The sequence below is a fragment of the Pseudarthrobacter sp. fls2-241-R2A-168 genome (assembly GCF_030209335.1).
Lineage (GTDB): Bacteria > Actinomycetota > Actinomycetes > Actinomycetales > Micrococcaceae > Arthrobacter.
On sequence record NZ_JARVSG010000005.1, the window covers coordinates 56037 to 112233 of the forward strand.

The following is a 56197-nucleotide window of genomic DNA, read 5'->3' on the forward strand; positions in this document are numbered from 1 at the left end:
GTTCCCGGACCCGGACCCGGACACCAGCACGGACGCGGGTGCGGATCCGGACACGCACGCGGACCCGGCTGTGAACGACAGGGACGAGCCGGACTGGCTCGACGAAGTGATCGACGGCGCGTACCTCCTGTGCGAGCAAAGTTCCTGGAGCTGGGCCGCGCACGATGACGTCTTTTCCCGCTCCGGGGAGGTGGTGCCGCGCAGATCCCGGCCATACCTGGACCTGGGTGCCGGGGAGGTTGCAGCCCAGCTTGCCTGGCTGGACCACGTCCTGGGCGACCGCCTGGACAGCAGGGCTGCCGGCCTGCGGCGCCGCATCCGGGAGGAGGCCGCGGAACGGGTGATCCGACCCTTCCTGGACCGCCTCGACTGGCACTGGCTGGGGCTGGACGGCAACGTCCACAACTGGAATCCCTGGATCCACTCCAACCTCCTGGCAGCTGCGATTTTCCTTCTCGACGATCCAAACGAACAGGCTCGAACAGTGGCGCGGTGTATCGAGGGTCTGGACCGCTTCCTCGCCTCCCTTCCCGAAGACGGCGCCATCGACGAGGGCTTCGCCTACTGGTGGAACGGGGCAGGGCGGATGCTCGAAGGGCTTGCCTTGCTGGAGGAAGCCACCGGCGGTGCGCTTGATGCCGACCTTCCGGTAATCCGGGAGCTCGTGGCCTTCCCGCACCGGATGCACATCGGAGCGGACTGGTTCCTGAACGTCGCTGACGGTCCCGCCCGCGCAGCTAAAGCGCTGCCGTGGGACATGCTGCTCCGCTGGGCAGTGCGCCTGCGTGACCAGGACGCAGCACAGCATGCCGCAGCCCGTGCGTCAGCCCGGCCGGACGCGGCGGCGGGCCTGGGCCGGGTCCTTCACTCCCTCCTGAACGCCGCCAATGACCCCACGCCCGCCCAGTCACCGCTCGTTCCCTTCACTTACCTGCCGTCGGTACAGATTATGGCGGCGCGCGAGCAAGGCGGCACCGAAAAGGGCCTGTTCCTTGCCGCCAAGGGCGGACACAACGACGAACACCACAACCACCGCGACGTGGGTTCAGTGGTGGTTGCGGTGGACGGAATTCCGCTGCTGGTTGACGCCGGCCAGCCGACGTATACGGCAAAGACTTTCGGCCCGGACCGCTACGACATCCGGGCCATGCAAAGTGCCTGGCACAGCGTTCCGGCACCGTTCGGACTGGAGCAGGGCACAGGCGCGGAGTTTGCTGCCGAGGTGCTGAAGGCTCCCGATCCCACGGACCCCACGCTCCAGCTGGCTCTCGGCGCGGCCTATGGGGTGCGGCCGGACCAGTGGATCCGCACCACATCACTGGACCGGAAAGCCCGGACAGCAATCGTCGAGGACCGCTGGGAGCTTGGTGTTCCGCCGGTAAACGGAACGTCCGACGTCGACATCACCTACCTTGCCGCCGGCACCGTCACCGTGGGGCATGGCGCAGCCACCGTCCTGCCCGCCGGCATTCCCGCCGCCGGGACCACCCGCGGAGCCGAACTGCGCTGGGAGCCGGCCGCCGCCGTCGTCCTCATTGACGAGTGGCCGCTGGACGATCCCCTCCTGGCGGACATCTGGGGTGCAAAGCTCACGCGCCTGCGCTTCCGCCAGCCCGCCGCTGTGCCCGCACATTCAACCGCCGAACATCCAAGCGCCGCCGGCGCATTCACCCTCACCGTAAAGGCCACGCCATGAGCCCTGAACTACCGCCCGAAGCAGCCGGAAAGGCGCTCTTTTCACTCCAGCGCAGGGAGCGGCTGATGGAGGAACTGCGGGCCCACGGTGCCATTACGGTCCGCGACATCGCCGCGAAACTGGGAGTCAGCGAGCTGACCATCCGGCGCGACGTCAACCTCCTCGCGGACGAAGGGCTGGTCTCCCGCGTCCATGGCGGGGCAACACTGCCCAGCCGGCTGGACCGCTCAGCGGCTGCGGGCCGGCCGCAGCCGCACAGCTATGCCATCGGCATGGTGGTGCCGTCGCTGGACTACTACTGGCCGCAGGTCATCAGCGGGGCGCGCGCCGAGGCAGAGGAGCAGAACCTCCGGATCATGGTGCGCGGTTCCGCCTACGACGCCGCGGACAACCGCCGGCAGGTGCAGGCGCTGCTGGACAACCAGAATGTGGACGGGCTGATCGTGGCGCCGGACATGACCGGTGACCAGGGCCAGGAATTGCTGCGCTGGCTCAACGCGCTGCCCATTCCCGTGGTGCTGGCGGAACGCCGGTCGCCGGCCGAAATCCCTGCCCACCGGCTGGAGTGGGTGGCCACGGACCATGCGTTCGGCGCGGGAATGGCGGTCCGGCACCTGTGGCAGGAGGGGCACCGGCGGATCGGCTGCCTCACCGACTCCTCCAGCCCCACCAGCCCGCATGTGGTGCGCGGCTGGCGGCAGGCGCTCGCTGCCCTGAAGATCCCGCTCGAGGGATCCATCCACGAGGACTCTGCCAAGCAGGAGAACGGGGAACGCGCCAAGCACTTTGACCACGTCCTGGAACTGTGCGAAAAAACCGGGACCACTGCCATGCTGGTCCATTCGGACACCCAGGCGGTGGCATTTGTGCAGCACTGCGTGGACCGGGGACACTCGGTGCCGGGGGACATGGCCATCGTGGGGTACGACGACGAGGTGGCCTACCTCGCCGAGCCCGCCATCTCCGCCGTGCGGCCGCCGAAGCAATACGTGGGGAAGGTGGCAGTGCAGCTGATGGCGGCGCGCCTGGCCGAGGGCAGGATGCGGCCGGTGCACCGGATCGAGCTGAATCCGGAGCTGATCCTGCGCGAATCCTCCATTGGTGCGCCGCGCGTGGCCAACGCCGACGTGCTGCAGGAATCCCTGTGACGGCCGGACAGGTGCCGGAATCCGCCTCGCCCGGCGCCTCCTCGCAGCCTGGAGCGCTGCTGCTCAGCGGCGTCGGACGCTACGCCGACCCCTGGCATCCGTTTGCTGAGACCTCCGCGGCTCTGGCCGGGCTGCTGCGGGAGGCGGATTACGACGTCGACATTCCCGCTGACGTGGACGCCGCCCTGGCAGGCCTCGCCGCCGCCGATGACACCGCCCTGCCCGACCTCCTGGTGGTCAATGTGGGTTTGCCCCGGGACGGGCAGCCGTCCCCCGGTACCCCTGACGCCGCGGCAGGGCTGACCCGCTGGCTCAGCTCAACCCGTCCTTTGCTGGCAAGCCATGTCAGCTCCACCAGTTTTGTGGACCTGCCCGAATGGGAAGCCGGGTTGGGCGGCCGGTGGGTGCGGGGCCAGTCCATGCATCCGGAGTATGGGCCGGCCGCCGTCCACATCCTGCCCGGTTCCGGACCGCTCGTTGCCGGGATTGGCGACTTCAAGCTCCCGGATGAGCGGTACAGCTGGCTGCGGACCGCTCCGGGCATTACGGTCCATGCCACCCACACCCATGACGGCGTGGAGCACCCGGTGATGTGGTCCTTCGAGCGGGGCAGTGATCCCGCTGTGCCGGACTCCGGAGCCGGCCGGACCTTCTACGACGCGCTGGGCCACGACGCCGCCTCCTACGAATCCACCGAACACCGCGAACTGCTCCGCCGCGCCCTTGCCTGGCTGACGGCCTGAACACCGAACCCCCTCTGCCCCTGATACCCGAGGAATCCATGCCAACCACAGCTCCTCCTGTTTCCCTTGCCCTGCCGCCCTTGGACCACAGGCTCTCGCCCCACACCGGCCTGACCCGGGAGCACTGGTGCGCCTACGCCGACTACCTGCTGCGCTCGGCCCACCGCTACGCCACGGAGGACCACGCCAATCTCCACCTGCCCGGAGCCAACAGCGCCTACGGCCCGGCCAGCGACTCACTGGAAGCCTTCGCCCGGACCTTCCTGCTGGCCTCCTTCCGCATCAAGGGGGATCCGGAAGGAACCGGGTGGCTGGCGGACTGGTACGCCCAGGGCCTGGACGCCGGAACCGACCCCGCCAACCCGGACCGCTGGCCCACACCGGGCGAGCTCGGCCAGGCCAAAGTGGAGGCAGCGTCCCTGGCCGTTGGCCTGGCGCTGACCCGGGAGGTCCTGTGGGACAAGCTCCCGCAACGGGTCCAGGAGCAGCTGGTCGCCTGGTTCGAGACCGTCATCGGCGAGGAGTACCCGCCCATTAACTGGGTCTGGTTCCAGATTGTGGTGGAAACCTTCCTGGCCTCGGTCGGCGGCAAGTACTCCGACGAGGACATCGACGCCGGCCTGGCCATCCACGACTCCCTCTACCGGAGCCACGGCTGGTTCGCCGACGGACCCGAACGCGCTTACGACCACTACGTGGGATGGGCTTTCCAGGTCTACCCTCAGCTTTTGCAGCTCATGGCGCCGGAGGATCCCCGGGTCAAAGCCCGGGCACAACTCGACGGCGGCCGGCTGGCCGATTTCCTGGATGACGCCGTGCACCTGGTGGGAGCCAACGGTGCCCCGCTGATCCAGGGCCGCAGTCTCATCTACCGCTTCGCCGCCGCCGCCCCCTTTTGGTCCGGCCAGTTGTTGGGCAACACCAGGCTGAGCGCGGGCCTCAGCAGGCGGGCCGCCTCCGGGATCCTGGACTACTTCCTTAAGCGCGCCTCCATCACAGACGACGGGCTGCTCTCCATCGGCTTCCACGGTGAGTTTCCGGGAATGAAGCAGTCCTATTCCGGCGCCGGCTCACCCTACTGGGCGGCCAAGGGCATGCTGGGCCTGGCCCTGCCCGCCAACCATGCCGCCTGGACAGCTGTGGAGGAGCCGCTGCCGGTGGAAGTCAGTGACACGCGCCGCTTGCTGGCGGCACCCGGCTGGCAGGTGAACGGAACGGTAGCCGACGGCGTGGTCCGGATCCGGAACCACGGTACGGACCACGCCAATGCGGGAGTGGCGGTGGCTGACTCGCCCCTCTACGCCCGGCTCGGCTACTCCACCTCCACTTTCCCGGACCTCGAGCCGGAATCCCTGGACAACTCCGTCGTCCTGATGGACGGCGACGGCAGGCTCACGCACCGGACTGGCTTTGAGTACCTGGGGCAGCAGGACCTGGATGGCGTGCTGGTGGGTGTTTCCCGCGGAACCGTGAACTGGATTGCGGTTGACCCCAATGCCGGACCGGACCACGGCAGCGGCGCCAAGGGAACCGCCACCGCGGGACCGGAGGTGACAGTGGTCTCGGCGACGCGCGGCTCCGTGGAGCTGCGGCTGGTCCGCGTGCGCGGCACGGCGTCGGCACCGGCAGCCACACTCCGCATGGGCGGCTGGCCGGTGGATGCGGGTTCCGGGATGGTCAGCGGCATCCACCCCGTGGCCGGTTTCGGCTCGTTGTTGGACAACGCCGGAACCTGGCGCCGGGACGAACCGCACCCCATGGGGGAGCAGCTGACCATTCCCTGGATTGGCACCTCGGGCACGGCGAACGACGGCGACTATGCCGCCGTCGTAGTCCTCACCGGCGAAGCGGGCGCCAGCGCTGCCTCGATCAGCTTCGTGCCGGACGGGCAGGACGGCGCCGGCGGCCGTTTCGAATTCCCCGATGGCACCACCCTCACCCTCGCCGCGGCCCTGGAGTTTTTGTCCAGCTAAGCCGACTTAAAGGCCTCGGAAGTCTGCATATGTGGACAAAAACTCCTAGGCTTCCGCGAACCAGTCCCGCGCCGGGTTGGTGACTTCCGGCGCCGCGCGGTGCAGGCCCGGCTGGGCGGCCCACTTCACGCCGTTGGCCAGGACCCGCTGGATCTGCGGGTGGTGGTACACCGGGTATTCCTGGTCGCCGGGGCTGAAGTAGAAGATGCGGCCCTTGCCCCGGATGAAGGTGACACCGGAGCGGAACACCTCGCCGCCCGCGAAGGAGCTGATGAAGATCAAGTCGTCGGGGTCCGGGATATCGAACAGCTCACCGTACATTTCCTGCTCGGGGATCACGATGGGACTGTCCACGCCTTGGGCGATGGGGTGCGAGGGCTTGACGGTCCATACCAGCTCCCGCTCGCCGTCGTTCCGCCATGCCAGCGAGCAGCTGGTACCCAGCAGCCTGGTGAAGACCTTGGCGAAGTGCCCCGAGTGGAGCACGATCAGGCCCATGCCGCCCAGCACGTGCCGGTGGACGCGTTCGACGACGGCGTCGCTTACCTCGTGATGGGCCATGTGTCCCCACCAGAGCAGGACGTCCGTTTCGGCGAGCACCTCCTCGTCAAGGCCGTGCTCATCGTCGGTGGCGAGGACCGCCGTCGTGATATCCGCCTCCGGGTAGTAGGAGCGAAGGCCCGCCGCGATGGCGCCGTGGATGCCGTCCGGGTAGATCTCACCGATGTGGGACGGTTCGTTGATGGCCTCGTGGACGCCCTCGTTCCACACCCGGATCCTCAGTTTGTCGTTCATTAGAGTCGAACCTCCTTCTGCTCCAGCGCGGACTGGTAGCACGCGTCGATGATCTGTGCCCGGTAAAGAGCCAGGGAGCCGTCGTGTTCGCCCCACACTGACTCCCCGCCGCGCACCGCCGTGACGAAGTCTTCCACCACTGCGTCGTGGGCGCGGCCCGGCAGAACCGGCGGCACGTAGTCGGCGGATTCGCCGTCCTTGTCCGTGAATACCCGGAGCTGGCCCACTGCGGGGAAAGGTGCGCCCTGGACCTTGAGTTCGGCGCCGCCGTCGGTTCCGTAAATCGTGAAGTCCAGGAGGTCGTCCGTCTCCCGGTACGTTGCCCAGCTTGCCTCGATCAGCAGGGTTCCGCCACCCTCAAGCCTCAGGAAGGCCGAAGCGAAGTCTTCCACCTCGAAGGCGTGGGCGGACGCGAGCGCCGAGTACTCTTTCCCGCCGCCGCGGCCCTGCGGGCCCAGCTCCGAGTGGGTGGCGGCAGAGACGGCCACCACTTTGGGCTCACCGAGCAGGTGCAGTGCGTAGTCCAGGGCGTGGACGCCGATGTCCGCCAGCGGGCCGCCGCCGGCGAGCTCCGGGTTGGTGAACCAGCTGCCCAGCGTGGGGATGCCGGAGCGGCGCAGCCAGGAGGCCTTGGCGTAGTACGGGCGGCCCAGGCCGCCGTCGTCAATGACGCCTTTGAGGGCCTGGATGTCGCCGCGGCGGCGGTGGTTGAAGGCGACATCCAAAACGCGCCCGGCCTTGCGGGCCGCGTCCACCATTGCCTGGCCTTCGGCAGCGTTGCGTGCGATGGGCTTCTCGCTCAGCACGTGGATGCCGCGTTCCAGGGCGGCGACGGCGATGGGGGCATGCAGGAAGGTAGGGACAGCAACGCTGATGGCGTCCAGGCCGCCGTGGTCCAGCATGTCTTTCCAGTCGGCGAAGGCGTTGGGGATGGAGTATTCGGCCTGCAGTGAGTCGCGGAGTTCCTGCTCCATCCCGGCCAGCGAAACGATGCTCACGCCGTCCAGGGCTTCATAGGCCTTCAGGTGCTGCTGGCCGGCCCAGCCGATGCCAACAACGCCCACCCGCAGCTCCTGCGCCGGGGTTGGTTCCTGGTGGACGACGGGCTGCGCTGAGGGCTGTTGCTCGTTAGTCAAAAGATGGTTCCTTAAGGGTTGGCTGGCGGGTGCGGCCGGTGATTTCGTTACGCGCAACAACCGGTGGTGGAATCGATTCCAAAAAGTCTGGCAGGCACCCTCGCGCGCTGTCAACCCCCTGCGCTAGCCCTTCGTCGAACCGCGGACCACGAGCTCATGCGGCAGGAAAGTCCGGCCGCGGCGGTGTTCACCCGGTTCCGTCATCCGCGCGAAGAGCGCCTCAAAGGCCACCCTGCCCATCTCATACGCAGGCTGCCGGATAGTGGTCAACTCCGGGACGCACATCTCCGCCTGGATGGAGTCGTCAAAACCTGCCACTGCAATGTCTTCGGGGACCCGCAACCCGGCGTCGGCAATCTCCCGGACGCAGCCGGCGGCCACCGTGTCGCTGCCGCAGAACACGGCATCGGGCAGCGGGTCCAGCTGCAGAAGCTCCTTGGCGAGGCGGCGCCCGGCATGGAAGTCGAACTCGCCTTCAGCAAACAACAGATGCCTTGGTGACACGCCTGCCTGGGCGGCCGCGGCACGGAAACCTTCCTCGCGCAGCCGGCCGGAACGGGCCAGCCTGTTGCCGATCATCGCCAGGCGCCGGCCGCCGGTTTCGATGAGGTGCCGCGTGATGTCGAAGGCTGCCTGCCGGTCGTCGATGGAAACACCAAAGGCCGCCTCGGAATCAACGATTTCGCAGACCTGCACCACGCTCAGCTGCTGCGCCAAGGCCTCCACCTCGGCATCGGCCATGGCGGGCGAAAACAGGATGGCGCCATCCACGGAGCCGTTGCGGAGCATGTCCACCAACTGCTGTTCCCGTTCAAGGTCCCCGGACGTCGGAGCAATAAGGCTGACATAGCCGGCTTGGGCCGCGGCGTCACCGAAGCCCCGGAAAGCCTCGCTGATCACGGGGGAGTTAAGGTTCCTGGCGAGGGCCAGAATGCGCATGGTCCGGTCGCGGCGCAGGTCGCGGGCGGAGGCGAGGGGGCGGTAGTTGAGCTCCCGGATGGCGCCGGTGACCTTTTCCTTGCTTGCTGCGCTGACGGCCGGGCTGCCGTTCAGGACGCGGGAAACCGTGCCCACAGACACGCCTGCCGTTCTGGCGACGTCCTGGACTGTCGCTCGCGCCATTCCCTCATCCTTCCGCGGCCAGTGACGTAGGTCCCCGCTGCCATTGCCCGTGCCGTCCGGTGCTGCGGCAGGTTTCCCCAGCATAGTCCGGCGGTACAACGAAAAACGGCCGCCGAAGTGCCAGTTGCCTGGCGGCTCCAGCGGCCGTTCCCGTGGTTAGAGGAAGGCTGCCATCCGGCTACTTCGAGGCGAAGAAGCTCACGCACTCCCCTTCATTGGTGAAGCCCGGCTCCACGTTGGTGGCCCAGCCTCCGCCGGCACAGGCTGCCTTGCCCGATACGAAAGCCACTGTGTACTCCCGGGTAGTGCCGTTCGGGGCCGTCACGGTGACTGTCGCCGTCGGCCGTTGAACCGTGGCCTGGGACACCACAACTTTGGTGTTAGTGTCCAGCGGGTAGGCAGCCACGGTGGGTAGCGCGGCCGACGTCGTGAGAACTGTGTAATTGCCCGTTCCGGACGAGAAGCCCACTACGGACTTCTGGTCCACCAGCAAGCGGCCGAGGTCAGCGAGGCCCGCTTCGCCCAGCCGTGTGCCGGCAATGGCCACCTCAGCCACCTTGGTGTAGGAACCGGGGGTCGCCAGCACAACCCTGATGCCGCGGGTGGTGACAGGGTTGAACGCCACCTTGGTCGGAGCGGTGGTGCTCAGCCCGGTGACGGTTCCTGCCGAGGTGTCCTGCCAGGCCCCTGCAGCATCCTGGTACTGGACTTTCAGGCTCTGGGCTGCCTTCTCCGCGGAGGTCACCGTCACTGAGGCCACCGTGTAGTCGCGGCTGAAGGCGTAGCTCAGGCTGTCGCCGCTACGGCCGCCGCTCACCCAGTTGGACCACCGGGTGGACGCGTTGCCGTCGCAGGTGTTCCTGGCGGTGTACGAGCCCTCGGTGTAGCTGGCGGTGACTGTGGTGGCGGGATCGTCCTTGCAGATGTTGCTGCTCGGGACGCGGTCCACCACCAGCACGGTCAGCAGGGCATCGAGGGGCTTGTCGCCGGCCACTCCGGTGCCGGCCTTGCCACGGACGGTGGCGGTACCCGGCGTTTGCAGCGCCGCCGGGTCAAGGGTGCTCCAGTCCCAGGTCACAGCGAGATCGTTCCGGGCCGCTGCCGCTCCCACCTGACCGGGAACAGTCGCGGGCGCGGCCGCCTTTACACCTTCCAGCGTGGCACCCGCTCCGACCGTCACCGAGACGGGGTCCGTGGCCGTGTACTTGCCGACGGTAACGGTTGCCTTGGCGTCGGTGAAGGCCTGGCCATAGATATCGGTGCCTGAGCCAGTGATGGTCACGGTGCCGCGCTTCTTCCAGACGGCAGGATCCACGGCCTCCCACTGCACCGCTACCGGACGGCCCTCACCCTTTGCGTACAACGGGGTGACGGTGGCTGGCAGGGATGGCGCTGTGCCGATGGGAGTGCTTAGTTCCACGGGCTTGGTGCCGAGCAGTTTAAGATCAGCGAGGTCTGTGAAACCCCAGGCCTGATGCGCGTTGCCTGTTGCCGTTGCCGTGGTTCCGGCGGACGAGCCGAGCGACACGGAGGCTCCCGCAGCGGTCTGGTTTCCGGAGACCTGCAGGGCAATGGCGGCTCCGGCGTTCACCAGTGACCACTGCTTGCCATTCTCGGTGGTGATGATCCATTGCGCCGCCGGATCAGCTTTGGCCTGTTCCAGGGACATAGTGGCCAGGGACGCGCTGCCGGTTTGGCTGGCATTGAGCACGCCACCGTTGCCGGTCAGCACGCGGCCGTCCTTGTTGGTGACCACCCAGCGGCGGTCGTTCGCGAACTCCTTGCCGCCCGCTGCGGTGAACGTCCACAGCTGCGGGGTGACCTCCGCCGTCGTGCTGCCCGGATCCTGGATGGCGGTGGACCCGTCGGCTTTGCCGGTGAGGTACTTTCCGCTGGCTTCGCCGGTCAGGTGGTAGCTGTGGCCGTCCTGCACCGGGGCGGCGCCGCCCGCCACTCCACTGACGCCGTCGACGACGAACGTCACCACGGACGCGGCAGGAACCTCCAGAGTGGCTGACTTTGCTGCGCTATCGACGGCGACCGGGGCACCTTTGACGAGGGCGTTCCGCTCGATATCGTCCAGCGGGGACTTCGTGGTGACCACCGGTGTGACGGTGGCGCCGGGAGCGATGCTGCCGAACCGGCTGAGGTCGATGGTGACCTTTTCCGCCGTCGGAGTGTCATTGAAGTGCACCAGGCTGGCTCCGTTGCCGTCCGCGTCCAGGGCGCTGGCGGTCTTGGCGTTGTCATTCTGGATGAGGAAGTCGCCGGGGCGGATGTAGTGCGTGAAGTTCCGGGTGGTGTTGTACTTCTGGTTGGTCAGGACCTTGCACTTGGCGGCGTCGGCACTGGCGCCATCGTTGAGCCGGCGGTTCGAGAAGCCCTCGCGGCCCGCGTAGTTGCAGTCGAAATCAACGTAGATGGAGCCCCAGCCCTTGTCCGCCTTTTCCTGCTTGTAGGTGTCCTCCACCGGCTGCCAGAACACCCAGGCGTCCGGTTCGAGTTCGCGCAGGTCGTTGACCATACGGCCGGCGATGCCCAGGCCGTTGGTGATGTTGGAGCGGTCCCAGCCGCTGGTGGAGTCGCCTAGCGCCGGGTTGCCGGTCCAGAAACCGCCCACTTCGCTCATCCACAGCGGCTTGTCCGTGGAGTTTGCCAAGTCGCGGACGCGGCGGCGGTCGTTGGTGCCGTAGGTGTGGACGTTCAACTGGGAGACGGCGTCCTTGGCCTGCTGGCTGTAGCCGTTCCAGTTGGTCATGAACTTGCTCGGATCGGTCTCGTCCATGGCAGAGATGACGGCGTCCGTGCTGGTGCCGTCCTTAGCCAGTTCGGCGGCGAGAAGTTTGGTGACGCGGTCCTGCGCCGCTGGGTAGATCAGCGCGCCTTCCTGCTTCTGCGTGTAGGTGGTGGGCGGCTTGCCGGTGGCGGCGTTGATGTCCGTGCCCCAGTAGCCGGAGTTGGGCTCGTTGAACGGATCGATGGTGTCCACTGTGATGCCGCTGCCGTCTTCGAGGAGTTCGACGGCGTGCTTCATGTAGGCGGCGAACTTGGCTTCGGCCTCGGGCAGTAGATTCTCGCCTTTGTTGGTGTTGACCTGGCCGGAGACGTAACCGCTTTTGGTCATGAACCATGGAGGGGAGTTGCTGAAGGCTTCCCAATGGGTGATCTGCTGGTCTGCGGCGAGGCGTTCCACCCACCAGCGCTGGTTACGGTCTGCGTCGGGGTTGTAGGAGGCAGGGTCATCCGGGTTCCACTGGTGGAGGAACGCGAGCTTGTTGGCCTGCGCGGGGTCCACCGACCCGTCCGGGTTGTACAGGTCCGATGGCGCTTCGCCGGCACCGGGTTCAGTGACCGGCTTCCACCAGCCCTCCACCGCGCTGCCGTCGTTCAGGTAGTTGGCGACGTCGGACGCGTTGCCGCCGCCCACGTTGTAGCGGGCAATGTTGAGATTAAGCCCGTCCTCGCCGAACACCTTCTGGTAAAGCTCTTCCCGCAGTTCCGGCGGGTAGCCCGCCGTCGCGTTCGCAAACCAGACCAGGCTGGTGCCCCAGCCTTCAAAGGCCTCGCCGCGGCTCGCCGGGTTGGGGGTGATGGTCACCGGGGTGGCATCGGCTGCAGCCACCGGCGCGGCCGGCAGCACCGCCAGGCCGGCTGCTGCCGTAACCGCGGCTGCCAGGGCGGCCACCGGCCTTCGCAGCCTTCGTGGTGGTCGGGCGGAGAACGTCATTGTTGTACCTCACTGTCTCAGGACGCGTTGCTGGTGCCGGCGCCCGCTACGGAGATCCAGGGGAGCGGGAAAGCTGCGGCACAGCGAGACTATGGGCGGGAGGCGGCCGCAACAAGGCAGTCGAACAGGCTCGGTCGCGTTCGAACAAAGCTGCTCGTGGATGATGGAGTTTGGAATTGGTTCGGGACGGTGGCCCCAACCGGCTGGCGGCTGACCGCGCCACCTATGATGGCTGCTATGACGGAACATGCCCGGGAAGAGGTTGCCGGAAAGCTCGAACAGGTGATCGCAGCCCAGCTGCGGCACTACCGCACCTCCCAGGGCCTGTCCTCCGCCGAGCTTGCTTCCCGCACCGGGATGTCCAAGGCGATGATCTCAAAGATCGAAACAGCCAGTACGTCCTGTTCCCTGACTACCCTGCAGCGCCTCGCTGACGGGTTAAGGATCCCAGTGACGGCGCTGTTCCGCGGCGCGGACACGGACCGGGACGCCACGTTCACCAAAAGCGGCGAGGGCAGCCTCACCGTGCGCAGCGGCACCCAGCACGGGCACGAATACCGTGTGCTGGGTACATTGAAGGGCCGCACGGATGCGCTGGAGCCCACCCTGGTGACGCTGACGGACGCCTCAGATGTTTTCCCGCTCTTCCAGCACCCGGGCACGGAGTTCATCTACATGCTTGCCGGCAGGATGGTGTACGGCCACGGCCAGTACGAATACACCATGGAGCCTGGTGACTCACTGCTTCTCGACGGTGAAGGCCCTCACGGCCCGCTCGAACTCCAGGAACTGCCCATCCGCTTCCTGGCCGTGGCCGCCAAGTAGGAACACTTGTGAAGCTCCGGACCGGCCGGGGACCGAACGGCGCACGTAAGCGGTAGAGCTTGGGTGGGTGGGATGCGCCCCTTTCTGCGGCCCTTGGCTGCCTGAAGACTCCTGCCTAAGGCGCGGATGTGTCCTTTCCAACTGACCCCGCGACATCCAAAGTTAACAATTCCTGCGCTCGCTTGAAACAGACCTTTGACTACTGTGGTTCAACAAGGTTTCATAAGAAGCAACAGCAAGCGAACAGGACAGTTCCGATGACTAGTCTCGCGACACCTGAAGTATCAACAGAAGCACCCGTGGCGGAGAGCGCCCGCCGGATTTCCCTTGCAGACATTGCGCGTGCCCACGACGTCCGCTTCCTGCTGGCCACCTTCGTGGACATGACGGGCAAGCCCTGCGCCAAGCTGGTCCCCGTGGAAGCCGCCGACGAACTGGAAAACGGTGCCATGGGCTTCGCCGGCTACGCTGCCGGGCTGATGGGCCAGAAGCCGCAGGACCCGGACCTGATCGCTGTCCCGGATCTCGCGTCCTTCACCCCGGTGCCCTTCATCAAGGAGGGCCTGGCGATCATCCACTGCGATCCGCACGTTGACGGCGAGCCTTGGCCTTACGCCCCGCGCGTGGTCCTGAAAAACACCTTGTCCCGCCTGGCGGAGAAGGGCATGCAGGCCAAGGTGGGCGCCGAGGTCGAGTACTTCCTGGTGACAAAGAACGACGACGGGACGCTTAGTACCGCGGACAGCAAGGACGACTCACCCCGCCCCTGCTACGACGCCCGCGGCGTCACCCGCATGTACGATCACCTCACCTCCATCTCCGATGCCATGAACAGCCTGGGCTGGGGCAACTACGCCAACGACCACGAGGACGCCGCCGGCCAGTTCGAGCAGAACTTCAACTACGCGGACGCCCTCACCACCGCTGACCGGGTGGTGTCCCTCCGCTACATCCTGAACATCCTGGCGGGGCAGCGCGGCATGACCGCCACGTTTATGCCCAAGCCCTTCACTGACCGCACCGGCACCGGCCTGCACTTCCACCTGTCACTGTGGTCCGGTGCCGAGGCGCTGTTCCCCGCCGGGGGAGCGGACGACGACGGCCGGGGCCTTGGGCTTTCCGGCCTCGCCTATTCGTTCATCGCAGGCATCCTGGACCACGCCCCCGCACTGCAGGCCTTCCTCGCGCCCACCGTGAACTCCTACAAAAGGACGGGTGCCACCACCAGCTCCTCCGGCGCCACCTGGTCGCCCCGGAAGGCATCCTTCGGCGGGAACGACCGCACCCACATGATCCGTGTGCCGGACAACAATCGGATCGAGCTGCGTTCCGGGGACGGTTCGGCCAACCCGTACCTCGCCATCGCCACCGCCATCGCTGCCGGGCTGGACGGTGTGGAGAAGTCCCTCGACCCGGGCCGGCCGTCCGGGCCGGGGGAGTCCAAACCCGACGCCCACCTTCTGCCGGCCACCCTGCTGCACGCCGTGGAAGCGCTGCGGAAGGATCCCGTGATCCTGGCCAGCCTCAGCGGCAATCAGGCCATCGGCAGCTACTACGCGGACGCCAAGGAAGAGGAGTTCCTGAGCTGGCACAACCAGGTCAGCGACTGGGAAATCCGCACCTATTTGACCTCTATCTGACCCACTACCCACGTAAAGGACCACCATGTGCGGAATCGCCGCGCTGCAGCTGCGCAACCCCTCGCTGCATCCCCAGATGGGCAGCCTGCTGTCCTCGATGCTCTGCCAGATCGTGGACCGCGGCCCGGACTCCGCCGGCCTCGCCGTCTACAACACACCCGGCCTGGTGTCCCCCGGGACGTCCACACTGAGCCTGCTCGGCAAGGACCAGGGAATGACGACGGCGGCCATCACCGCAGGCGTCGCAGCGCTCCTCGCTGGCGTGCTTCCAGCAGGTGCGGCAGCAGCCGTCAAAGTGGTGGGTGATACCACCCTGGTGAGTGCCGCCGTCGGGACTGACCTGCTGGTGAAAGCAGTCAGTGAAACCCTGCCCGGCGCGACCATCATCGGGCGCGGCGAGCACGTGGCCGTGATGAAGAGCGTGGGCCACCCCATGGAGATCGCCGCCGAGCATGGACTCGAAACCATGGCCGGAAGCCAGGGCCTGTCCCACACCCGGATGGCCACCGAGTCGGCCGTCACCGCGGGAGGCTCGCATCCCTTCTCCGTCGCCGACGACCTGTGCCTGGTCCACAACGGCTCCTTCTCCAACCACGCCACCGTCCGACGCGAACTCAAGCGCGAGGGCGTGGTGTTCGATTCCGAGAACGACACCGAAGTGGGCGCCCGCTACGTCGCCTCCCGGCTGAAGCAGGGCGACACTCTCGAGGAAGCACTGGTGAACCTGGGCAAGGTCCTGGACGGTTTCTACACCCTGGTGGTCACCACGGCGGACAGCATGGCCGTGGTCCGGGACCCCATTGCCTGCAAGCCGGCCATCATCGCCGAAACGGACGACTACGTGGCCATGGCCTCCGAATACCGCGCCCTGGCCGGCCTGCCCGGCATCAACAACGCCCGCATCTTTGAACCGGAACCCGGAAAGGTCTACACATGGTCACTCTGACAGCCCCCGAAGCCCCCACCGTTGACGCGCTGACGGAAACCACGGTTGACCTGGCCGCCAGCACCGTCCGCGAACTCAACCAGGCCATCCACAATGCCGTTGACGGGCAGTCGTGGACGGTCACCAACCCCGGCGGGAAGCACAGCCTGGCCGTCGGCATTGACGCGGACATCACGGTGACCATCGAAGGCCATGCCGGCTACTACGCAGCGGGGATGCACCAGAAAGGCGACGTAACCATCAGCGGCAATGCCGGCGTCGGACTGGCCGAGAACATCATGTCCGGCAGGGTCCACGTCACTGGTGACGCCTCGCAGTCCGCCGCGGCCACCGGCCACGGCGGCCTGGTGGTCATCGACGGTAACGCCGGCGCCCGGTGCGGAATCTCGATGAAGGGCGTGGACATTGTGGTGGGCGGCAACATCGGCCACATGTCCGCCTTTATGGCGCAGGCCGGCCGGCTGGTGGTCTGCGGCGACGCCGGTGACGCGCTGGGCGACTCCATTTACGAGGCCCGGATCTACGTCAAGGGCAAGGTGGCTTCCCTCGGAGCCGATTGCATCGAAAAGCCGCTGCGCGAGGAGCACCTAGCCGAGCTCGCGGAACTCCTGGCCGCCGCCGGCCGCACCGAGAATCCGGCCGACTTCAAGCGCTACGGCTCAGCCCGGAACCTTTACCACTTCCACGTCGACAACTCGACGCAGTACTAGGAGCTCCCATGACTATCACCTCCGTACCGCTTCCTGCCCAGGGCGTTGCACCCCAGAACCTCCCCGCGTCTGATATCGCCGGGCTCGGCCTGCGCGAGTCCGCCACGTTCGACCGTGCCACCATCGCCGACATCCAGCGCGCGGCCGCCACCGGCGTCTATGACATCCGCGGCTGGGGTGCCAAGCGCAAGGTCCCGCACTTCGACGACTTGCTCTTCCTCGGCGCCTCCATGTCCCGCTACCCGCTGGAGGGCTACCGCGAAAAGTGCGATACCGACGTCGTCCTCGGCGACCGGCACGCCACCCGCCCGCTGCACCTGCAGACCCCAGTGACCATCGCCGGAATGAGCTTCGGCGCCCTGTCCGCAAATGCCAAGGAAGCGCTGGGCCGCGGCGCGTCAGAGGTGGGCACCTCCACCACCACGGGCGACGGCGGCATGACGCCTGAGGAGCGCGGCCAGTCCAGGCACCTCGTGTACCAGTACCTGCCCTCCCGGTACGGCATGAACCCGGACGACCTGCGCAAGGCCGATGCGATTGAGATCGTGCTGGGCCAGGGCGCCAAGCCCGGCGGCGGCGGCATGCTCCTGGGCCAGAAAATCACCGAACGTGTGGCCGGAATGCGCACCCTGCCGGTGGGGATCGACCAGCGCTCTGCGAGCCGGCACCCGGACTGGACCGGCCCGGACGACCTGGAAATCAAGATCGGCGAGCTCCGCGAAATCACCGACTGGAAGACGCCCATCTACGTCAAGATCGGCGCCTCCCGGCCGTACTACGACACAGCGCTCGCCGTGAAGTCCGGCGCCGACGTTGTGGTGGTGGACGGCATGCAGGGCGGAACCGCCGCCACGCAGCAGGTGTTCATCGAGAACGTGGGCATTCCCACGCTCGCCGCCATCCCGCAGGCCGTCCAGGCCCTGCAGGAACTCGGGGTCCACCGCAAGGTTCAGCTCATCGTCTCCGGCGGCATCCGAACCGGGGCAGACGTGGCAAAGGCCATGGCCCTTGGCGCGGATGCAGTGGCCATCGGCACGGCGGCGCTGATCGCACTGGGTGACAACGACCCGCGGTACGCCGCCGAATACTCGGCACTCGGCTCCGCCGCCGGGTTCTACGACGACTTCCAGGACGGCCGCGACCCGGCGGGCATCACCACCCAGGACCCGGAACTGGCCTGCCGCGTGGACGCGGTAGCTGCCGGCAAACGCCTGGCCAACTACCTGCGCGTCCTCACCATGGAGGCCCAGACCATCGCCCGGGCCTGCGGCAAGTCGCACCTGCACAACCTCGAACCCGAGGACCTGGTGGCGCTAACAATCGAGGCCTCCGCCATGGCCCGCGTGCCGCTGGCGGGCACCTCGTGGATCCCCGGTCAGGGAAGCTTCTGATGCCGGAAGCCCCTTCTGACTCCTCCGACTATGTGGTGGTGGGCGCCGGCCTGGCCGGCGCCGCCACCGCCTGGCAGCTGGCAGCCCGCGGCCATCAGGTCACCCTCCTGGAGCGCAGCACCCCGGCAGCGCACGACGGCAGTTCGCACGGCTCCGCCCGGATCTTCCGCTATGCCTATCCGGACCCCTTTTATACCCGGGCCGTCCTGGAGTCCAAGGCGCTGTGGGACCGGCTGGCTGCGGCCTCCGGAACCACCCTGATCTCTCCGTTCGGCGCCGTGGACTACGGCACGGAACGTAATCCCCGGCTGCTGGCTTCGGTATTGGCAGCCGAAGGGATCGAGCATGAACTCCTGTCCGGCGCCGACGCCCGCAAGCGCTGGCCGCAGATCGCCTTCGATACCGAGGTCCTCTGGCATCCCTGGGCGGGGGTGATCGACGCGGAAACCGCGGTGAACGCGATGGTGAGGCTCGCCGTCGGGCACGGTGCCCGGCTGCTGACCGGCTGGGAGCTGCAAAGCATGGAACGGACGGGCGCGGGTTACCGGCTTCATTCCTCAACAGGGGAAACGGTGGACGCCGGCAACGTGGTGATCAGCGCCGGCGGCTGGCTGCCCGGGCTGCTGGGGCAGTTGTCACTTCCGCCGGGTTTCCTGGCGGCGCTGCCGGAGTTCACCGTGCGGCAGGAGCAGGCCTTCCACTTCAAATACCGGGATCACGACGGCGGCGCGGCTTCAGGCGGCACCGGCCGGGGTACCACGCACTGGCCCACGTTCATCCACAAGGCTGCCGACATCCAGGCCTATGGCCTACCCGGCGGACGCGACGCAGGCTTCGCGGGGCAGAAAGTGGCCGAGTACAACGGCGGGAAACTCATCCCGTCCGCCCGGGAGCAGACCGGTGAAGTGGATCCGGCAAACCGTCGCCGCGTAGTGGATTACGTCCGCCGCTACCTTCCCGGCCTGGACCCGGAACCGTACGCCGAAACCACCTGCCTGTTCACCAACACCCCCGGCGAAGACTTCGTCATCGACCGCGCGGAGAACCTCACGGTGCTCTCGCCGTGTTCGGGGCACGGCGCCAAGTTCGCCCCGCTGATAGGCCAGTGGGCCGCGGACCTGGCCACCGGTGCCGGGACAGTTCCCGGCCGGTTCCGGATGGCGTCGTCAACAGCAGTCACCACGTAGAACGGATACCAGTGAGCCTTCCACAGACCGTACCCATGGCGGAGGCCCTGCCTTCTGCCCGAACCAGCGCATCCACGGTGACCAGCCTGCTTCAGGATATCTCCGCCATCGGCAGGGATACCTCACGGGGCGGCTACTCGCGGCCGGTGTTCTCCACCGCCGAGACGGACCTGCGCGCCTGGTTCATCGAGCAGGCCGAACGGCGCGGACTGGACGTCTATACCGATCACAACGGCATCATCTGGGCCTGGTGGGACACTTCCGCCGGCACTCGGAGGGACGCCGTGGTGACAGGCAGCCACCTCGATTCCGTTCCGGGCGGAGGCGCGTACGACGGACCGTTGGGGGTCGCCTCGGCGCTGGTCGCCGTCGACATCCTGAAGGCCCGCGGGCTCCGTCCCCGCCGGCCGCTGGCCATCGCCGTTTTCCCGGAGGAGGAGGGCTCACGGTTCGGCGTGGCCTGCCTGGGTTCCCGGCTCCTCACCGGTGAACTGGACCCGGACAAGGCCCGCCGTCTGAAGGACCCGGACGGCAACACCTATGCGGACGTCGCGGCCGCGAACGGGCAGGATCCGCAGCTGATCGGCGCCGACTACAAAACCCTGCAGCAGCTTGGCCTGTTTGTGGAGCTGCATGTGGAGCAGGGCAGGGGGCTGGTCGACCTCAACCAGCCCGTGGCCATCGGTTCGTCAATCCTGGGCCACGGCCGCTGGAAGCTGAGCATCACCGGCCAGGGCAACCACGCAGGAACCACCCTGATGGCCGGCCGCAAGGATCCCATGATCGCCGCTGCCAAGATCATGGTCGGCATCCGCGATACTGCTCGGAAGTACCGGGATGCGCGGGCCACTGTAGGCAGGATCCAACCGGTACCTGGCGGGACGAACGTGATCGCGTCCCGCGTGGACCTGTGGATCGACGTCCGCCACCCGGACGACTCCGTCACCGCAGCCCTGGTGGAAGCCATCCGGCTCAACGCCGGGATCTTCGCCGCGGAGGAGGGCTGCACGGCAAGCCTGGCCACGGAATCGCTGAGCCCCACAGTGCATTTCGACGCTGGCCTGCGGGACCGGCTGCAAAAACTGCTTCCCGCCGCGCCGGTCCTGGACACCGGAGCAGGGCACGACGCCGGTGTGCTGGCTTCACACATCCCCACCGCCATGCTCTTCGTCCGGAACCCCACCGGCGTCTCGCATTCCCCGGACGAGCTGGTGGAGGACTGGGACGCCGAGGAAGGCGCCGTGGCGCTGGCTGACTCGCTGGCCGGGCTCCTGGGCGGGGCCCGCGCCACTGGCTAGGGCCGCCGTCGTGCACTCCGGTAGGGGTCCCGGCAGCCCTCCCGTGCGCTTGGAGGGACAGCTGAAACTCGCAGGCGGACGACTGAAACGATCATTTTACACATCGGAAACCCAGCCAAAAATGCCAGTCATACAGTTGGAACCAGACGGCAATGGCCGCCCCTCCGCTGAACGTGGAATTCATCCCGCGTCCTTCCTGACGGATCGGCTCTGACGGCAACTTACCGTTCTCTCTTCTTCGCATCACGAAAGGGGTTTCCCATGGATTCGGGAAATGTCGCTTGGATTTTGGCCAGCTCCGCGCTGGTCTGCATGATGATCCCCGCCCTGGCCCTGTTTTACGGGGGCATGGTGGGCTCACGCCGCATCCTCAACATGATGATGATGTGCTTTGGCGGCGCCAGCCTGGTGGCCGTCCTCTGGGCGCTGTTCGGCTACTCCATGGCTTTCGGAAACTCCGTGGGCGGCATGGGACTCATCGGGGACGTTACCGAGTTCCCCGGCATGGCGCAGCTGCTTCCCGCCGATGATGGGGCGTCCATCCCGGTGATCCTCTTCGCGGCCTTCCAGCTGTTCTTCGCGTGCGTCACCACGGCACTGGTTGCCGGAGCCGCGGCCGGCCGCATGAAGTTTGGCGCCTGGATGCTGTTCGCGGGCATCTGGGCCACGATCGTCTACTTCCCCATCGCGCACTGGGTATTCGCGTTCTCCTCGGCTGACGGCAGCACCGTTGGCGGCTGGATCGCCAGCGGCATCAAGGCCATCGACTTCGCCGGCGGCACTGCGGTGCACATGAACGCCGGCGCTGCGGCCCTGGCCCTGGCACTGGTCCTGGGCAAGAGCTCCGGCTGGCCCAAGGTGGAACACGCCAAACCGCACAGCCGCCCGCTGGTGCTGGTGGGCGCAGGCCTGCTGTGGGTGGGCTGGTTCGGCTTCAATGCCGGCTCCGCGCTTTCCGCCGGCCAGTCCGCATCGGTGGTCTTCCTGAACACCGCTGTTGCTGCTTCCGCCGGCCTCCTGGCCTGGGCACTGGTTGAGCGGATCCGCCACGGAGCCGCCACCAGCATGGGCGCCGCTTCCGGTCTGATCTCGGCGCTCGTTGCGATCACCCCCGCCTGTGGTGCCGTCAGCCCGCTTGGCGCTGTGGCCATCGGCGCGATCGCCGGGGCCGTGTGCTCGCTCGCCATTGAGCTGAAGTTCCGCCTCGGTTTCGACGATTCACTCGACGTGGTGGGTGTCCACCTCGTCGGCGGCATCCTCGGAACCCTGCTGATTGGCCTGTTTGCCACGGACGCTGCACCCAACGCCGTGAGCGGCCTGTTCTACGGCGGAGGCGTCGAACTGCTGGGAGTCCAGGCGCTGGCCACCGTCTCCGTCCTGGTCTACTCGTTTGGCATCACATGGATCCTGGCGAAGATCCTGGACAAGACCATTGGCCTGCGCATCAAGCCCGAAGACGAAATGCGCGGCATCGACCTCGCCGCCCACTCGGAGCTGGCCTACCTGACGGATGAAGATCCGGTGGAGCTCGGTTCGCCCCAGCGGGTCTAGCGGCCAGTAAAGAATTCCGGGTGGGGGCGCCTGGAATACGAGTCAGGCAAAGGGCCAGGCCTTGGACCGGTGCCAGCACCCGCTGGCTTATAGTTCCAAGGTTTGGCCCTTTTGCTTTGCCCGTTTGCTTACCCCTCGCTGCAGAGCAGGTTTCCCTCGCGGACTTCCAGTACCGCCGCCCGGACGTGGCTGAGGCGGGTTCGAGGGTCCGGCGCCATGGTATCGATGTCCTCGCCGTTCCAGTGCGGATGCGTGAAGTAGACCAGCACGGCGCGTTCCCTGCCGTCCGCCCCGGGCGGGAGCGGGACCACGTCCGCGTGGCGGCCGACGACGGGCCTTCCGTCCACCGATTCCGGCGCGGTGAGGATGAGCCCGCCCAGGTGGTCCTGCCGGACCCAGCCGCCCGCGCCGTCTTCCGAGCGGTAGATACCCTGGCCGCGCCACTCGTCCACGATCATCCAGAACGTTCCGCCGAGCTGGAAGACCTTGGGCCCTTCATGCGGGCGGCCCGGGATGGTGAGTCCTTCAAGGACCCACGACGACGGGTCCCCGGGTGTGTCACTCACCGCGCTGTACGTGTTTGATCCACGGGCTTCGTCCTTGTACCAAAGCCGGTACCGGCCGTCCCCGCAGAGGGCGACGGCGGCGTCGATAACGCGTGGCGAGTCCAGGTCGATGGCGCCCAGGTACTCCCACGTCGCCAGGTCCTGGCTGGCGAACTGGACGATGGATGCGGTCCCGGTCCAGTCGGTCCGCACTCCGCCGAGCACGGTCAGGTACATGATCCACTGGTCGCCGATGCGTACGACGTCGGGGGCCCAGAGGGTGGCGGGCAGTTCAGTGTCGGGCGGGACGAGTCCGTCCACGGTGCCCTGGTAGGTCCAGTTGAGTCCTTCGTCGGAGGACCGCGCAGCGCCGATGGCCGTGCCGTGCACCCATTCGACGCCGGTCAACCCTGGTGCGGTGGCCCGGCGCTGGGTGTAGAACAGCACCCACTCGCCGGTGCGGTGGTCCGGGATCAGGATGGGATCTGTGGGGCCGTCCCAGACGGGATCGCGGTAGGGGGTGCTGAACGCATCCGGGCGCAGGAGGGGAGGGGCCGGCGGTGCGGAGCGGCTCTGCTGGGCGGCCTGCTGCTGGGGCACAGTTTTCTCCAACGTTGTAGTTTTGGTGCGTCCAGCTTACGCGATAGCTGCAGCTGCGAAGGGTTCCCCGCCTATTCCTGGAACAGCCCTGCCAGGTCCTCGGCAGTGATGGCACCGCCGGCCAGGGCGTCGCCCTCCATTACGTCGGCGAACAGCTGCGACTTGCGGGCCTTCAGCGCCATCACCTTTTCCTCGATGGTGTCCTTGGCCACGAGCCGGTAGACCATCACGTTCCGTGCCTGCCCGATCCGGTGGGTACGGTCCACGGCCTGGGCCTCGGAGGCCGGGTTCCACCACGGGTCCAGCAGGAACACGTAGTCGGCTTCGGTGAGGTTGAGGCCGAAACCGCCGGCCTTCAGGGAGATCAGGAACACCGGTGCGCTGCCGTTCTTGAACTCGCTGACCACGTCGGCGCGGTTGCGGGTGCCGCCGTCGAGGTAGCAGTACTCGATCTTCTCCTCGTCCAGCCGCTCGCGGACCTTCCCCAGGAACCCGGTGAACTGGCTGAAGATCAGGGCGCGGTGGCCCTCCGCCACTAGGTCCTCCAGCTGCTCGAACAATACGTCCAGCTTGCTGGACCGGACGGATGCAAGTGCCGGATCAACGAGGGAGGCGTCCAGGCTGAGCTGCCGCAGCAGGGTCAGCGACTGGAAGATGGTGAACCGGTTTTTGTTGACGTCCTCGATCAGCCCCAGGATCTTCTGCCGTTCCCGCTGCAGGTGCGTCTGGTACACCTTCTGGTGGCGCGGGTTCAGCACCACTTCGAGAATCTGCTCCTGTTTCGGTGGCAGGTCCTTGATGACCTGGTCCTTGGTGCGCCGCATCATCAGTGGACGGACCCGACGGCGGAGCTTGTCCAGCTGCCCCTTGTCGCCGTTCTTCTCCACCGGCTTCTGGTAGTACTCGGCGAAGCGTTTGGGACTGGAAAACAGGCCGGGGGCCACGATCGAGGTGAGGGCCCAGAACTCCATCAGGTTGTTCTCCAGCGGGGTGCCCGTGATGGCCAGCTTGAAGGCCGCCGGCAGTTTCCGGGCACACTGGTAGGCCTTGGACTGGTGGTTCTTCACGAACTGGGCCTCGTCCAGCACCAGGCCCGCCCACTGTGTGGACGCGTAGGCTTCGTAATCAATCCGGAACAGCGCATAGGACGTGATCACAATGTCCGCGCCGGCGAGCGCCTCGGCCGGAACCTGGCTGCTCTTGGCGAAGGTCTCGCTGATGGCGTGGACCTTCAGGCCGGGCGCGAAGCGCGTCGCTTCCAGGGCCCAGTTGCCCACCACGCTGGTGGGCGCAACCACCAAAAAAGGAGCACCGGCGTCGGACGCTGAACCCTCCGCAACGGCCGGCAGGGCCAGTTCCTTCGCCGCGCACATCAGCGCGAGCGCCTGCACGGTCTTGCCCAGGCCCATATCGTCGGCGAGGATGCCGCCCAGGCTGTGCTTGTACAGGAAGGTGAGCCAGTTAAAGCCCTCCAGCTGGTAGGGACGCAGCTCCGCGTTGAGGGTGGCAGGCAGCGGCAGGCCGTCCACGCCGCCTTCCAGCAAACCGCCCACGGCCGATCGCCAGGCCGCCGCCTGCTCGTCCACGATCCCCAGCTGTGCCAGCTCATCCCACAGGCCGGCCTGGAATCGGCTGATCTGCAGCGGCGCATCCTTGTTGTCCTGCAGGGAGCGCGCCTCCTCGATCAGCGCGCGGAGCTGGTGGAGCTCGGGCAGGTCGAGGGAGAAATAGGCGCCGCTGGGCAGCAGCATTTTGGTCTGGCCCGCGGCGAGCGCCGAGAACACTGCGGCGAAGGAGACCGGCTGGCCCTCCAGGGAAATCTGGATGCCGAGGTCGAACCAGTCGCGCTGCTCGGTGGCTTTGGTGGAAATGGAAACCACGGGTGCTTCCTCGGCCTCGCGGTAGTCGGCGATCTCGCCCACGGTGTCCACGTCCACATCGGGAGCCTCGCGCAGCCGGGGGAGCACCTCCTCGGTGAAGGCCAGGGTGTCCAGGCCCTTCAGCTCCACGGACGCAGCGAGCCGGGGGGTTCCCCAGCCGCCGGTGGCGGATTCACCCAGGGCGGGAACCACTTCCCACGGCCTGCCCACGCCTTCCAGGATGCGGGCCTCGGCGGTGTCGTCGCGGTAGCCGTGGTCACCGGGGTGCCGCCACAGCGGCTGGGCGGTAACGAGCTTTCCGGTCTTGTAGTGCCACTCCCAGTGCAGCCGGAGCCTGTGGTCCGCACCGTAGTTGGCGAGCAGCGAGAGCGTGGGGACGGCCAGTGCGGGCAGTGACACGGACTCGTCGCGGGCCGTGACCCGGGCGGTTTGCTTGAGCTTGGGATAGAAACCGGTGAGGAAGCGTGTCTCGTCCTTGGCGGGGATGTGCAGGGTGCTTCCGGCCGTGACAAACGCCAGCAGTTCTTCGCTCAGGCCGCCCTCAAGCGGTGCCAGCGTGATAATGCCGTCGGGGTCGGGGACTCCCGGCAGGGAGGCTTCGCCGGAGGTGAAGAAGATGCCGTGCGCGGGCCGGCCGATGGTTCCCACGGCGGCCGGATCAACATCCTCCCCCTCCACGGTGATGGTGGGCGCAAGCTCCAGGCCGCCGTCGGACGCCTGCTCCTTAAGCGGGACACGCTGCCCCGCCGCGGGTTCAGCCCCGGGGTTTTCATCCAGCGGGCTTTCAACAGGAGCACCGTAACGGCCCAGGTTAAGGCCGACGGCGGCAGGGGACTCCGCGAGCCGCACCGGTTCGCTGCCCTTGGAGTGAACCAGTGCCAGGCCGATCTTCCCGGCGTCTGCCAGCAGGCTCCACAGGTTCTTGCCGGAATAGGTGTTCAGGCCCAGCCACAGGCCCGAGGAGTTCTGCATCCGGCTGGCCGAGGCGGAGTGGGCGGCCAGGAACTCCTGCATCCACTCCACATGCGAAACGTTGCATTCGCGGCGGAAGTTCAGGTAGCTCAGGGTGTTCCAGGAGACGTCACCGCGGATCCACTTGCCCTTGGCCCCCATGATGACCGGGCGGGCCTTGAGCTGGCGGACGCTGCGGAGGGGGTCCCGACGGCCTGTGTAGGAGAAGTGCGGTGCCGGCTCCTCAATCTCGAACTGGAGGGCCAGCGGGACACCGCCGGTGGAGGGTGCGGCGCCGGGCTGGGAGATCAGGGGGCTGAGGGCCTTTTCCCAATCGGACACGGCCGCGGAGGGCTCCCGCGAGAGTTGGGTGGCGGGTGCGCCGCCCGGGGACAGCAGCTGGACGCGGGTGGCCGGGTTGTCCTCCGCCGCGAAGAGCAGCGCCGCCACGTGCTTGCAGTCCTTCCGGACCGGGCAGCTGCACACGCCCACCGTGCAGCTCCAGCCGCCGCCCTTGCGGACCAGTTTGGCGGTAGTGGAATAGGGCAGGTCAGCGCCGCCCCGGACCTTGCCCAGCATGAGCCCGGTGGCGGGATCGAAAGAGATGCCCGAAACACGGCTGCCCATGGCGTAGGCCAGTCCGGCGGCCAGGGAACGGTCGTTGATGGCGGGGGTCTGTATTGCCAGTGCCGAGCTTTCGTCCGGGTGGGATGGAATGGCGCGCGCTACTTTCAACAGGCCGCGGCGGGGCCGGGCCGGTGGTTGGTTATCTGATCCATCTTAGTTCGCCGGCGGGATTCAAAAGCCCCGGAAACTTCGCCGGACGTTCATTTCCTCCTCAACCCTGCGGGTACCAGGCGCACGTAGCGTGAAAAGTGTTCAAGCAGCACCCGCAAAAGCAGTGAGGATTGCCATGACCACCAGCCAGCAGCCCGTCGTCCTGACCAGCAGCAGCATCGCATCAAACGACGAAGACGTCGTCGAAGCCAATGTCAGCATCGTCGACGCCATGCACACCGCCCTGCTTCGCACCGAGGAGATGTCGCCCGTTGCAGTCCGCAGCTACTACGTGGACTTCTACCTCACGCAGGCACTTGAGGGTGGCTTCGCGCAGTACGTGTTCACCGCCGTCGACCGCTCCGAAACGGACACGCTGATCCGCGAAGGCATGGCGGGAATGGGCGCCACCGCACACCTGGACCTCTTCAACCGCGCGGTGGAGGCGTTCGATGACCTGTCCGAGGAAGACGAGGAACTCTACCTCGACGGCGGCCTGGACGACACAGCGGAAACACCCGACGGTGTCCTCCGCATGGAGGAGCTCGACGGCGAGTTCGAGGAGCTGCTGGAGAGTGAAAACATCACGGCACTCAACGCGGCCTGGCTGCGCGGCCAGGCGGAACTGCTGGTGCTGGACGACGAGGAGATCGGCGCGTACATCGAACGCCTCGTCGCCCAGATCCCGGACCTGCCGGAACGCCAGGCGCAGGCCGAGGCTGAAGCGCTGGAGGATGCCCCGGACTTCGAGATCATCATCCGCGAACTCTGCAGCATCGCCGGGTATGAGCTGATCAAGATCACCATGGGCGATCCGAACTACGTTCACGACGGAGAGAAGACCCTCGCCTGGCACTTCTCCACCGACCATGGCGACTTCCTCATGGTGGAGGAGGACGACGAGGCCTTTATGGTCAACCCCGAAACGCAGGAGATCGTGGCGGCAGTGGAGTTCGAGGAAGCCGACGCGGAGATGGTCGAAGCCTAGGCGGGCACGCGGGGCGCCGGCAGGGCGCCCCGCCAGCTGTTTGCTGTTGGACCCGCGTCAGCTGTTCTGGGCCAGGGCAACCGCCAGGATTTCCAGCAGTTCGTCGTCCACCTGGTCCTCGGAGGTCAGGCGCACCCGGCGGGTGAACGGATCATCCGGCCTGGTCTTGACTGCCTCGATCCTGTGCGCCGCGGGGGCACCGGGCGTAGAAGCACCGGGCTCACCGGCCCCAAGCCGGAGTGTCACGTCCACTGCGTTGTTGGTGGTCCTGGTGACCTGGGCGAACTTCCGCCGCCGGCTGTGCAGGGACACGTAGCCCTTCCGCATCTGGATTCCCACGCCGTCCGTGGCGGCAGCCCACGCCAAGAGGGCATCAGCGATGGGCCTCAGATGCGGATGATTCACATACTGGCCGGCGATCAGTTCGTCGGCATCACGAAGCATAAAGTCCGGGTAACCGAACATTTCCCAGGACACCGCATATTGGGCGTACCCGCTCACCCCGAATTCGTCGCGCATCCAGCGGCGCAGCTCGCCGTCGTTTTGGACGCCGGCGGCCCGGGCTTTCTCCGCCCAATACGCGGTGTCCTGGCCGGTCTTCCGCATCAGGAGGGCCTTGTTGTTGTCCACCATCAGCTGCCAGGTGCCGGCTTTCTTCTGCGGTACGAGTGCCGGCTGGGGGTTTGTAGGCATGCCTCGATCGTAATGCCGGACGCGCCTCCCGACGGCGCCGCCGGCCCTGCCGCCGACCGCCTCGAAAAAAGATTCTTCGCGCCCGTAACCTTTCCGCCGCCCCCGGCGATGTAGGAGGTGATGGGCCCGCCCGCCGGGCCCGAACTGAACATGTTGCCTAGGTTTTGGAGAGTTTTATGTCGTTGTTCACCGTTCTCGCCACCAGCAAAGTCGCCGCCGGAGTACTGGCAGCCGGCACCATCGCCGTCGGCGGAACCGGGGCAGCTGCCGTTACCGGCGTCCTCCCCACCGAAGCTCAGCAGACCGCGCACGATGTCTTCGGCGCACCGGCCCCGAAGCTCGCAGCAGAAGCTGCCGGCGAAGGCCAGGGCACCGCAGATTCGGCCGCAAACGCAGCAGCCAACGCCGCCGCCGACGCAGACGCAGACGCCTCCGCAGACGCCACCGTTTCTGACGACAACGTCGCCGCACAGGCCTCCGTCTCCGCTGCGGCCAGCACTGCCGTTGACGCAGCCGGTGCCGCATCGCTCGCCCTGTGCACGGCCTTCACCAACGGCGGCCTGGACGCCTCCTCCGAGGGCTTCTCCTCACTCGCGGTTGCCGCGCACGGCGAAGCAAACATCGGCAGCTTCTGCTCCGACGTCGTGGCCCAGGCCGATGCCGCCGCTGAGGCCGGCGCTGAGGCAGCCGGCTCCGCCGCTGTAGACGTGGACCGTCCTGAGCTGCCTGCTGTTCCGGCAGTCCCGGCTGTGCCCGCCGTCCCGGCTGTCGACGGCGAGCGTGCAGTCCCCGCCGTACCGGCAGTTCCCGCCGTCCCCGCCGGCGCCCGCAACGTTGTGGACGCACCCTCCGTTTCGGTCCGCTAGGCACGCTTAGCTAGGGTGTACTGCGGGAAACGGCCCGGATTCCGTTTCCCGCAGTACGGCAGTGCCGATCTTTCCGATCACCGCCCGCACCACTGGAGTAGACCGGAATACCGTCCGTCAGAAGCGGCCAGGGGCCGTCGGGGCAGTGCGGGCGGGGCCCGCGAACCGCAGCGTAAACCGGGACGGGGATTGCCTGTCCCGGGATGGAGGAGCCGCTGGTGCTTGACACTTTGGCCCAAGAAGATATCGATATATTCGACGACGCCGCCGGCACCGATCCGGCAGCGCTCTTCGGCGTTGCCTACAGGTCCTTCGCCGGACCGGTACTGGGCTATCTCAAAGCACGTGGCGTGGACGATCCTGAAGCGGTCACCCAGGACGTATTCCTGGCTTTCTTCCCCAGGATCAACGGCCTCAGCGGGCGCCTTCAGGGCGCAAAGTCACTGATCTTCTCCATCGCCCATGCCCGGATGGTGGACCACTACCGCCGGCTCGAACGCAGGCCCCAGCTGACTCCCTACGACCCGCAGGAGGACAGCCGCAGCACACCCAGCGCGGAAGATCACGCTGTGGAACTGAACGGCGGGGCCGAAGCACTGCTGGCGGGGCTCAGTGACGAACACCAGGAAGTGCTGGCCCTGCGCGTGGTGGCCGACCTGTCCATCGAACAGGTGGCCGCAATCATGGGCAAAAGCGAGGGAGCCATCAAGCAGCTTCAACGCCGGGCCCTTTCCAATCTCAAGGCACAGACGCTCTCAAGAAACCAGGCAAACCATGAGTGACACCGCAGGATCCCGCGCCGCCGGGGCAGTGGACCAGCTGCTGCTGGAAGCAGACCTGGGCGGCGACAGCCAGCTCCGCCCCGTCCTCCTGGAGCTCCAGGCCCTGGGCGCGGCCGCGCCGGAACCCTCTGCCGAGCTGCTGGCACTGATGGCCGGAGCCCCTGTTGCGGAAACACCACCGGCCCCCGCCGTGGCGGCAGCACCGGGCGCCCCTGGTGACGAACTCGCAGCCCGCCGCAGGGCCAGGCGCCGCACAGTCCTCACCACCTTGTCCGTCGCGGTATCACTCGGTGCCGGCGGTGCGGTTGCCGCTGCATCACCCCAGGGCATCCGTGAGTCCTTCACCCAGCTCAACCACGCGGTCACGTCCTTCATCACCGGTTCAGTGGGAGTTCCTGCCGATGACCAGGCGGAGCAGCCCGCGGCACCTGTGCCCGCAGCCCCCGCAGTCACAGCCCCGGCCGCCACCCCGTCAGCGGACCCGGCGTCCATCCCTGCCGACCCAGCCGCAGCGCACCCTGCGGTTGAGCCGCCGTCGGACAGTCCTGCTGCGACCGCCCCCAGTGGCCAGCGAACTTCCCCGGGACAGCCCGGGGAAGTTCCCGCTTCAGAAACCCTGCCCGCGGCAGTCCCGGGTCAGATCGCCGATGGCCTGGGCAAGCAACCGGAGGTGCCGCTCCCCTCGCAGGTTCCCCTGCCGGGGACGCTGCCGGCCGTCCCGCTTCCCTGACGTCCGGGCGCCCACCGCGGGCCACAGGGCCAGGTGATCCGGTCAGTAGCCCGAGGCAGCCATCTTCTTGATCATTTCGCCGGACGGATCCGCAAGGTACCAGACATCGTTGACGCCTTGGCCCAGCACGTCGCCGGGTTTGGTGTCCTTCGCGAAGTAGTACAGCGGCAGGCCGTTCAGGGTTACCTGCTTCTTACCTTCCGGTGTGGGGATGGTGCCAACCGTCCCGGTGACCCCTTCGACCTTCGGCTTATCAGAGGTGGTGGTGAGCGGCGGCCACGCCGTCAGGCATCCGCCGGTGCAGGCGCTGGTGCCCGAATCCTTCACGTCCTTGGTGAAGAAATAGAGGCTCATGCCTTTGGAGTCCACCACGATAGTGCCCGCGCTGGAGGACGCCGTCTTGAGGTCAACGCCTGCACTCGCCGTTGATGTTGCGGACGGCGATACCGAGCCGGCGGGGGCGGTTGCCGAGGCGGCAGGTGCACCTCCCGTGACAGCCGGACTGCTGGCCGCAGGAGTGGTTCCGCCGCCGCCGCACCCGGTGAGGGCCGCCGACAGGGCGAGGATTGCAAGGCCTGCCCCCAACACACGCTGTTTCATGGTTGCTCCTTTGGTGGTGCCCGGCGCCGATCGCCGGACGCTAACCAGTACGACGCCGCAGGGTGAAGAATGGTTCAGTTGAACCAAATCCCGGCTGCCGGCGTCGTATCAGCCGGGAAGCGCGGAACAGCCGTGCCGGAGGCTGGGACAGGAGGTCCGCCGAATGCCGCTTGATGACGACGTGGTGGAGTCCATCTACCGCGAACACGGCCCGGCCCTCCGCCGCTTTGTGCTCAGCGCCTCCCGTGATCCACAGCTTGCCGAAGACGTGGTCCAGGAAACCGTGCTCCGGGTATGGCAACACGCACCCGAGGTGACCGGCAGCCTTCGCAGCTACCTGTTCCGTACCGCGAGGAATATCATGATCGACAATTACCGCCGTGCCCAACGCCGCCCCGCTGAGGCGCTGGACGACGGGCTCAGCGGTCACGCCGAAGCCGTGGAGCGAGTGGACGAACTGTTGAACCGGGTACTGATCGAGGAGGCGCTGCTCCGCCTCAGCACCGAGCACCGAGACGTCCTGGTGGCCTTGCACTACCGCCGCTTCACCGTGAACGAGGCGGCCCTGCAGCTGAACATCCCGAGCGGAACGGTGAAATCCCGCGCCTATTACGCTGTGCGGGCCCTGCGGACCATCCTCGATGAAATGGGGGTGGAGTGGTGAATGCTTCCGGGCTGCACCAACTGCTGGGCGCCTACCTGCTGGGCGGGTTGGATGCCGTTGACCTGAAGAGTTTCGAAGACCACCTTCACGAATGCCCGCAGTGCCGGGAGGAACTGGCCCGCCTGGAGACAGTGCCTATGCTGCTGGACGCCGTTCCGGTGCCGGACGCCGTGGCGCTCACCGCTGGTCCGTCAGCGGCGGTTGCCGCGCCCTCAACCGCGGCCCCGGTGGCCCTCCTCTCCGAACTGGCGCACCGCCGTCGTAAAGTACGACGGCGGTGGGCGGCGCTCGCGGGCGCTGTCGCCGCTGCCTGCCTCGCCGTGGGACTGGCCGTGGGTCCGCTCCTGGGCCGGGCACCGCAGCCGGACGCCAGCTACTCTGTCCAGTCGGGCGGCGGGCTGCAGTTCAGCATCGACCTTGCCCGCAAAACGTGGGGGACGGAGTTGGCCGTTAACGGCAGCAGCCTTCCCTCCGACGGCACATTGTCGCTCTGGGTCAGGGACCGGGCCGGCGGGGAGGACCGCGCGTGCGCCTGGACCGCCACCCCCAGCGGCCGGGTGAAGGTCACGGGGGCAACACCCATCCAGCTGGGCAGCATCTCCAGCGTGGAATTGCGGGACGGAACCCAGCAGACGGTTGCCGTGATCACCGTGCCCTGATTGCTGGTGTGATCGCTGCGGCCGATCCGTATGCGGCTATGCCTGCGCTGGGAACCAGCAATGCCGAGAAGCTACTCCTGCTTCCCGGCCGCATCGCCTGCTTCCAGCCTCCGGAACTCGGCCACCAGGGCCGGATTTTCGCAGGCGCGGGCGAATGCTTCAATCCGTTTCTCGATTTCCCGCCCCAGCAGCCAGGCGCCGATCCGTTCCATTCCGGGCCGCAGCAGTGCAGGGCGGCAGGAAAAGGTGTACTTCCAGACTGCCCGGGTGCCGCCGTCGTCCGCTGTGAACCTCCAGCCGCCGCCGAAGTTTTCAAAGAACCAAGGGCCGGACACCATGGTCATGCCCACGTTCCGGGGCGGCGCGTAGGAGACGTACTCGCTGACCATGGTGAGGCCAAGGCGCGAGCGGGTGCGGGTCCGCACGCCCTTGCCCGCAGTGGCGGCGCCGTCCAGGAAATGTTGTTCCGAAATGAAGGGATCCCAGCCCAGCCGGAAGCGGCCGGTGGTCTGGGAGAAGGCGAAAGCAACGTCCGGGTCGATGCGGATGAAGCGTTCGGCGCGTACCTGGGGCATGGTCCAACCCTATGCGTTCACGCTGGCAGCCCGTCCGTATTGGACACGCAGTCTGCAGGTGCCGCCGTTAGTGGACCATCTTTGCCAGACGCGCCCGGACAATGGAGTACACCCCGTAGCAGATCAGTCCCGCGCCCACGGCCGCCAGGACATACAGCCCGAAGGGCTGGTCGCGCAACGCCCTCAGGGCGCCATCCAATCCCGTGGACTCCTCGGGATGTGCCTCAATGGCGGCGATGGCAATAAGCAGCCCGGTCAGCAGCAGCACGGTGCCCTTGGCCACGTACCCGGTCACGCCCAGTCCGGTGACGGCCTTCCTGGCCGCAGGGGACGGCGGCATCACCAGTTGCTTCTCGAACGATTGTTTGACTCCGCGGATGCCGTAGGCCACCCCGGTCACGGCGATACCGGCGCCGAGCAGGACCAGCAGTGCCACCCCGCCCGGAGCCTTCATCAGTGAGGCGGTGAAGTCGACGGCTTTCTGCTGGTTGTCCCCACCTGAGCCCGTGCCGCGTGCGAAGGACATCAGCGTCAGGGCGAGACCCGCGTACACCAGGGCCTGCGCCGCCGCCTTGGCCTTCTTCCCCGCCTTTTCCTTGGTTGGCAGGTGGTTGTAGTCGAAAATGGCATCGCTGGCCTGCCACAGCGCCAAGGCGGCGCAGGCGGCAAAGCTGGCCCATAAGAGGAAGGGCCCGGCGGGCTGGGTGGCCAGTTCGGCCACGGCGCCGCTGAAATCGGCATTTCCCGTGCCGCCCATGGCCAGCCGGATGGCGATGGCCCCCACCAGCAGATGCAGGATGCCACTGGCCGCAAAGCCAGCCCTGGCCAGCAGCTCCAGCGTGCGGGAGTTGGTGACGTTCTCCGCCGCGTCCGCGGCCTGCTTCAGTTCTCTTTTGATGGCTGTTCCTTTGTACCGGCGCCAGGGCGCGATCGGTGCGTGCCCCGCACACCGCCATCGTGCCATGCGGAGGCGGTTGCGGCCCAGCAAGCGGAAAGAACTATGTGGAATAGCGTGTCAAAGCATGTGGTTTGGGGCGTTTGAAGGCGCGGCGCCGCGCTGCCCGGCAGGGGAACCGATGCCGGGTCCAATCCTGGTGGAGCGCGGCCTGGTGCACGCCGGGGCGGGGCTGGAGCCACCCCGCAAGGATTACGGTGTCGGGTGTTACCGTCGGCGGTAGCAGAGGTCGAAGATGAGCCGCCCGGCTTCATGGGCCTTGGCCTCGAAGCTGGTCCGGATCCGGCCCTCGAAACGCGGCGCCCAGCCGCCCGTCTCATCCACACCCTCGTTGGGCCCGGTGTGTTCGGTACTGACCGGTGCACGGCCTTCCCGGACCGGTGCTCCGCCCACCACTGATTCCACGCCCGACTGCCACACCTGGGTCAGCGGGCTTTCGGGTCCGCGCCGCTCGCCGGTGTGCAGGTTTTCGAAGTCCTTTGAGTCCGCCAGGACGTCGCGGACGTGGACGGCGTAGTTGGACCAGTCCGTGGCGATCCGCCAGAGTCCGCCTTTTTTGAGCGCCCGCGCGGCCAGGCCGGCGAACTCTGGCTGGATGAGGCGGCGTTTGTGGTGCCGCGACTTGTGCCAGGGGTCCGGGAAAAAGACCCAGAGTTCGCTGACTGAACCCTCCGGAAGCATGGTGGCCAGCACTTCCGGAGCATTGGCCTCGACAACCCGCACATTGCTCAAGCCCCGGCTGTTGATTTTGATCAGGGTGTTGGCGAGTCCCGGGGTGTAGACCTCCACTGCGAGGAAGTTGGTGTCAGGATTCTGCTCAGCGGCGTGGCAAATGGCATCGCCCAGGCCCGAACCGATCTCGACGATGAGGGGTGCCTTGCGGCCGAATTCCAGCTCGGCATCAAACGTGTAGTCCGGGTGGACCGAGGTGTTGGCTACATGGCGGGGGACGTTCACGGCCCACCGCTCGGCATGCAGTTCCCAGGCGGCCTGCCGGCGTCCCTGAAGGCGGGTTCCGCGGCGGACGAAACTGACGGGACGGCCACCGTACGTGCCATAGGACGCCTGCGTGCCGGGGGTCACCTGCCTCGGGACATGCTGCGGCTGGGGGGTTTCTGGGGATTCGCTCATCCCTTCCAGAATACCGGCGGCCGGCGCGCAGAATCATATGTTCCCCAGTAGGTCCAGTGCAGGCCCCAAAGCCAACGCAACGACCAGCCCCGAGATGCAAAGAGCAAATGCTGCCGACGACCGGGCGGGCGAAGCGTCCGGGGAATTCCTGATGACGGAAATTGCCAGCGCCAGGGACGGCAAAGCAAACAGGAGGGGCAAGCTGAAGAACACCAAAGGCGTCACCCAGGGCGTGGGTGAGGGGCCGCCATCGGACGGATAGGTCCCGAGCATGGCAAACGCCGCCAGTGGGGCAGTGACGAACATGCTGAGAATGGCAAGGCCTCCCAACACCACGCCCGCTGTTGCCTGACGCTCGTAATGGACACGCCGGGCATTCCAGGAGTCCACAGCGGCGGATGCTTCGGACTGTGCTGTGTCATCTTTAGGCTGGGTCTCTTCTGGTGGCGGAACACCCATGTCGCTCCTTGGTCGGCCGGATCGTGAGGGTTCCAACCTATGGAGGCGGTGAGCTTCGCAGCAGGTGCCAGCTGCCCTATGTGGATAACTTCGCCTCCCTGTGTCCTGCAAGAATGGGCGGGTGACGGAAGCGACGAATGCTGCGGCCAGGAAGCAGCGGCCCCGGGAGCGCGCGGTGAAGCCCCAGTTGGCAAAACAGCCGGACAACCTGGCCCGCAGGGACAATCTGGTGGACGCCGAGATCGATGAACTGCCGGCACCGGAACCAACCCGGGTGGGTGGCCGGCCTGCACTTGTTTACCTGGGCCTGTGCCTGGTCCTGATCGGGCTGAACCTGCGCACTGTCTTCTCCAGTTTCTCCGCGGTTCTGCCCGAAATCATGTCGCAAGCGGCCTTGCCCGGGTGGGCCGTTGTAGTCCTGACCACCGTCCCGGTGACACTGCTGGGCCTGTTTGCGCCGCTGGCCCCGGTCCTGGCACGACGCTTCGGTGCCGAGCGCGTCCTCCTCGGGGCCATGGCGATCCTGACCGCAGGGCTTCTGCTCCGCCCGGTGGGACCCTTGCACCTGCCCACCCTGCTGGCCGGAACCGCTGCCTGCGGCGCCGCCATCGCCCTGTGCAACGTGCTCCTGCCTGGACTCGTCAAACGCGACTTTCCCCATCGGCTTGGCCTGATGGGCGGGCTCTACACCACAGCCATCTGTGCCTCTGCCGCCCTCGGAGCCGGCTTCACCTACCCTGTCTACGCGGCGACGGGGGAGTGGACACAGGCGCTGTGGTTCTGGGCGCTGCCGGCCGCCGTCGTCCTTTTCCTGTTCCTTCCCATTGCTGCCAGGCAACGCGCCGTGCGGCACCAGCTGGTGAAGGACGGCGTCAACGTGTGGCGCTCGCCGGTGGCGTGGCAGGTCACCATCTTTATGGTGCTGCAGGCCATGATGTCCTTCAGCGTGTTCGCCTGGCTGGCGCCCATCCTGCGCGAGCGGGGCGTGGATGGGGCCACCGCTGGCCTGATCGTGTCGGTGAGCATCGTGCTGCAGATGCTCGGCTCGCTCTTTGCGCCGGCGCTTGCCGCGAGGTTCCGGGACCAGCGTGCCATCGCCACGGTGGTGGCGCTGATGACCGGCGGCGGCTTCGCGCTGAGCATCTTCGGTCCGCTTGACCTGGTCTGGATGTGGGCAGGGCTTTTGGGACTGGGCCAGGGCAGCCTCACTGCCGTGGCGCTGACCATGATCATGCTCCGCACCCGTGACGGCCACACTGCAGCGCACCTTTCGGGGATGATGCAGGGCGTGGGCTACGGCCTGGGGTCAACGGGAACCCTGATGGTGGGCCAGCTGCACCAGGCCACGGGATCGTTCACCCCCGCCGGCATCCTCTTCCTGGCGGTAGGGCTGCTCGCGGCCGTGTTCGGCTACCGGGCCGGACGGAACCGCTTCGTCGAAGATTGAAACCGGGTAGCAGTAAGTGTCGTTATGGGCGCCCATAACGACACTTGCTGCTACCTAGTTGGGAACTAGTGGGTGAGGTCCTTGCCCTTGGTCTCCGGAATGGTGAACACGAACGCTGCGCTGACCGCCAGCAGCAGCACGGCGTACACGTTGAACAGGTCCGGCATGTGCAAGGTGGTGCCCAGCCACTGCTGCAGGTACGGGGCGGTGCCGCCAAACAGTGCCACACAGATGGAGTAGGGGACACCCACCCCCACGGTGCGGATGCTGGTGGGGAAGAGTTCGGCATATACGGCCGGGACAATCGCGGCGCTTGCGGCGATGAAGATGAGCATCACCGACATGCTGACAGCCAGCTGCCAGGCGGAGTCCTTCAGCAGCCAGGTCATGGGGAAGTGCATCACAGCGGACCCGATGGCTCCGGACCACAGCACCTTCTTGCGGCCGATCCTGTCCGAGAGCTTGCCCCACACCGGCAGCGCTGCGATGAACACGATGTTCCCCACGACGCCGGCCCACAGGGCTTCGCCGCGGTCGATCTTCAGCGCGGTGGTGGCGTAGCTCGGGGCCACAACACCCCAGATGTAGTAGATCACCGTGAGCCCGACCGTCAGGCCGATGACCTGCAGGGCCTGCTTCCGGTGGCGGACAATCTGCGGCCAGATCGGGGCACGCTTTTCCCGGCCGGACTCGGACTCGAAAGCCTCGGTCTCATGCAGCCGGGACCGCATGATCAGGGCGTAGAGCCCCAGCGCCGCGCCGATCAGGAAAGGGATGCGCCAGCCCCAGGCGTTCATCGCCTCGGTGCTCAGCGCCATGTTCAGGACCGCGCCCAGCAGCGTGCCGAACAGGATCCCCACCGTCCCCGACGTGTAGATCAGGGTGGCCCAGAAGCCGCGCTTTTCCTTCGGCGCCATCTCGGACAGGTACGTCTGCGACGACGGCAGTTCGCCGCCGTGCGCCAGGCCCTGCACCAGCCGGGCCACCAGCAGCATCAGCGACGCCCAGGCGCCGATGCTGGCGAAGGTGGGCGCGATGCCGATCATCAGGCTGCCGAGCGATGCCAGCCCCACCGCGAGGGTCATGGACGTCTTGCGGCCTACACGGTCACCGATCCAGCCGAACAGGAAACCGCCGAAGGGCCGGGCCACGAAGCCGACGGCGAAAATCGCCAGGGTGGACAGGACGGCCGACGCCGGATCCGCTTTGCTGAACAACTGGCTGGCGATGAAGGGGGTGAAGGTTGCGTAAATCGCCCAGTCGTACCACTCCACGGCATTGCCGATACCGGTACCAACGATGGTTTTCCGCATAGCCGTACGCGCCGCGCGCTGCGGGTTGACGATAGTGGTCATTTCAGTTCTCTTCCTGGAAGGTGGATCAGGAGTTGGTGCGGGTGGACGAAAGGGCGGCCAGACGCTGCATGGCGAGTTCCGCATAGAGCGCAGCGCCGTCGGCCAGCACGCCGTCGTCGAACGTTGCGTACGGCGAGTGGTTGAAGGGGGAAGTGGCGTGGTCCGCGCCGCGGGGGACGGCACTGAGGCCGATGAAGGTGCCGGGTACTTCGGCCAGCACCCGGGAGAAGTCCTCCGAGCCGCTGAGGGGAGTGGCCCAGCGGGACAGCCGGGAATCGCCGAACATTTCGGTGATGACGTTCTCGGCAGTACGGGTCTCGTCCTCGTCGGTGATGGTGAGGGGATACTCCTGCTGGTAGTCGACGTCCACCTCGAGGCCATGGGCGGACGCGATGCCCTGCAGGAGCCGCGGAATCGAGTCCATCAGCTTCTCGCGGGAGGCCTCGGAGAACGTCCGGATGGTGGCTTCGATCCGCGCTGTTTCCGGGATGACGTTCCGCTTGGTGCCTGCGTGGAGGACGCCGACGGACAACACCACGGGATCGAACATGTTGAACTGGCGGGTGATCATCACCTGCAGAGCGGTGACCATCTCGGCCGCCGCGGTCACGGGATCCTTGGCCGCGTGCGGGGCGGAGCCGTGGCCACCGGCGCCGAGCACCGTGACCACCAGGCCGTCGGAAGCGCTGAGCATCACGCCCGGCTTGGTGGCGAAGGTGCCGTGCGGCTCGAGCGAGGAGAACACGTGCATGCCGTAGGCGGCGTCCACCCGGCGGCCGGGCGCCTCCAGGACGCCTTCGCGGATCATGTAGCTGGCGCCGTCGAAACCTTCCTCGCCGGGCTGGAACATCAGGACCACATCGCCGTCCAGGCGGTGCCGGTTTTCGGCCAGCAGCGTTGCGGCGCCGGTCAGCATGGCGGTGTGGAGGTCATGGCCGCAGGCGTGCATGGCGCCGTCCAGGCGGGAGGTGTAGTCCACGCCGGTCTTCTCCTGGACGGGCAGGCCGTCCATGTCGGCACGCAGGAGGACCGACGGCGGAGCCGCCTGTGCGCCGGCTGCTTCGGTTCCTGCTGTGTTGCCGGCGCCGCGCAATACTGCCGTGACCGACGTCGTCTCCTTGCCCAGGGTGATTTCGTAGGGCAGTCCGTCCAAGGCCTGGAGGACTTTTTCCTGTGTCCGGGGCAGGTCAAGGCCGATTTCCGGTTCCTGGTGCATGGCGTGGCGGAATCGGGTCAATTCCGGCTGGAGTTCCCTGGCCGCGGATGTGATGGTCATTGACTTCTCCTCCAAAGAATGGGCTGAGTCAAGTGTGGGGTGATGTGGTTCACATTGGTGGAAAGTCCTCGAAAAATGCACCTCTTCTCCTTCTCTTCCACGTTTTGTGCACAACTGCGGAAGAATAGGGACTATGGAACTGAGTGAGGAGGACCTGGCCCTGATCAATGCGCTGGAGATCGCACCGCGGATCAGCTGGGCGGACGCGGGCGAAATCCTCGGCGTTCACGCCACCACCCTGGCAGCCAGGTGGGAGCGAGTCCGCGGGGCAGGTGCCGCATGGGTGACAGCCCACCTCATGGGTGACCCCAAACAGATGTGCCTGGCGCTTGTAGACGTTGACTGCGACATGCACCGCCGTGCCGAGGTCACAGAGGCGCTGGCTGCCGTCCCGGAGATTGTCACCATCGAGGAGGCCGCCAGCAACCGCGACCTGATGCTGACAGTCCTCACCCAATCCCTGGAGGAGTTCACCACCACCGTGGCCTCCCGGCTGCAGGACATCGGCGGGCTGCTGAAGTACCAGACCGCGCTGTGCACCAGGCTGCACTCCGGCGGCTACGCCTGGCGCCTGAACGTGCTGGACCGCGCCCAGATCGCGGCGCTGCAGGCAAAGGCCGGCCCGGAGGCCGCAGGCTCGGCGCCTCCGGACGCCGTCGTCGAGCCCCTGCCCGAAAGCCACCTCGCACTGCTTCCGTTCCTTGCGAGGGACGGGCGGGCGACGGCGGCCGACATCGCCCGGGCGCTGGGCCGCCACCCCGCCACAGTCCAACGCCAGCTGAACCGGGTCCTCGCCAGCAGGCTCCTCTCGTTCCGCTGCGAAGTGGCGCAGAAGTTCTCCGGCTACCCTGTGACCTGCCAGTGGTTCGCGAACGTGCCGCCAGGCCAGCATGAAGCTGCCGCGGCCGAGCTCCGCGGCCTCCGCAACGTCCGGCTCAGCGCCTCCACCACCGGCCGCACCAACTTTGTGATCATCATGTGGCTGCAGTCGCTGGCCGATGTGATGAACGCCGAACTTGCGCTGCAGCAGCGGATCCCGGACATCGAACTGGTGGAGAGTGTGGTGATGCTCAGTACCGTCAAACGGGTGGGCTGGATGCTGAACCAGGACTCGACAGCCACGGGGCGGGTCATTGTCCCGGCGGCGGTAGCAAGCGCCGGGTAGGTCTTCCAGGCCCGGCGATAAGCTGGCACGAAAGACAAACAACCGATCGGCCCAACAGCGTGCGTGACACAACCCTTCCATCGGCAGACACCCGTTCCGGCATCCTGCAGCGGCCTTACCTGTGGGTGACCATTGGCACTTGCGCGCTGGTGTTCCTGGCTGCGTTCGAGTCCCTGGCGGTGACCACCATCATGCCGGTAGTGAGCCGGGAACTGCACGGTGGGGACCTTTACGCCCTGGCCTTCGCAGGCCCGCTGGCGACCGGCGTGATCGGCATGGTGGCCGCCGGGAACTGGTCCGACCGCCGCGGCCCCGCCGCTCCCCTTTATGCGTCCGTGGCACTGTTCGTCGTAGGACTGCTGATCGCGGGCACGTCCATGTCCATGCCGCAACTGGTGGCGGGCAGGCTGGTGCAAGGGCTCGGCGGCGGAGCCCTGACCGTGGCCCTGTATGTGCTGGTGGCCCGCATCTACCCGGGACTGCTGCACCCCAAGATCTTCGCGGCGTTCTCCGCAGCCTGGGTGATCCCGTCCCTGGTGGGCCCGTTTGCCGCCGGCGTCGTGGCGCAGGTTTTCAGCTGGCACTGGGTGTTCCTGGGTGTGGTGGGGCTCGTGATCCCGGCCCTCGCGATGATCGTGCCGGTGCTCCGGAACATGGCGCCGGGCCAATCACTGCCGGGTCAATCATCGCCGGGTCAATCATTGCCGGGCCAGGAACAAGGCGATGCCCCGGCGCAACCGCCCACCCCGTGGGCCGTGGGCCGGCTCGCCTGGGCCAGCCTCGCCGCGCTCGCAGTGCTGGGGCTCAATCTCTCGCGGGAAGTCCGTCTCCCCGGCTTTACCGCTGCGCCGGCACTGCTGGCAGTGGCCGCCGTCGTCATTGCATTGATTGCCGTGCGGCCGCTGGTGCCGCGGGGAACGCTCGCCGCCCGCCGCGGCCTGCCCAGCGTGATCCTGGTCCGCGGGCTCGCCGCGGCCGGGTTCTTCGGCGCTGAAGTTTACCTGCCGTACCTGCTGATCGAGCAGTACCGCTTTTCGCCCACTTTTGCCGGCCTCACCCTCACCTTCGGAGCGATTGCCTGGGCGGGCGCCTCAGCGGTCCAGGGCCGTCTCGGCACCCGGTTGTCCCACCGTGCCGCCGTCCGCACCGGCTCATTCATGGTGCTCGGGGCCGTGCTCCTCGCGCTGGCAACGGCCGCGCTGCACTGGCCACCCGCCGTCGTCATCGCCGGGTGGATTCTCGCGGGCGGCGGCATGGGCCTGCTCTATCCGCGGCTGAGTGTGATGACGCTGGCGCTGTCGGACAAGGAGAATGAGGGCTTCAACAGCTCGGCCATGTCCATCTCGGACTCACTGGGCGGCGCGCTGGCGCTGGCCACCACCGGCATCGTTTTCGCGGCGTTTACGACGACGGCCGGATCCTTCGCCGGGGTCTTCGCACTCTGCGCCGTGCTCGCCGCTGCCGCGGTTTCGGTGGCGCCGCGGGTCACCGCCAAAACCCCCTGAAAGTCAGGGGAGCCTGCTGGCCCGGACCACAACATCCGCGATGGTGGCCTGCTGGCCTTCCGGTCCGGTCACCGGCCGCTCCCGGCTGGTCTGCACTTCCAGCTGCCACCCGGGGCTGTCCAGTTCCAGCTCCCGCACCAGCTCATCAGCCGTGTAGAACATGTTGTGGTGGGTGTGCGCCCCTCCCCAGGGCGGCAACCGGTCGGGGTGGTGGCCAACCACCAGCAGGGTTCCCCCGGGTTTAACGGCCGCTGCCGCCGCACGGAGCGGCCCCTGCCAGGCCAGCTCCTGGGAGTGGAGGAACTGCGAGGTCACAAGGTCGTAGGAGTCCTCAGGCTGCCACTCCTCGAGGTCGGCCTGCTGCCACTGGATCCGGCTGGCGATGGCGCCATCGGCAGCGTGCACGCTTTCCCGCGCCAGTGCCGCCTTCTCATGTCCGTGCGCGCGTTCCAGCGCGACGGCGGAAACGTCGACGGCGGTGACGGTCCACCCGTGCTGGGCCAGCCAGATGGCGTCGGCTCCTTCGCCACAACCAAGGTCCAGTGCGTGGCCCGGCCGCAGGCCGCCGGCTTCGCGCACCAGCTGGGGGTTCGGCTTGCCACTCCAGATCTGGGCCTTGCTGCGGTACCGCTCGTCCCACAGGGCCGCGGCGTCCCTGATCCCCTGACCGCCCGGGGGGTCGTCGTGCCCCGAGAGGCTGGGAGCGGCGTCGTCCAAAAGGCCGGCGCCAGCGTCGTGGGGTGCCTCGTGTTCGTGCTGTTCGTGCTGGTGGGGCGCGTGTTCCGTCATGCCTCAACCCTGCCCCGCGGCTGCGCTGTTGGCAACGCCCAAGTAAGTAGCGCGAAGTGTCGTTTTGGAGGCCCAAAACGACACTTAGCGCTACTTAGTTGGGAGGGGCGGAGGTGGGCGGGAAGGGGGAGCGGGCCCGGGATGCTAGACTGGTGGAACTTGATGTGCAGTGATGCCCATGTGCCCCTTCATTTAGGGGACAGGGCTTTTTTCATGTGAGAGGCACATCCTGCGTCGATGAACGCGTTCCATTTGGTCCCGGCCGCCGCTTTGAATAAGTGGCAGCAGGCTGGTTGATCACCTGACTTTTCTTCGGCGAACCCCCTGGGCCAACCGGCGCCGGGGGCCGATATCCGCACGGATACCGCCTGAAAGACCTTTGACTTTGACTACTTTTGCTGCCCTCGGCACACCCAAGGCCCTTGCCGACACCCTCACCGCCCAGGGAATCGAAACCCCGTTCCCCATCCAGGTGAAGACCCTCCCTGACACGCTGGCAGGACGCGACGTCCTGGGCCGCGGCCGCACCGGCTCCGGCAAGACCATCGCCTTCGCCATCCCGCTGGTGGCACGCCTCGCCGAGCGCGAAGCCCCGTACTTCCGCAAGCCCGGCCGCCCCATGGGCCTGGTGCTGGCACCCACGCGTGAACTGGCCACCCAGATCAACGCCACCATCGAGCCGCTGGCCAAGGCCGCCGGCCTGAACACCACCGTGATCTACGGCGGCATCTCCCAGGCGCGCCAAGAGAAGGCCCTGCGCGCCGGCGTTGACATTGTTATTGCCTGCCCCGGCCGCCTGGAGGACCTGATCCGCCAGCGCATCCTCACCCTCGAGGCCGTGGAAATCACCGTCCTGGACGAGGCCGACCACATGGCCGACCTCGGCTTCCTGCCCGTGGTGAAGAAGCTCATGGACATGACCCCCAGCCAGGGCCAGCGGCTGCTCTTCTCCGCCACCCTGGACAACGGTGTGGACAAGATCGTCCAGCGCTACCTGTCCAACCCGCTCACCCACTCCGTGGACGACCCGCAGGCAGCGGTGACAACCATGGAGCACCACGTCCTGGTGGTCAACGACCAGACCGTCAAGAAGCAGCTGATCGTGGAGCTCGCCTCCGGCGCCGGCCGCCGCGTCCTCTTTATGCGGACCAAGCACCACGCCCGCAAGCTCGCCAAGACCCTGACCGACGCCGGGATCCCCGCCGTGGACCTACACGGCAACCTCTCGCAGAACGCCCGTGACCGCAACCTCGCCGAGTTCTCCTCCGGCGACGTCCGCGTCCTGGTTGCTACCGACGTCGCCGCCCGCGGTGTGCACGTGGACGACGTCGAACTGGTCATCCACGTTGACCCGCCCACAGAGCACAAGGCATACCTGCACCGCTCAGGCCGTACCGCCCGCGCAGGTTCCGACGGCACCGTGGTGACCATCACCCTGCCGGAGCAGCAGACCGACGTAAAGAAGCTGATGAAGGCTGCCGGCGTGGACGTCAGCTTCGAGCGCGTCACCGCCACGTCGCCCATCGTGGGCGAGCTCGTGGGTGAAATCGCGGACAAGATTGATCCCCGGACCCGCGCTGCGCTGCTGGCAGCCAAGGCCGCCAAGCAGGGCGGCGGCACGTCCACCGGTGCCAACGCCGAGCGCAAGCGCGCCCGCCGCCAGGCTTCCCCGGTTGCCGGTGGACGCGGCGGCCGCGGTGGACGAGGCAAGGTTTCTGCCGAGCCCGTTCGCACCGATGTTCCCCGCGCCGAGCGCCGGGCCGCAGCCTTCGAAGGCCGCACGGAAGCCCGTGCAGCGTTCGATAAGGTTGCCGAGCAGAACGAGGACCGCGCCATTGCCGCAGCAGCGGCCCGCCGCAACGCCCGTGGCCGCGGCACTGCTTCGACACACCGCAACGACGTCCCCGCGGCAGGTGGCCGTGCATCGGCCGGCCGCGGTTCAGACGGCCGTGCAGAGTCACGCGTTACCCGCAGCGACGCTCCCCGCGGCGGTACCGGCCGGCCCGCATCCTCAGGGCGTCCGGCTTCCTCCGGCGGCCAGCGCAACGGCCGTCCGGCCACCGGCCAGCGCGCAGCAGCAGCCGGCGCAGGTGCCCGTACGGGTGGCCAGCGCGGTGCAGGTGCAGGCGCAACCGGCGGCAACAAGGCCGTCTGGTCCTCCAACACCGGTGGAACCTCCGGCGGATCCTACGGTGCAGGCAACGGCGGCAACGGCGGTGGCTCAGGCCGTCCCGCCCGCAGCGGCCCGCGCCGCGCCTCGGCTCCGGCGTCGAACGAACGCCGCGGCCGCTAGCTATCACTTTGGTGGTTGAGCTTGTCGGTTTCGACAGGCTCAACCACCGTTTGGTTCACCAGCCGCGGGCGCGCCACTCCTCCAGGTGCGGGCGCTCCGCGCCAAGGGTGGTGGGCTTGCCGTGGCCGGGGTGCACAATGGCCGAGTCCGGGTAGGCCCCAAACAGCCGCTCGGTGACGTCATCCAAAAGTTGGGTGAACCGCGCCGGGTCCTTCTGGGTGTTGCCCACCCCGCCGGGAAACAGCGAGTCGCCGGAAAAGATGTGCGCAGGACCCTCGGGATCCTCGTACACGAAAGCGATGGAACCCGGCGTGTGGCCGCGCAGGTGCACAGCCGTCAGGTCGAAGTCGTCGAAATTCCCAACGTCGCCGTGGCTGAGCCGCACGTCCACTCCCACGGGCAGCGCATCGGCGTCGTCCGTCCCGGCAGCGGTTCGCGCCCCGGTTGCGTCCACCAGCTCCTTCAGCGCCCGGACGTGGTCCCAGTGCTGGTGGGTGGTGGCGATCAGCGCCAGCTTCGGCGCGGCTGACGTGTCACCGGCACCGTCCTGCAGCAGCTGCCGGATGGCCGGAAGGTCATCGGCGGCGTCGATCAGCACCTGCGCGCCGCTGGCCTTGGCGGTGAGCAAGTACACGTTGTTGTCCATCTCGCTGACGGAAATCCGCCGGATGGTCAGCGCAGGCAGGTCATTAATCAGTGAGTCCATGGGCATCAGTCTAGGGACGGCTTCGTGAGGCCCTGGTTACTCGCGGCCTTCGGACACCCAGTTGGGATCTGCCGAGCGGGAGCCGACGACGGCGTCCGAGGCTTCGGCCAGCGCGTCCAGCTGCGCCGGGGTCAGGTCCAGGGACAGGGCGCCCAGGTTTTCATCGATCCGGTGGGTTTTGCGCGTGCCGGGGATGGGGACCACGGGAAGGCCCAGCCGCCTGCCTTGGGCGAGCAGCCAGGCCAAGGCCACCTGGGCAGGTGTTGCATCCAGCTCGTCAGCCACGGCCTGGACAGTGTCCACCACGGCCTGGTTGGCACTGGCCGCATCCGGGGCGAAGCGGGGGATCCGGCGTCGGAAGTCCTTCTCGCCCAGTTTCGATGCGTCAATGGTGCCGGTGAGGAATCCCCGGCCCAGCGGCGAGTACGGCACAAAACCCACTCCCAGGGCGGCCGCGGCAGGAACAACGTTGCGTTCCACGTCGCGGCTCCAGATGGACCATTCGCTCTGGACCGCCGCAATGGGGTGGACGGCTGAGGCTTCTTCAAGCTCCTGGGCCGTCACCTCGGACAGGCCAAGGTGTTTGACCTTGCCTTGCTGCACAAGCTCCGCCATGGCCTCCACGGTTTCCACAATCGGAACGCGGAGGTCACGGCGGTGCATGTAGTAAAGGTCGATCACATCAGTGCCCAGCCGTTGCAGGCTGCGGTCCACTGCCTGCCGGATGTAGCCGGCGTCGCCCCGGATGTCCGTGTACCCGTCCGCCGGCGAGCCCACCAGGCCGAACTTGGTGGCCAGCTGGACCTCGTCCCGCCGCTCCTTCAGCAGTTGAGCGATCAGTTCCTCGTTGCTGCCTCCGCCATAGATATCCGCGGTGTCAATAAAGCTGACACCGGAGTCGACGGCGTGATGCAGCGTCCGGAGCGCGTCTCCCGGATCCACCTCGCCGTAAACAGGTGTGAGGGCCATTCCGCCGAAGCCGAGGGGACTGACGTCGAAACCGTCGCCGAGCCGGACTGTTGCTGCCATGGGTTCTCCTGTTCTTCTCTTTACGGGTCTCAGGACCGGTCAGTTCCAGGGGATGATCCGGTCCGCGGCCGCCCGGGTCGCCTGGATCACTACCGCATTGGCCTCGTCCGGGCCGTTGGCCCAGGCCTCCGCTGCCAGCCGGTCCATTCCGAACCGCATGTGCCGTTCCACCAGGCGGCTGAGCCGGAGGGCCGGGGGCGTTTCCACAAACCACACCTCGTCCAGCTGCGCCCGGATGTCCTTCCACGGCTCCTGCTCCGCCAGCAGGTAGTTTCCCTCGGTGATGACGAGGGGCACGTCGGCCGGGATGGCGATGGACGCAGCAACGGGCTCGTCGATGGTGCGCCGGAACTCCGGGGCGTAAACGACTGACTCGTCCCGGCGCACCAGGCGGCGCAGCAGCGAAAGGTACCCGCCGGCGTCGAACGTGTCCATGGCACCCTTGCGCTGCCGCAACGGCGTGCCGTCAATGATGGAGTTGCCCAAGTGGAAACCGTCCATGGGCACCACTACGGCCATCCCGGGCCCAAACTGCCGCTGGATCCATTCCGCGAAGGTGGACTTCCCTGATCCCGGGGCGCCGGTGATGCCCAGGATGGTCCGGGTTCCGGGCGTCAGCCTGGCCCGCAGGGCATCCATCGCCTGGGTGATCTCGGGTGAGTCCATGGCAAAAGCCTAGACCGCACCGGCGATCGGGCCGCTGAGCCTCCGCACCTTTTGCTTTCCGGTAAGGCGCGGCCGACGGCGATTTGCCGGGACACGCCGTCGGCAGCCCTGAAAGGTGGGGAGACTCAGCAAGGTGGGAAGACTCAGCGGCGGGAAGGGGATGCCGCTTCGGGCCTCCGGGCCGCTGTGCCTGACGGCAGTGCCTTGAGCCCGGCCGCACAGCCCACGATCCCGGCGATAAAGACAACTTTCACCACACTGAAGGGCTCCACGCCGCTTGCCATTGCCCAGCCCACGGTCAGCGCCGCCCCAATCCCCACCCACACTGCATACGCGGTGCCCAGCGGGATGTGGCGGATGGCCATGCCCAGGCCAAGCATGCTGAGGGTTGCCGTCACGGCGAAAACCAGGGTGGGGAGTGGCCTGCTGAAGCCGTCGGACAGTCCAAGGGCTGTGGCCCACACTGCTTCGAGGACGGCAGATGCCAGGAGCACCAGCCAGGGGATTGAACGCTTCAACATCACGCCACCACCTTCAGGCCGACCACGCACACGGCGATGCCGGACAGCAGGAGGAGGCGTGCGGCCGTCGGACGCTCCACTTTGGTGGCGATGGCGTAGGCGGAGGTCAGCACCACGCCCACGCCCACCCAGACGGCGTACGCGGTGCCGGTGGGGATGGACTGCATGGCGATGGCCAGGCCGCCGGTGCTGGCCGCGACGGAGACCAGGAACAGCGCTGCGGGGGCAAGCCGGCGGCGGCCGGAAGCCTGGAAGGTGCGGTGCAGGGCTGCGGCCCACACGGCTTCAAGGGCGCCGGATAAAAGAAGAATTAACCACGACATGACAGATCCTTTGGCCAGTCTTGTCGCGTGCCGGGTACTGAACCGTCGTCCGGAGGCTCCCTCACGGAGCCTTGGCTTCAAGCGTAGCAACGCCCGACGCCGGGCGGCCACCTATGGTGCCCAACCTCACCACCATGCGGCACCCGGCGCCGGGAGGACGTTAGAGGGTGCCGCCGGCAGCTACGGGGGCAGCGGCGTCGCGGCCGCCGTCGCCCACGGTTTCGCGGGCGATGAAGTTCTCGATATCGAACAGGTTGTCCGCGCGCTCGGCGATGTTCAGGAGCGTGGTCATGGAGGCCACTTCCTCCACCTGCTCCTTCAGGAACCAGAGCATAAACTGCTCGCCCAGGGCATCGTTTTCACCGCGGGCAGCCCGGAACAGGTCCTCAATGTTTTTGGTGACTTCCTTTTCCTGCTGCAGCGCAAGGGCAAGGGGCTCGGTGACCGACGCGAAGTCGTTGCGCACGGCAGGAACTCCGGGAATGGTGAACTCAATGTCCCGGTCCAGCATGTACTGCACCATCATCATGGCGTGGTTCCGCTCCTCCACCGACTGCCGGAAGAAGTAGCGGGCCAGTTGTGGGAGGTCCTGGTTGGCGAACCAGGTGGCCACCGCAATGTACTGCTGCGATGCCGTGAATTCGTTGCCGATCTGGGTGGACAGGAGCGCATTGAACGATGATGTGGTCATAGCCCGAGTCTAGGGACGGCCGGAGCCAGTGACCAGTGTGGAAAGCTCTGCTACTGGAAGGCGAGGCTGGCCTACTCCACGCCGCCGGGTTCATCCTCCACGGGGTCGATTGACACGACGGCCAGGAAGCCGCGGCCCAGAACGTCCGGGGTGTCGACGTCGGAACCCACCACGGCGTCGTACCGCCCCAAGGGCTCTGGTTCTTCCGTCCCCACGGCAACAGTGGCCTGGCCCTGCAGCAGGATCCCGAACGAGCCTTCAAAAAGAGGCTTCGCGCGCTTCTTCGAGAGTTCGATGATGGACGTGTAGCCCTTGAAACGTCCGGCGCGTGTAATGACGTTGAGGTCCCGGATATCCCCCGTGGGGAGCTTCGCCTGTGTGGCCGCCCCGCCCGGGAAGCGGAAGGGACGGTACTTCTCCAGCGGGCGTTCGGCCCCGTCCACGGTCAGCAGCAGGAGCTCACCCTCCACAACAGTCAGCACCCGCTCCATCCCGGGAAAAGGGGAGAAATCGCCGGCCTTGCTGACGTCCGCGATGCTGACCCGCCAGTCCCAGCCGCCGTCCTTTGCCGCTCCGTCCCCGGGGTGGCTGGCCAGTTGGCGCGTGATGCCGCCACCATTACGCCAGGGCTCGGGCTTGAGGCTTGCAAAGCGGATAATCTCCATGGGCCCAGCCTAGTTCCCGGCCGGACATCCCGGCGTCGCGGGTTGGCCCCTTCCCTGCTACTCTCCTCCGGGGGGACAACACGAAAACAGCCTGAAGGAGCCGGGAATGTTCGTCAAAGTGTGTGGTCTCAGCACGCCTGAATCAGTCCGCGAAGCAGTTGATGCCGGGGCTGACGCCGTCGGTTTCGTCCTGACCGCGAGCCCCCGCGTGGTGTCGCCGTCACAGGCGCACTCTTTGTTGGCGCACGTCCCCTCCGGGGTTTCGCCCATCGGCGTGTTCCGCCACGAGCCGGTGGCAGACGCAGTCGCCATTGCCCGCGCCGCCGGGCTGGAATGGATCCAGCTGCACGGCACGCGGTCCCGCGAGGACGTGGCCATGGTGCACGACGCCGGGATGAAGCTGATCAGGGCAGTCACCACGGGTGCCGCTGCAGAGGAGTTTGAGGACTGGGGCGAGGACCTGCTGCTGATCGACGCCGCGGTGCCCGGCTCGGGTGAGGCCTGGGACTATGCCTCCGTGGCCGCGATGCCTGTCCTCCAAGGCCGCCACTGGCTCCTGGCCGGGGGACTGGACCCGGTCAACGTGGGCAGCGCCTCAACAGCAGCCCATGCCTGGGGCGTAGACGTGTCCTCCGGTGTTGAAGCGTCCCGAGGCGTCAAGGACCTGGCCAAGATCCGCGCGTTTGTCCAGGCTGCAAAGGGTGCTGCCCCGGTCAAGGCTTAGCCCGCCCGGTCAAGCTTAGTTCACCCCGTCCGGCGGGAGTTCAGGGGCCAGTCAGGGCAGGCCCCCATCCTTTTGTCAGACCCTCCGGGGCACAATGGGTGGATGAAGACACTCCTCAACATCATCTGGCTGGTTTTCGGCGGTTTCTGGCTCGCGCTCGGTTATTTCGCCGCCGGTGTGATCTGCTGCGTGCTGATCGTCACCATCCCGTGGGGCATCGCCTCGTTCAGGATCGCGGCGTACACGCTGTGGCCCTTCGGCCGGATGGTGGTGGACAAGCCTGGCGGCACCGGGGTGTTCTCGCTGCTGGGCAACGTCATCTGGCTGCTGGTGGCCGGAATCTGGATCGCCATCGGCCACGTGGTTACCGCGTTCGCCATGGCTGTGACCATCATCGGCATCCCGCTGGCCATAGCCAACCTGAAGCTCATCCCGGTGTCACTGATGCCGCTGGGCAAACAGATCGTCCCCACCAGCGCGCCGTTTGTGGCGACGTACCGGTAGGGACGGTTCCAGGTTCAAAGGACGCGTCCTGGCGGTCAGCCCGCCGCTTCGTCGGGACGCAGTGCGCGCAGTATGCAGAACTCGTTCCCGTCCGGGTCCGCCATCACCACCCAGGTGACGTCCGGGCCCTGGCCAACGGAAACGCGCCTGGCGCCAAGGGCTTCCAGCCGCGCCACCTCCGCGTCACGGTCTTTGGGCCGCAGGTCCAGGTGGACCCTGTTCTTGAGTTCCTTCCGCTCGGGCACTTTGAGGAAGAGCAGGTCAGGGGACACGCCGTCTTCAGGGCTGCCTGCCGGTGGTTCCAGCACAATCTCGTCGTCCGCCTCATAGGTGCGGCGCCACCCGAGAGCTTTTTCCCAGAAATCCGCGGGCACCTTCGGGTCGGTGGAATCAATGCTGATGGCTTGGATACGCAGGGTCATCGGAGCAGTGTTGCATCCGGGGACAGGAGCCGTAAAGGGTCCCGCCCCAGCCCGAAGTAGAGCCTTAGCGGGCAGGCTAACCCGGCGAACCCTCAGCGCGGGCTGAAAAACCCGCCCGCCAAAATGGCCACCGCATCACTGCCGTCCAGCTCGGCGGCGATATCGACGTCGGCCGCGTAGCCCGCGCCGGACAATTCAAGTCCGCTGGCGCATCCCTGCAGCATCTCCCGCAGGCGCGGCTCTGCGGCCTCGAACACCGCCGCTGCCGCGAGGGCTTCCGGCGAGTAGCCGTGCCGGCCAACGTCAGCCTCGTAACCGCCCTTGCCCGCAGCGGCGAGGCCGGCGATAAATGCTCCCGCCCCGATCTGGTCCTCCACGGCGGGACGGAGGGTGCCGTCCGGCCATCGTTCGCCGGCAGCCACCACGGCGATCACCGCGTCGGGCGGCAGATGGGCGGCCACCCAGTCTGCCGTTGCCCCTGCATTGCGCAGGCACACGGCGGCCACCAGCGGGACTTCACCGGCCAGTTCGTGGCAGAGGGCGGACCCGTTCGGCGATGGGAGTACCACACGCTCCAGGGATTCCGCGGACCGGATGCTGGCGGGGGACAGGCTGAGCCCGCCGCCGTTGCGGGGCCCTGCCAGCTGCGCATGGTGGTGGGCGGCGAAGTCCTCCGCCCGGGTGTCCTTCCAGGGAAAGGGGAAGATGTCGGCGCCCCGGTCCAGGGCCACACTGACGCACGTGCTGAAGGACAGGACGTCCACCACCACGGCAAGGTCCGCCCCGGACGTGACTGTCCTGGCGCCGTCGAGCCCCCATTCCAGCCGGACTGTATAGGCCAGCTGCCGGTGGGCGGCACTCGCGGTGACTGTGTGGCGGGGGTTGGAGGTGGGCGCGTTCACGCGAGCTCCCCCATCAGGTTCCGGTGCGCAGTGTCCAGCCACAGCTCTTTCGCCCGCTGTGTGTGGAAGAGGGGGTCAAGTTCCAGCAGCTGGCGGACGACGGCGGCGCGTCCGGCCGCGAAGTCGGCGTCGCCGATGTGCGCGTAATCCTGGCGGACGTCCGCCACGTAGCGGGCATACTCGTCTGGTTCCCCGCCGAGGACGGAAAGATCCGCGTCGCAGAGGAGGGCGCCGTCGTGGTCGCCTGGCCCGGGGCGGTGGTCCGACGTCAGCCGCACCAGCCGTGCCACCTCGGCGGCCTCACCCTCCGGCAGGCCCGCAGCGTCCAGCCGCTCCTCCGCGAGGCAGGCCGATTCCTCTTCATCCTGGCCGGCCACACCACGGTAAACGGCATCATGGAACCAGGCTGCGAGCAGCACGGTGCGCGGCGGATCGGCGGGATCCGTCAGCAGGTCGAGGGCTTCCAGCACAGAAAGCAGGTGCGTGCAGCCGTGGTACTTGCGGTGGGGTTCACTCCAGCGGTCCAGGAGGTCCAGGAAGAGCGCGTCGTGGCCCGGCATGATGGCATCCCACCGGTTGAACAGCGGCACTTTGAGCGACTTGTTCCGCTGGCGGGCCGGGATGCGAAGGCCGCTGGCGATCAGCTTGCGGACCAGGACCCGGGCCTCGACGGCAACCGCTCCGGCTGCCACCAGGTCATCGTAACGGCGTTCCGCCACGTCATAGTGGTCGCCGTCGAAGGCCCGCTCCGGGATACCCGCTGCGGCGGCGAAATCGTGCAGCTCCTCCAGCGACGAGTCCGACACCAGGTGCGAAAAGTGCGTTCCGTGGGCAGGCCAGAGCGGCGGATCGATGTAGACGGCCATGGAGGAAGTCTAGTGCTGTCCCTCCAGCAAGCGGCGCGAGGTGGAAGGCGGGCCCGGAAATACGGAGTGAAACTAGGAGAAGCACCGCAAATGCGCCCTACAATGATGAAATGACAATCATCCGCGTTTCCGAAGCCGCCCGGTTCCTGGGCGTCAGCGACGATACAGTGCGCCGCTGGATGGACAACGGGTCACTGACGCCGGTGAAGGACCCGGGCGGCCGCCTTGCCGTGGACGGCCTGGAGCTCGCCCGGCATGCGCAGAAGCTTGCCCAGCTGCCCGAAGATCCGCACCGGACCGGCAGCTCGGCACGGAACCGGTTTGTGGGCCTGGTGACCGGCATAACCGCGGACAAGGTCATGGCCCAGGTGGAGCTCCAGTGCGGGCCCTTCCGGGTGGTGTCCCTGATGAGCAGCGAGGCAGTCCGGGACCTCGGGCTGGAACTGGGGTCGGTGGCCACCGCTGTGGTCAAGGCCACCACGGTGATCATCGAAACGCCGCAGGGGAGAGCACTATGAAAGGACTGACCGGGCTGCTGGCGGCCATTGTCTTGATGGCGCTCGCCGGTTGCTCCACGGGCGCTGGTTCGCCTTCCGGTGATGCGTCCGCTGCGGGTTCATCCGCCGGGAGCAGCGGTGGGGAAGCCCTGACAGTTTTTGCCGCAGCTTCCCTCAAAAACAGTTTTACCGAGCTGGCCAAGGCGTACGAAGCCGAGCACCCCGGCAGCAGCGTCACGCTCAGCTTCGCCGGTTCCGCAGACCTGGCCACCCAGATCAGCCAGGGTGCGCCTGCAGACGTCTTCGCCTCGGCGGACACGAAGAACATGGACAAGCTGCAGCAGGCCGGGCTGGTGGACGGCGATCCCCGTATCTTCGCCACGAACACCCTGGCCATCGCCGTCCCGCGAGGCAACCCCGCAGGCATCCGTTCCTTCGCCGACCTGGCGAAACCGGGAACCCGGCTGGTCCAGTGTGCTCCGCAGGTCCCCTGTGGCGCAGCCGCCACCGCCGCCGAACAGCAGACAGGAACGCACCTGAGCCCGGTAAGCGAGGAAAATTCGGTGACGGATGTACTCGGCAAGGTGGTCTCCGGGGAAGCGGACGCCGGGCTGGTCTACGTCACCGACGTCAAGTCTGCAGCAGGAAAAGTGGAAGGGGTTGCCTTTCCCGAAGCCGCTGCTGCCGTCAACAGCTACCCCATCGCCGCGCTGGCCGGCAGCCGGAACGGTGCGGCCGCGCAGGCCTTCCTGGACCTCGTGACCGGCCCGGAGGGCCAGCAAGTGCTGGCAGATGCCGGTTTCGGCGGCGGCCGGCAGTGAGCGGCACAACGTGAGCCACGCCTACCGCGGCGTTCCCCGCTGGACCTACGTGGTGGCGGTGCTGGCCGCAACGGTGGTGATCCTGCCGCTGTTCGCCATGGTGGCCAGGGTGAATTGGGCAAACTTCCTTCCCCTGGTCACCTCCGAATCGGCCGTCTCCGCTCTGGGCCTGAGTCTGCGGACATCCGCGGCAAGCACGATTCTGTGCATCGTCCTGGGTGTGCCGCTGGCCCTGGTCCTGGCCCGCGGGAGGTTCCGGCTGCAGGGGCTCCTGCGCTCGCTGGTGCTGCTCCCGCTGGTGCTGCCGCCGGTGGTGGGCGGCATTGCGCTTCTCTACACGTTTGGCCGGCAAGGCCTCCTCGGCCGGACCCTGGAAGTCCTGGGCCTGCAGATCGCCTTCTCCACCACCGCTGTGGTCCTTGCCCAGACGTTTGTTGCCTTGCCGTTCCTCGTGGTCAGCCTGGAGGGTGCGTTGCGGACGGGCGGTGAGCGTTACGAAGCGGTGGCGGCAACCCTGGGCGCCTCTCCCGGCCGCGTCTTCCGGAGCGTCACGCTGCCCTTGGTGCTGCCCGGGCTGGCCTCCGGCGCCGTACTGTCCTTTGCCCGCAGCCTGGGGGAATTTGGTGCCACGCTCACGTTCGCAGGCAGCCTGCAGGGGGTGACCCGGACCCTGCCGCTGGAAATCTACCTGGAGCGTGAAACAGACCCGGACGCCGCCGTCGCACTTTCCCTCGTCTTGGTGGCCGTGGCAGTCGCCGTCGTGGCACTTGCTTACCGGCGGCCTGCAGGCGCGGGGATGGCCTTTTGGAAGCAACGGACGACGCCGGCTGCCGCAGCGGGCAGGGACGTCCTGTGACATTCGCGCTTGAGGCAGCCGTGGCCGGCAGGGGGTTCGACGTGGCACTGAGGCTGGGACCCACGGAAACGGTAGCCGTCATGGGCCCGAACGGGGCCGGCAAATCGACGCTGCTGTCCGTCATCGCGGGCCTGCTGAAGCCAGACACCGGCCGGGCGGAGCTTAACGGCCGCACACTGTTCGAGCTCTCGGCCGGCCGGGGCACGTGGACGCCGCCCCACCACCGCGGCACCGCGCTGCTCGCCCAGGAACCACTGCTGTTCCCTCATCTGAACGCACTGGAGAACGTGGCTTTCGGGCCTCGCAGCGCCGGTGTGTCCAGGAAGCAGGCCAAGGCGGAGGCGCTGCACTGGCTCGCCGAGGTGGAAGCGCTGGATCTCCAGGCCAGGCGCCCGGCGGAGCTGTCCGGCGGGCAGGCACAACGTGTTGCC

The 56197-nt window shown here is 67.2% G+C and carries 53 protein-coding genes and 1 riboswitch (2 of these 54 only partly in view); of the genes, 28 read left to right on the forward strand and 25 right to left on the reverse strand.

Going from position 1 to position 56197, the window contains the following annotated elements:
• The 4 genes in view from QRN11_RS04450 to QRN11_RS04465 are tightly spaced (at most 38 nt apart) and all read left to right on the forward strand, a layout consistent with a single transcriptional unit that may run on beyond the window.
• Positions 1-1696 carry the 3' portion of a heparinase II/III family protein gene (locus QRN11_RS04450; protein ID WP_285250035.1) on the forward strand. Its footprint begins 332 nt before the window's first position, so 1696 of the gene's 2028 nt are visible here — the last part of the coding sequence; the start codon falls outside the window, past its left edge; the stop codon is at positions 1694-1696.
• Entirely contained in the window at positions 1693-2844 is a 1152-nt protein-coding gene (locus QRN11_RS04455; RefSeq protein WP_285250036.1) for a LacI family DNA-binding transcriptional regulator, read from the forward strand. The genes QRN11_RS04450 and QRN11_RS04455 overlap by 4 nt, the downstream gene beginning before the upstream one ends.
• Positions 2841-3587 (forward strand): ThuA domain-containing protein, encoded by a 747-nt coding sequence (locus QRN11_RS04460; protein WP_285250037.1) that lies wholly within the window; start codon positions 2841-2843, stop codon positions 3585-3587. Before QRN11_RS04455 ends, QRN11_RS04460 begins: the two co-directional genes overlap by 4 nt.
• Positions 3588-3625: 38 nt before the next feature.
• Complete coding sequence (locus QRN11_RS04465) at positions 3626-5560, forward strand: DUF2264 domain-containing protein (protein ID WP_285250038.1); 1935 nt, start codon at positions 3626-3628, stop codon at positions 5558-5560.
• A 45-nt stretch (positions 5561-5605) separates the two neighbouring features.
• Here the strand turns inward: QRN11_RS04465 and QRN11_RS04470 are convergent, their stop codons facing one another.
• The 4 genes from QRN11_RS04470 to QRN11_RS04485 all read right to left on the reverse strand — a co-directional run bounded on the left by QRN11_RS04470 (position 5606) and on the right by QRN11_RS04485 (position 12340).
• On the reverse strand, positions 5606-6355 hold the full coding sequence (locus tag QRN11_RS04470; RefSeq protein ID WP_285250039.1) for a ThuA domain-containing protein: 750 nt from the start codon (positions 6353-6355) through the stop codon (positions 5606-5608).
• A complete protein-coding gene (locus QRN11_RS04475; protein WP_285250040.1) occupies positions 6355-7491 on the reverse strand; it encodes a Gfo/Idh/MocA family protein in 1137 nt (378 codons plus the stop codon). Before QRN11_RS04475 ends, QRN11_RS04470 begins: the two co-directional genes overlap by 1 nt.
• A gap of 123 nt (positions 7492-7614) precedes the next feature.
• Positions 7615-8613 (reverse strand): LacI family DNA-binding transcriptional regulator, encoded by a 999-nt coding sequence (locus QRN11_RS04480; protein WP_285250041.1) that lies wholly within the window; start codon positions 8611-8613, stop codon positions 7615-7617.
• 178 nt (positions 8614-8791) lie between these two features.
• Entirely contained in the window at positions 8792-12340 is a 3549-nt protein-coding gene (locus QRN11_RS04485) for a discoidin domain-containing protein (protein WP_285250042.1), read from the reverse strand.
• Positions 12341-12577: 237 nt separating this feature from the next.
• On the opposite strand from QRN11_RS04485, the gene QRN11_RS04490 reads away from it, so the two are divergent.
• From QRN11_RS04490 to QRN11_RS04525, 8 genes are all read left to right on the forward strand, one after another.
• Entirely contained in the window at positions 12578-13165 is a 588-nt protein-coding gene (locus QRN11_RS04490; RefSeq protein ID WP_285250043.1) for a helix-turn-helix domain-containing protein, read from the forward strand.
• 257 nt (positions 13166-13422) lie between these two features.
• Complete coding sequence (gene glnT / locus QRN11_RS04495; RefSeq protein ID WP_285250044.1) at positions 13423-14805, forward strand: type III glutamate--ammonia ligase; 1383 nt, start codon at positions 13423-13425, stop codon at positions 14803-14805.
• Positions 14806-14830: 25 nt separating this feature from the next.
• Positions 14831-15751 (forward strand): class II glutamine amidotransferase domain-containing protein, encoded by a 921-nt coding sequence (locus tag QRN11_RS04500; protein ID WP_285250045.1) that lies wholly within the window; start codon positions 14831-14833, stop codon positions 15749-15751.
• The gene (locus QRN11_RS04505) at positions 15739-16461 is read left to right on the forward strand and encodes a GltB/FmdC/FwdC-like GXGXG domain-containing protein (RefSeq protein ID WP_285250046.1); all 723 of its coding nucleotides are present in this window, start codon (positions 15739-15741) and stop codon (positions 16459-16461) included. The genes QRN11_RS04500 and QRN11_RS04505 overlap by 13 nt, the downstream gene beginning before the upstream one ends.
• Positions 16462-16469: 8 nt before the next feature.
• A complete protein-coding gene (locus tag QRN11_RS04510) occupies positions 16470-17852 on the forward strand; it encodes an FMN-binding glutamate synthase family protein (protein WP_285250047.1) in 1383 nt (460 codons plus the stop codon).
• Positions 17852-19039, forward strand: coding sequence for an FAD-dependent oxidoreductase (locus tag QRN11_RS04515; protein ID WP_285250048.1), 1188 nt, complete (start codon positions 17852-17854; stop codon positions 19037-19039). The genes QRN11_RS04510 and QRN11_RS04515 overlap by 1 nt, the downstream gene beginning before the upstream one ends.
• An 11-nt stretch (positions 19040-19050) precedes the next feature.
• Positions 19051-20337 carry an allantoate amidohydrolase gene (locus QRN11_RS04520; RefSeq protein WP_285250049.1) on the forward strand — a complete coding sequence of 429 codons (1287 nt, stop codon included), beginning with the start codon at positions 19051-19053 and terminating at the stop codon, positions 20335-20337.
• Positions 20338-20598: 261 nt separating this feature from the next.
• The gene (locus QRN11_RS04525; protein WP_285250050.1) at positions 20599-21888 is read left to right on the forward strand and encodes an ammonium transporter; all 1290 of its coding nucleotides are present in this window, start codon (positions 20599-20601) and stop codon (positions 21886-21888) included.
• A gap of 128 nt (positions 21889-22016) precedes the next feature.
• Here QRN11_RS04525 and QRN11_RS04530 read toward each other — a convergent pair whose 3' ends face one another.
• Entirely contained in the window at positions 22017-23045 is a 1029-nt protein-coding gene (locus QRN11_RS04530) for a glycoside hydrolase family protein (protein ID WP_285250051.1), read from the reverse strand.
• 59 nt (positions 23046-23104) lie between these two features.
• A complete protein-coding gene (locus QRN11_RS04535) occupies positions 23105-26581 on the reverse strand; it encodes a DEAD/DEAH box helicase (protein WP_285250104.1) in 3477 nt (1158 codons plus the stop codon).
• Positions 26582-26777: 196 nt separating this feature from the next.
• On the opposite strand from QRN11_RS04535, the gene QRN11_RS04540 reads away from it, so the two are divergent.
• Positions 26778-27629, forward strand: a complete 852-nt coding sequence (locus tag QRN11_RS04540) for a DMP19 family protein (protein WP_285250052.1) — start codon at positions 26778-26780, stop codon at positions 27627-27629.
• Positions 27630-27686: 57 nt separating this feature from the next.
• Here QRN11_RS04540 and QRN11_RS04545 read toward each other — a convergent pair whose 3' ends face one another.
• Complete coding sequence (locus QRN11_RS04545) at positions 27687-28322, reverse strand: DUF5655 domain-containing protein (protein ID WP_285250053.1); 636 nt, start codon at positions 28320-28322, stop codon at positions 27687-27689.
• 176 nt (positions 28323-28498) lie between these two features.
• On the opposite strand from QRN11_RS04545, the gene QRN11_RS04550 reads away from it, so the two are divergent.
• The 3 genes from QRN11_RS04550 to QRN11_RS04560 all read left to right on the forward strand — a co-directional run bounded on the left by QRN11_RS04550 (position 28499) and on the right by QRN11_RS04560 (position 30700).
• Positions 28499-29188, forward strand: coding sequence for a protein tyrosine phosphatase (locus QRN11_RS04550; RefSeq protein ID WP_285250054.1), 690 nt, complete (start codon positions 28499-28501; stop codon positions 29186-29188).
• Positions 29189-29391: 203 nt separating this feature from the next.
• Complete coding sequence (locus QRN11_RS04555; RefSeq protein WP_285250055.1) at positions 29392-29970, forward strand: RNA polymerase sigma factor; 579 nt, start codon at positions 29392-29394, stop codon at positions 29968-29970.
• Positions 29963-30700 (forward strand): hypothetical protein, encoded by a 738-nt coding sequence (locus QRN11_RS04560; RefSeq protein WP_285250056.1) that lies wholly within the window; start codon positions 29963-29965, stop codon positions 30698-30700. Before QRN11_RS04555 ends, QRN11_RS04560 begins: the two co-directional genes overlap by 8 nt.
• A gap of 42 nt (positions 30701-30742) precedes the next feature.
• Here QRN11_RS04560 and QRN11_RS04565 read toward each other — a convergent pair whose 3' ends face one another.
• Positions 30743-31300: a COG4315 family predicted lipoprotein gene (locus tag QRN11_RS04565; protein WP_142063530.1), complete on the reverse strand. Its 558-nt coding sequence runs from the start codon at positions 31298-31300 to the stop codon at positions 30743-30745.
• Between the two features lie 163 nt (positions 31301-31463).
• On the opposite strand from QRN11_RS04565, the gene QRN11_RS04570 reads away from it, so the two are divergent.
• On the forward strand, positions 31464-31964 hold the full coding sequence (locus QRN11_RS04570; RefSeq protein ID WP_091423337.1) for a sigma-70 family RNA polymerase sigma factor: 501 nt from the start codon (positions 31464-31466) through the stop codon (positions 31962-31964).
• Positions 31961-32623 carry a zf-HC2 domain-containing protein gene (locus tag QRN11_RS04575; protein WP_285250105.1) on the forward strand — a complete coding sequence of 221 codons (663 nt, stop codon included), beginning with the start codon at positions 31961-31963 and terminating at the stop codon, positions 32621-32623. The genes QRN11_RS04570 and QRN11_RS04575 overlap by 4 nt, the downstream gene beginning before the upstream one ends.
• 71 nt (positions 32624-32694) lie before the next feature.
• Here QRN11_RS04575 and QRN11_RS04580 read toward each other — a convergent pair whose 3' ends face one another.
• The 4 genes from QRN11_RS04580 to QRN11_RS04595 all read right to left on the reverse strand — a co-directional run bounded on the left by QRN11_RS04580 (position 32695) and on the right by QRN11_RS04595 (position 35743).
• Entirely contained in the window at positions 32695-33198 is a 504-nt protein-coding gene (locus tag QRN11_RS04580; RefSeq protein ID WP_285250057.1) for an SRPBCC family protein, read from the reverse strand.
• Between the two features lie 67 nt (positions 33199-33265).
• Positions 33266-34162 carry a DUF1206 domain-containing protein gene (locus QRN11_RS04585; protein WP_350223967.1) on the reverse strand — a complete coding sequence of 299 codons (897 nt, stop codon included), beginning with the start codon at positions 34160-34162 and terminating at the stop codon, positions 33266-33268.
• Between the two features lie 198 nt (positions 34163-34360).
• Positions 34361-35284, reverse strand: a complete 924-nt coding sequence (gene trmB / locus QRN11_RS04590) for a tRNA (guanosine(46)-N7)-methyltransferase TrmB (RefSeq protein ID WP_285250058.1) — start codon at positions 35282-35284, stop codon at positions 34361-34363.
• A gap of 33 nt (positions 35285-35317) precedes the next feature.
• Positions 35318-35743 carry a hypothetical protein gene (locus QRN11_RS04595; protein WP_285250059.1) on the reverse strand — a complete coding sequence of 142 codons (426 nt, stop codon included), beginning with the start codon at positions 35741-35743 and terminating at the stop codon, positions 35318-35320.
• A 121-nt stretch (positions 35744-35864) separates the two neighbouring features.
• Between QRN11_RS04595 and QRN11_RS04600 the strand changes: the two genes are divergently transcribed.
• Positions 35865-37190 (forward strand): CynX/NimT family MFS transporter, encoded by a 1326-nt coding sequence (locus tag QRN11_RS04600; protein ID WP_502935010.1) that lies wholly within the window; start codon positions 35865-35867, stop codon positions 37188-37190.
• A gap of 65 nt (positions 37191-37255) precedes the next feature.
• Here QRN11_RS04600 and QRN11_RS04605 read toward each other — a convergent pair whose 3' ends face one another.
• Positions 37256-38545 carry an MFS transporter gene (locus QRN11_RS04605; RefSeq protein WP_285250060.1) on the reverse strand — a complete coding sequence of 430 codons (1290 nt, stop codon included), beginning with the start codon at positions 38543-38545 and terminating at the stop codon, positions 37256-37258.
• A gap of 25 nt (positions 38546-38570) precedes the next feature.
• Positions 38571-39821, reverse strand: a complete 1251-nt coding sequence (locus QRN11_RS04610) for a M20 metallopeptidase family protein (RefSeq protein WP_285250061.1) — start codon at positions 39819-39821, stop codon at positions 38571-38573.
• A 133-nt stretch (positions 39822-39954) separates the two neighbouring features.
• On the opposite strand from QRN11_RS04610, the gene QRN11_RS04615 reads away from it, so the two are divergent.
• The gene (locus QRN11_RS04615) at positions 39955-40986 is read left to right on the forward strand and encodes an Lrp/AsnC family transcriptional regulator (RefSeq protein WP_285250062.1); all 1032 of its coding nucleotides are present in this window, start codon (positions 39955-39957) and stop codon (positions 40984-40986) included.
• 59 nt (positions 40987-41045) lie between these two features.
• Positions 41046-42491 (forward strand): MFS transporter, encoded by a 1446-nt coding sequence (locus QRN11_RS04620; RefSeq protein WP_285250063.1) that lies wholly within the window; start codon positions 41046-41048, stop codon positions 42489-42491.
• Between the two features lie 3 nt (positions 42492-42494).
• Here the strand turns inward: QRN11_RS04620 and QRN11_RS04625 are convergent, their stop codons facing one another.
• Positions 42495-43280, reverse strand: a complete 786-nt coding sequence (locus tag QRN11_RS04625) for a class I SAM-dependent methyltransferase (protein WP_285250064.1) — start codon at positions 43278-43280, stop codon at positions 42495-42497.
• Between the two features lie 385 nt (positions 43281-43665).
• Between QRN11_RS04625 and QRN11_RS04630 the strand changes: the two genes are divergently transcribed.
• Positions 43666-45573, forward strand: a complete 1908-nt coding sequence (locus tag QRN11_RS04630; protein WP_285250065.1) for a DEAD/DEAH box helicase — start codon at positions 43666-43668, stop codon at positions 45571-45573.
• 55 nt (positions 45574-45628) lie between these two features.
• On the opposite strand, the gene QRN11_RS04635 is transcribed toward QRN11_RS04630, so the two are convergent.
• The 7 genes from QRN11_RS04635 to QRN11_RS04665 all read right to left on the reverse strand — a co-directional run bounded on the left by QRN11_RS04635 (position 45629) and on the right by QRN11_RS04665 (position 50174).
• Entirely contained in the window at positions 45629-46279 is a 651-nt protein-coding gene (locus tag QRN11_RS04635; protein ID WP_285250066.1) for an MBL fold metallo-hydrolase, read from the reverse strand.
• Positions 46280-46315: 36 nt separating this feature from the next.
• Complete coding sequence (locus tag QRN11_RS04640) at positions 46316-47308, reverse strand: aldo/keto reductase (RefSeq protein WP_285250067.1); 993 nt, start codon at positions 47306-47308, stop codon at positions 46316-46318.
• Between the two features lie 39 nt (positions 47309-47347).
• Positions 47348-47974 carry a nucleoside/nucleotide kinase family protein gene (locus QRN11_RS04645; protein WP_285250068.1) on the reverse strand — a complete coding sequence of 209 codons (627 nt, stop codon included), beginning with the start codon at positions 47972-47974 and terminating at the stop codon, positions 47348-47350.
• Positions 47975-48117: 143 nt separating this feature from the next.
• Positions 48118-48495 carry a DMT family transporter gene (locus QRN11_RS04650; protein WP_285250069.1) on the reverse strand — a complete coding sequence of 126 codons (378 nt, stop codon included), beginning with the start codon at positions 48493-48495 and terminating at the stop codon, positions 48118-48120.
• On the reverse strand, positions 48495-48818 hold the full coding sequence (locus QRN11_RS04655; protein ID WP_285250070.1) for a DMT family transporter: 324 nt from the start codon (positions 48816-48818) through the stop codon (positions 48495-48497). The genes QRN11_RS04650 and QRN11_RS04655 overlap by 1 nt, the downstream gene beginning before the upstream one ends.
• Before the next feature lie 9 nt (positions 48819-48827).
• Positions 48828-48893: riboswitch (guanidine-III (ykkC-III) riboswitch) on the reverse strand.
• Positions 48894-48978: 85 nt separating this feature from the next.
• Positions 48979-49509, reverse strand: a complete 531-nt coding sequence (locus tag QRN11_RS04660; RefSeq protein WP_091423384.1) for a ferritin — start codon at positions 49507-49509, stop codon at positions 48979-48981.
• A 71-nt stretch (positions 49510-49580) separates the two neighbouring features.
• Positions 49581-50174: a HutD/Ves family protein gene (locus QRN11_RS04665; RefSeq protein ID WP_285250071.1), complete on the reverse strand. Its 594-nt coding sequence runs from the start codon at positions 50172-50174 to the stop codon at positions 49581-49583.
• A 106-nt stretch (positions 50175-50280) separates the two neighbouring features.
• Between QRN11_RS04665 and QRN11_RS04670 the strand changes: the two genes are divergently transcribed.
• On the forward strand, positions 50281-50898 hold the full coding sequence (locus QRN11_RS04670; RefSeq protein WP_285250072.1) for a phosphoribosylanthranilate isomerase: 618 nt from the start codon (positions 50281-50283) through the stop codon (positions 50896-50898).
• Between the two features lie 102 nt (positions 50899-51000).
• Complete coding sequence (locus QRN11_RS04675; protein WP_285250073.1) at positions 51001-51402, forward strand: YccF domain-containing protein; 402 nt, start codon at positions 51001-51003, stop codon at positions 51400-51402.
• A gap of 35 nt (positions 51403-51437) precedes the next feature.
• On the opposite strand, the gene QRN11_RS04680 is transcribed toward QRN11_RS04675, so the two are convergent.
• From QRN11_RS04680 to QRN11_RS04690, 3 genes are all read right to left on the reverse strand, one after another.
• The gene (locus QRN11_RS04680) at positions 51438-51824 is read right to left on the reverse strand and encodes a VOC family protein (protein WP_091423393.1); all 387 of its coding nucleotides are present in this window, start codon (positions 51822-51824) and stop codon (positions 51438-51440) included.
• A 92-nt stretch (positions 51825-51916) separates the two neighbouring features.
• Positions 51917-52726 (reverse strand): 2-phosphosulfolactate phosphatase, encoded by an 810-nt coding sequence (locus QRN11_RS04685; protein ID WP_142064659.1) that lies wholly within the window; start codon positions 52724-52726, stop codon positions 51917-51919.
• Positions 52723-53592: a DUF4031 domain-containing protein gene (locus QRN11_RS04690; protein ID WP_285250074.1), complete on the reverse strand. Its 870-nt coding sequence runs from the start codon at positions 53590-53592 to the stop codon at positions 52723-52725. Before QRN11_RS04690 ends, QRN11_RS04685 begins: the two co-directional genes overlap by 4 nt.
• Before the next feature lie 110 nt (positions 53593-53702).
• Between QRN11_RS04690 and QRN11_RS04695 the strand changes: the two genes are divergently transcribed.
• The 4 genes in view from QRN11_RS04695 to QRN11_RS04710 are tightly spaced (each overlapping or abutting the next) and all read left to right on the forward strand, a layout consistent with a single transcriptional unit that may run on beyond the window.
• A complete protein-coding gene (locus QRN11_RS04695; RefSeq protein WP_142064665.1) occupies positions 53703-54110 on the forward strand; it encodes a TOBE domain-containing protein in 408 nt (135 codons plus the stop codon).
• Positions 54107-54910, forward strand: a complete 804-nt coding sequence (gene modA, locus QRN11_RS04700; protein WP_285250075.1) for a molybdate ABC transporter substrate-binding protein — start codon at positions 54107-54109, stop codon at positions 54908-54910. The genes QRN11_RS04695 and modA overlap by 4 nt, the downstream gene beginning before the upstream one ends.
• Positions 54882-55766 carry an ABC transporter permease gene (locus tag QRN11_RS04705; RefSeq protein ID WP_285250076.1) on the forward strand — a complete coding sequence of 295 codons (885 nt, stop codon included), beginning with the start codon at positions 54882-54884 and terminating at the stop codon, positions 55764-55766. Before modA ends, QRN11_RS04705 begins: the two co-directional genes overlap by 29 nt.
• A protein-coding gene (locus tag QRN11_RS04710) for a sulfate/molybdate ABC transporter ATP-binding protein (protein WP_285250077.1) crosses the window boundary here: on the forward strand, positions 55763-56197 show its start. It continues 669 nt past the right edge of the window; the window shows 435 of its 1104 coding nt (coding positions 1-435); it begins with the start codon at positions 55763-55765; its stop codon lies off the right edge, out of view. Before QRN11_RS04705 ends, QRN11_RS04710 begins: the two co-directional genes overlap by 4 nt.

Coding starts and splice junctions, on each gene's coding strand:
- QRN11_RS04455 (WP_285250036.1), top strand. CDS start 1,693: ATGAGCCCTGAACTACCGCCCGAAGCAGCCGGAAAGGCGCTCTTTTCA.
- QRN11_RS04465 (WP_285250038.1), top strand. CDS start 3,626: ATGCCAACCACAGCTCCTCCTGTTTCCCTTGCCCTGCCGCCCTTGGAC.
- QRN11_RS04470 (WP_285250039.1), bottom strand. CDS start 6,355: ATGAACGACAAACTGAGGATCCGGGTGTGGAACGAGGGCGTCCACGAG.
- QRN11_RS04480 (WP_285250041.1), bottom strand. CDS start 8,613: ATGGCGCGAGCGACAGTCCAGGACGTCGCCAGAACGGCAGGCGTGTCT.
- QRN11_RS04485 (WP_285250042.1), bottom strand. CDS start 12,340: ATGACGTTCTCCGCCCGACCACCACGAAGGCTGCGAAGGCCGGTGGCC.
- QRN11_RS04490 (WP_285250043.1), top strand. CDS start 12,578: ATGACGGAACATGCCCGGGAAGAGGTTGCCGGAAAGCTCGAACAGGTG.
- glnT (WP_285250044.1), top strand. CDS start 13,423: ATGACTAGTCTCGCGACACCTGAAGTATCAACAGAAGCACCCGTGGCG.
- QRN11_RS04500 (WP_285250045.1), top strand. CDS start 14,831: ATGTGCGGAATCGCCGCGCTGCAGCTGCGCAACCCCTCGCTGCATCCC.
- QRN11_RS04505 (WP_285250046.1), top strand. CDS start 15,739: ATGGTCACTCTGACAGCCCCCGAAGCCCCCACCGTTGACGCGCTGACG.
- QRN11_RS04510 (WP_285250047.1), top strand. CDS start 16,470: ATGACTATCACCTCCGTACCGCTTCCTGCCCAGGGCGTTGCACCCCAG.
- QRN11_RS04515 (WP_285250048.1), top strand. CDS start 17,852: ATGCCGGAAGCCCCTTCTGACTCCTCCGACTATGTGGTGGTGGGCGCC.
- QRN11_RS04525 (WP_285250050.1), top strand. CDS start 20,599: ATGGATTCGGGAAATGTCGCTTGGATTTTGGCCAGCTCCGCGCTGGTC.
- QRN11_RS04540 (WP_285250052.1), top strand. CDS start 26,778: ATGACCACCAGCCAGCAGCCCGTCGTCCTGACCAGCAGCAGCATCGCA.
- QRN11_RS04545 (WP_285250053.1), bottom strand. CDS start 28,322: ATGCCTACAAACCCCCAGCCGGCACTCGTACCGCAGAAGAAAGCCGGC.
- QRN11_RS04550 (WP_285250054.1), top strand. CDS start 28,499: ATGTCGTTGTTCACCGTTCTCGCCACCAGCAAAGTCGCCGCCGGAGTA.
- QRN11_RS04555 (WP_285250055.1), top strand. CDS start 29,392: ATGGAGGAGCCGCTGGTGCTTGACACTTTGGCCCAAGAAGATATCGAT.
- QRN11_RS04560 (WP_285250056.1), top strand. CDS start 29,963: ATGAGTGACACCGCAGGATCCCGCGCCGCCGGGGCAGTGGACCAGCTG.
- QRN11_RS04565 (WP_142063530.1), bottom strand. CDS start 31,300: ATGAAACAGCGTGTGTTGGGGGCAGGCCTTGCAATCCTCGCCCTGTCG.
- QRN11_RS04570 (WP_091423337.1), top strand. CDS start 31,464: ATGCCGCTTGATGACGACGTGGTGGAGTCCATCTACCGCGAACACGGC.
- QRN11_RS04580 (WP_285250057.1), bottom strand. CDS start 33,198: ATGCCCCAGGTACGCGCCGAACGCTTCATCCGCATCGACCCGGACGTT.
- QRN11_RS04585 (WP_350223967.1), bottom strand. CDS start 34,162: ATGGCACGATGGCGGTGTGCGGGGCACGCACCGATCGCGCCCTGGCGC.
- trmB (WP_285250058.1), bottom strand. CDS start 35,284: ATGAGCGAATCCCCAGAAACCCCCCAGCCGCAGCATGTCCCGAGGCAG.
- QRN11_RS04595 (WP_285250059.1), bottom strand. CDS start 35,743: ATGGGTGTTCCGCCACCAGAAGAGACCCAGCCTAAAGATGACACAGCA.
- QRN11_RS04605 (WP_285250060.1), bottom strand. CDS start 38,545: ATGACCACTATCGTCAACCCGCAGCGCGCGGCGCGTACGGCTATGCGG.
- QRN11_RS04610 (WP_285250061.1), bottom strand. CDS start 39,821: ATGACCATCACATCCGCGGCCAGGGAACTCCAGCCGGAATTGACCCGA.
- QRN11_RS04615 (WP_285250062.1), top strand. CDS start 39,955: ATGGAACTGAGTGAGGAGGACCTGGCCCTGATCAATGCGCTGGAGATC.
- QRN11_RS04625 (WP_285250064.1), bottom strand. CDS start 43,280: ATGACGGAACACGCGCCCCACCAGCACGAACAGCACGAACACGAGGCA.
- QRN11_RS04635 (WP_285250066.1), bottom strand. CDS start 46,279: ATGGACTCACTGATTAATGACCTGCCTGCGCTGACCATCCGGCGGATT.
- QRN11_RS04640 (WP_285250067.1), bottom strand. CDS start 47,308: ATGGCAGCAACAGTCCGGCTCGGCGACGGTTTCGACGTCAGTCCCCTC.
- QRN11_RS04645 (WP_285250068.1), bottom strand. CDS start 47,974: ATGGACTCACCCGAGATCACCCAGGCGATGGATGCCCTGCGGGCCAGG.
- QRN11_RS04650 (WP_285250069.1), bottom strand. CDS start 48,495: ATGTTGAAGCGTTCAATCCCCTGGCTGGTGCTCCTGGCATCTGCCGTC.
- QRN11_RS04655 (WP_285250070.1), bottom strand. CDS start 48,818: ATGTCGTGGTTAATTCTTCTTTTATCCGGCGCCCTTGAAGCCGTGTGG.
- QRN11_RS04660 (WP_091423384.1), bottom strand. CDS start 49,509: ATGACCACATCATCGTTCAATGCGCTCCTGTCCACCCAGATCGGCAAC.
- QRN11_RS04665 (WP_285250071.1), bottom strand. CDS start 50,174: ATGGAGATTATCCGCTTTGCAAGCCTCAAGCCCGAGCCCTGGCGTAAT.
- QRN11_RS04670 (WP_285250072.1), top strand. CDS start 50,281: ATGTTCGTCAAAGTGTGTGGTCTCAGCACGCCTGAATCAGTCCGCGAA.
- QRN11_RS04675 (WP_285250073.1), top strand. CDS start 51,001: ATGAAGACACTCCTCAACATCATCTGGCTGGTTTTCGGCGGTTTCTGG.
- QRN11_RS04680 (WP_091423393.1), bottom strand. CDS start 51,824: ATGACCCTGCGTATCCAAGCCATCAGCATTGATTCCACCGACCCGAAG.
- QRN11_RS04690 (WP_285250074.1), bottom strand. CDS start 53,592: ATGGCCGTCTACATCGATCCGCCGCTCTGGCCTGCCCACGGAACGCAC.
- QRN11_RS04695 (WP_142064665.1), top strand. CDS start 53,703: ATGACAATCATCCGCGTTTCCGAAGCCGCCCGGTTCCTGGGCGTCAGC.
- modA (WP_285250075.1), top strand. CDS start 54,107: ATGAAAGGACTGACCGGGCTGCTGGCGGCCATTGTCTTGATGGCGCTC.
- QRN11_RS04705 (WP_285250076.1), top strand. CDS start 54,882: ATGCCGGTTTCGGCGGCGGCCGGCAGTGAGCGGCACAACGTGAGCCAC.